Here is a 55,944-nt window from a genome sequence, read left to right on the forward strand (position 1 = left end):
CCCCTATCCTGACCCTCTACGTTCGTCAGCTGGCCGGAGACGTCGGGAATATCGCCTTTATCAGCGGGATGATAGCCTCCGTTCCGGGCGTCGCGGCGCTGATCAGCGCCCCGCGCCTCGGTAAGCTCGGGGATCGTATCGGGCCGGAAAAAATCCTTATCGTCGCGCTGATGGTCTCCGTTCTGCTGCTGATTCCAATGTCATTCGTCCAGACGCCGCTGCAGCTGGCTATTTTACGCTTTCTGCTGGGTGCCGCCGACGGCGCGCTGCTGCCGGCCGTCCAGACGCTGCTGGTGTACAACTCAACCAGCCAGGTGGCCGGGCGCATTTTTAGCTATAACCAGTCATTTCGCGATATCGGCAACGTCACCGGCCCATTGATCGGCGCAGCGGTATCTGCCAGCTATGGTTTCCGGGCGGTCTTTTTTGTCACCGCGACGGTCGTCCTGTTCAACGCTATCTATTCCACCCTCAGCTTGCGACGTCCTTCCGGTGATGAACCCGCGCAGAACGCGGACTCGGGCGGTCGTTCGGTAAATTAAGTTCAACAGCGTCGCCTTCCCCTTGACGCAACGCTCACCGCCTTCTATAGATTGAATCGTGTCCATTTTTCATTCTTCTTAGGGGGTTATCTATGCCAAAGGATTCGATTTTCTATGCCACGCTCGAAGAAGCTATCGATGCGGCCCGCGAAGAGTTCCTGGTCAATAATCCGGATAGCGACGAGGAGAGTGCCAACGTTGAGCAGCTGAATATCCAAAAGTACGTTCTGCAGGATGGCGATATCGCCTGGCAGGCCGAATTTTTTGCCGACGAAGATGAAGAAGGCGAATGCCTGCCGATGTTAAGCGGCGAAGCGGCACAGAGCGTTTTTGACGGCGACTATGACGAGATAGAGCTGCGTCAGGAGTGGCTGGAAGAGAATACGCTGCATGAGTGGGACGAAGGAGAGTTTCAGCTGGAACCCTCTCTGGATACCGAAGAGGGTCAGACCGCTGCCGATGAGTGGGATGAACGCTGATTAGTTGTACGGACCGTGGCTGGCATCAAGCGGCAACAGCAACGTATCGAACACCAGCGAAAAAGGCAGATCGAGAATGGTGATGTATCGCCATGACGAATCACGCACATCCCACTGCACGCCGGGGTAATACTGATTCCCATGCCCCTGCCCCGGCACCGTGCGGCTAATAATACTGCCGCAGCCGCTGAGCAGCAGCGCCATGGCAATAACCAGTAAAATTCTCATCTGCTACCTCAATGCTCAGATAAAAAAATACCGGCAATATTGCCGGTATTTTCCTTCACATACCGCTTATTTCGTTTTCAACGCCAGCGGGTTGAGCGTCACCTGCTGATAGGCGCTCACCCACGAAGAGTATTTCTCCGGCGCGGCCCACACACGATAGTGCAAACGTGACAAGGTGACCGGGTCGCTCAACAGCACCAGACGACGGTCGCGATTGAGTTTGTCGGGCGTCTCGTTCAGCGCCTGTTCAACATGACGTTCGCGGGCGATATCCAGAATTTGACCATGGCGGTGACGTGCCGTCGCCATTGCCGTCGCCAGCGCGTTGAAGGACGGGTTAAACACGGCGTGCATAAACCCATCGTCCAGGGAACGCTGACGGTTCAGGGTCAGATATGCATCGGTATCCTTCAGCACCTGCGGCGGGGAATACTCTTCCGGGATCAGGAACAGCTTCCAGCGTTTGGTACGCAGGCCCACGGTGGCCCGACTGGAAATCACCGACACGAACGGCGACAGGATCAGCGAGAAGACGATCGGCGCCAGCCAGAACAGGAAACGCAGATCCAGCCACGCCATACCGACCGCCCACACCAGCCCCAGCAGCAGCTGCGAACCGTGGCGCATAAAGGCTTCACCCCACGGGGTGGAGTCATCATCACGCTGCGGAGAATTCCATACCACTTCCCAACCGAGGAACGCACTGACCACAAACACGGTATGGAACAGCATACGCACCGGCGCCAGCAGTACCGAGAACAGCACTTCCAGCAGCAAAGAGAGCGTCACGCGAATGAAGCCGCCGTACTCTTTTGAACCTTTGCACCACACCAGAATAATGCTCAATAATTTCGGCAGGAACAGCAGCACCATCGTCGAGGCGAACAGCGCAATCGCCAGCTCCGGGCGCCACTGCGGCCAGACCGGGAACAGCTGCCGCGGCTGCAGGAAGTACTGTGGCTCAGTCAGCGCATGCACGACCTGTAGCGCGGTCGACAGGGCGAGGAACATGAACCACAGCGGCGCCGACAGGTAGGACATGACGCCGGTCAGGAACACCGCCCGGTGCACCGGGTGCATGCCTTTGACCAGGAACAGACGGAAGTTCATCAGGTTACCGTGGCACCAGCGGCGGTCACGCTTTAGTTCATCCAGCAGGTTCGGCGGCAGTTCTTCATAAGAGCCCGGCAGATCGTAGGCAATCCACACCCCCCAGCCGGCACGACGCATCAGCGCCGCTTCCACGAAGTCGTGCGACAGAATCGACCCGGCAAATGAACCTTCTCCCGGCAGCGGCGCCAGCGCGCAGTGCTCGATAAACGGCTTCACGCGGATAATGGCGTTATGGCCCCAGTAGTGTGATTCACCAAGCTGCCAGAAGTGCAGGCCGGCGGTGAACAGCGGACCGTAAACGCGGGTCGCAAACTGCTGGCAACGGGCATACAGGGTGTCCATACCAGAAGCGCGCGGCGAGGACTGAATGATCCCGGCATTCGGGTTCGCCTCCATCAGACGCACCAGCCCGGTCAGACATTCACCGGTCATCACCGAGTCAGCATCCAGTACCACCATATAGCTATACTGGCTGCCCCAGCGACGGCAGAAGTCATCGATGTTACCGCTCTTACGCTTCACACGACGACGACGACGGCGATAGAAAATCTGCCCCTCGCCCTGCACTTCCGCAATCAGCTCCATCCACGCTTTCTGCTCGGCAACGCAAATATCCGGATTGTAGCTGTCACTCAGGATATACACGTCGAAGTGCTGCTGTTGCCCTGTCGCCTTCACCGACTCCCAGGTGGCACGCAGGCCGGCGAATACGCGATCGACGTCTTCGTTGCAGATCGGCATGATCAGCGCCGTACGGTGTTCTGGGTTCAGCGGTTCATCGCCGACGGTTGACGCGGAGATACTGTACTTATCGCGCCCCATCAGCAGCTGCAGGAAGCCCATCAGCGCGGTCCAGAAACCGGCGGAAACCCAACAGAAAAGGACCGCGAAAAGGATCAGGATCCCGGTTTGCAGCATGTACGGCAGCAGCTGCATGAAGGAAATCCACAGATTCTGCCCGACCATGTCAGCCGGATTGATGAGCGCCCATCCCTGATACGGCAGGATGGTTTTCATGTACCAGGTTGCGACAACGGTCTGCGCCAGCGTCAGCAGCAGCAGGATGTAACGACGGATGGTCCCGACGGTACGCCACTTCTGCTCGCTCTCCTGCTCTTCTTTGGTCAGGCGAGAAAGATAGCGCGGGGTGACATCACGTCCGCGTAGCCGATCCCAGAAACGCCCAACCGGGTTGGTGCGCCACGGGTCCGGGAACATTGAGGAGCGTTTTGCTTTCGGCATTGCGTTGAGCTGAGTACGCCCTTCATCATCTTTTATCAGCTGGTTACCGGCCAGGGAGTCTGGCCAGCTATGTTCCAGTCGTGATTTCACGGAACCCAGCGGGGAATCGTCTTCACGAACAAAAGCATGATGATCGGCGTCCAGCGCTTCATGTACGGCCTGCAGGCTTGTATCAGGCAGCGCGGCTTTTTCAGCCTCAGACAGCGGCAACGCGTCAATGTACTTCGTTATCTTATTCATTGGCAGGCAGCTGATAGCTCCAGGTTTCACTCAGCGTCTGATCAGCATTGACCAGCGCAGCGCGCATTTCCGTGGTTTTCTTCGGATCTTTTACCTTCACACGCAGAACCATACGCCAGCCCTTAGTGACCGGGTTATAACGCACGGTATTCTCAACAATTTCTGCGTTATCGCCGATGCTCGCCTGCGCCGTTACCGGCGTATCTGACGGCATTTTTTTCATTTCAGCGCCGGTGAAGTCAACGATAAAGGCAATGGTGCCATCCGGCTGACGAATCAGGTTCGACTGCTTCACATCCCCGGTAGAACGGCGGGTCTGCATCACATAGGCGTTATCCGGCGCGTGCAGTTTGTCTTCATCGCGGCTGAAGGTAATCGAGTATTTGAAGTTCATCTCTTTACCCGGTTCCGGCAGCTGATCCGGCGTCCAGTAGGTCACGATGTTATCGTTGGTTTCGTCATTGGTCGGGATTTCAACCAGTTCGATTTTCCCTTTACCCCAGTCGCCCTTCGGCGTGATCCAGGCGCTCGGGCGCAGATCGTAACGGTCGTCGAGGTCCTCAAAGCGCGAGAACTGACGGCCGCGCTGCAGCAGGCCGAAGCCCTGCGGATTTTCCATCGCATAGCTGCTGACGGCCAGATGCTTCGGATTGTTCAGCGGACGCCAGATCCACTCGCCGTTACCGGCAAGAATCGACAGGCCGTTAGAATCATGCAGCGCCGGACGATAGTTGGTCGCCGGAGAGGGTTGATTCGGCCCGAACAGGAACATGCTGGTCAGCGGTGCAACGCCTAGTTTGCCGACTTTGTCACGCAGGTACACTTTAGACTGCACATCAACGACGGTATCGCGGCCCGGCATAATCACAAAACGGTAGGCGCCGGTCGCACGTGGGGAGTCAAGCAGTGCATAAATAGTCAAACGCTTGTCCGTGGCTTTTGGATGCTCAATCCAGAACTCACGAAAACGAGGGAATTCTTCGCCGGAAGGCAGCGCGGTATCGATAGCCAGGCCGCGCGCGGAAAGCCCGTACACCTGGCCCTGACCCAGAACACGGAAGTAGCTGGCGCCGAGCATGCTGACGATTTCGTCGTTCTTATCTTTGCTGTTGATCGGGTACAGTACTTTGAAACCGGCGAAGCCCAGGTCTTTCACCGTATCTTTATCATGCTGGACGCTGCCAAAATTAAAGTAATCCGGATTATATTTAATCTTACGCACGCTGCTTGCCGTCACTTCGTTAATGGTGACCGGCGTGTCGAAGTACATACCCTGATGATAAAATTCAAGTTTGAATGGGGTTTTCTGATTGTTCCAGTAAGCCTTATCGTGATTAAACTGGATTTGCTGGTAGTCCGCGTATTTCATGTCGCGGAAAGCGGAGGGCAAGTTGCTCTTCGGCGCTTCATAGCCTTTCCCGGCTAACGCTTTGGCCTGTTTTGCAACGTCATCAATGCTAAACGCCCATGCAGATGAAGTACACAGGGACAACATTACGGCTGCGCTTAACCAGCGCATTTTCATCATCTGTGGTTTAAGTTTCATATAAGTAAGCACTTCCCCCTTTGTGTGCTTAAATCGATCCGATCTATTTTAATGGTAATTCAGGCAATCCGACAACATAATCCCTGCTTTGTTCACCTTAGCGGCGCAGGTAATAGGCAGTTAACTGCCACATTTGTACTTTACGTACTTATCCTGGAGACAGGTATCCAGAGTTGATGTAGGGTTGCTGAGAATTTAAACGTTATCACGTTGAGTGATAAGACGAATTGTCCGAGAATGTAGTGATATTGTATGAATAATACGCCAGTACAACGTGAATATTTCTTCGATAGCATCCGCGCCTGGCTGATGCTACTGGGGATCCCTTTTCATATATCACTGATCTATTCCAGCCACAGCTGGCATGTGAATAGCCTCGAGCCCTCCTGGTGGCTGACGCTGTTTAACGATTTTATCCATGCTTTTCGCATGCAGGTCTTCTTTGTCATTTCTGGCTACTTTTCCTACATGCTTTTTTTACGTTATCCGCTGAAGAAGTGGTGGAAAGTGCGCGTTGAGCGTGTCGGCATTCCGATGCTGACCGCCATTCCTCTGCTGACGCTGCCGCAGTTCATCATGCTGCAGTACGTTAACGGCAAGGCCGAAAACTGGCACACCCTCTCGGGTTACGACAAATTCAATACTCTGGCGTGGGAACTGGTTTCTCACCTGTGGTTTTTACTGGTGCTGGTGGTCCTGACCTCTCTGGGAGTCGTGCTGTTTCGCTGGCTGACCGGCCGCCGCTCAGCCAGGGCATCGACCTTTGGTGACACCGTCACATTAGCTCAGCTGTCGATGATTTTTCTGGCGCTCGGCGTGCTTTACGCGGTGATCCGCCGCTCGCTGTTTGTCCTTTACGCCCCCTTGCTCAGCAACGGCCTGTTTAATTTCATCGTGATGCAGACTCTGTTTTACCTGCCCTTCTTCATTCTTGGTGCCCAGGTATTTATCAATCCGCGCTTAAAAACGATGTTTACCACTCCGTCGCCATGGTGCTTCGTCGGCGCGCTGCTAGGCTTTATCGCCTATCGCCTGAATCAGCAATATGGTTCCGGTGATGGCTGGATGTATGAAACCGAATCGGTCATTACCATGGTTCTGGGTCTGTGGATGGTGAACGTGGTCTTTTCTCTCGGCCACCGTCTGCTGAACTTTCAGTCGGCGCGGGTGACCTATTTTGTTAATGCTTCGCTGTTCATTTATCTGGTGCACCACCCGCTGACCCTGCTTTATGGCGCATGGCTGGCGCCGGCGATCAAATCCAACGCGCTTGGGTTTATTGCTGGCTTAGTCTTCGTGGTCGGTATTGCGCTGGTGCTGTATGAAATTCATCTGCGCATTCCTCTGCTACGCTTTCTCTTTTCGGGAAAATTCCAGCCGAAAGCAGCTAAGACTCAAGTGTCCGCTGGCTGATCGCCCGCCCGCCCGCAGATGTCAGGCGGCGGGTGGTCGGGACCCCCGACTTTCACGCACCTCGCTGCGGCTCAAGCAAGCGCCGGTAAATGTCCGCGGTCTCCTCATCGAAACAGACAAAGCAGACGCGCTCTAAAGGATTGTAACGCGTCAGAAAGGTGCTGACCGTCTGCACGGCAATTTCTGCCGCCGCCTGCTTAGGATATCCATATACGCCGGTACTGATGGCCGGGAAGGCAATCGATCGATAGCTGTTCGCTGACGCCAGCTGCAGGCTGTTTCGATACGCGTCAGCAAGCAGTTCAGCCTCCTGATGCCCGCCACCGTGCCAGACGGGCCCGACGGCATGGATCACCGCGCTGGCCGGCAGCTGACCCGCGGTAGTAATCACCGCATGACCCGGAGGGCACTCGCCTTGTTGTTGCCGGACGACCTGACACGCGGCAAGGAGCTCCGGCCCGGCTGCACGATGGATTGCGCCATCCACGCCCCCGCCGCCTAGCAGCGAGGGATTGGCGGCATTGACGATAACATCGACGTCAAGCGTAGTGATGTCGCCGAGAATAACCTCAGGTTTAACAGTCATTTCGCCTCCTGTCGGCAAACGTCTTTACATAAAGCACAGAGGGTAATATGGCACGATAGCCCGCCCGACGAAAGTCCGGGAAACTTGCGGCGGCTATAACCCGTCTGGAGGATAGCAAGGCTATGTTGCGGGTTAATATTCTTTCACGTTACGGTTGCGTGGCGGGGGCTACCCCGTGAGTCGGGTCGACGACCGCAAGTCTGAACAGCCCGACCAGCGCCAGCAGAAAGAAAAACAGGACCTGAGGTCCTGTTTCTTGTGCGGGTGACATCAGCTTATGCCTGGTCGGGCGTTTCGTTCACTAATGTGGATTTGTTTTTCCGCGCACGCGCGGCCAGCCATAGCCCACAATTTTTCATCGCGTAACCAAACACCAGCCCTAGCGCCAGAGAAGGTACCACCAGCCGCCAGTTCCCGTCGCCGGCAAATGTGGCGCAGGCGCCAATAAAAGTGCCGGGGACAAAAGAGAGCAGCAGCTGACGAGCCTGAATACACATCAGGAAGGCCACGCCCCCGGTCATCATATAGCCAAGGATTTCCAGATGCGGCGCCAGCGCACTGCCGTAAATAATGACCAGCGCCCACACCACACCGCTCATTACCGTACAGGTTGAGATCAGCAACCCTTTTAGCCCGCCCTGCGGGCAAGCGAAATAGGCCGTGCAGCCCAGGAAGCCCGCCCAGCTCAGCAGACCAAGCGCGACCGCCACCCATCCCCAGATTCCGGAGAGAATGCCTGTCGTTATTGCGATTGCGAAGAGTATGTTCATGACGCGTATCATAGCAGATACGCGTCCGCCAAATGAGATCTGAAGCACGTTATATGCAAGCTCATACTTTCCATTGCAATAAAAACGTGACAAATATCACATTTACTCTTCCGATTCTTCCTGCAGTTCATCCCACATGGCGGAGAGCGCTTCCCGCGTCAGGGGCGCCATCGTCCGCCAGAAAGGTGTCCCGGCATGCGCCTCGACTTTGCCGAGGAAAACCCCGCACCACGGCAAAATGTAGTCAGCAAACAGCGTTTCCAGCGTTTCGCTTTCATCTTCCGTAGCATGATCTTCAAGCCACGAGGCCGCCAGCAGCAGTGACCCAATGTGGTCGGCCTGACCTTCTCCGGTCGGGATCCCGTGTTCGCTGAAGAAACCGCGAACTTCAGCTTCGCTTGCCCCTTCAACCCACGCGCTACGATAAGGAGGAACGCTGCACTCTTCACCGACAAACAGCGCATTGTAATCGGCGGCCAGCGGTTGCACGTCGCAGCTTTTTTGCAGACGTTCCAGCAGCTCATCCTGCTCCAGCGGCCAGCTCGCCGCCAGCTTCCCTTCACGGATCAGGGTAAACAGCGGCACCAGCAGCGGATCCTGCGGCTGACGGTAGTACAAAGAACCCAGCACGCGGCAGAGGATTGAAAACTCGTTCATTCAATTTTTCCAGTTATTCATATTAAAGATCGGCAAATTCAGGGATCGCCGGCATCCCGCGAGACTCAAGGAAATTCAACAGCCGACGCGGGGACACGTTAAGGATCCGCTCTTCGGGGAAGTTCACATCATCGAGGATCTTACGACACTCTTTGAACTCGCCGAGCGTAAATGCGGTATGCGAATCCGATCCCAGCGCGACCCAACCTCCGGCATCGCGCACGGCGGCGGCAACCGCCCGGCAGTTATCTTCGCTGCCCACACGCGACGAGACGAAGGATGAGTTGTTGATTTCCAGCGCCACCTGGTATTTTGCCGCCGCGGCGGCTATCGCCGGAATATCGACGGGGTATTTCGGATTACCCGGATGGCTAATAATATGTACCGCGCCGCTCGCCATAGTGGCGATCATCGCTTCAGTATGGGTGGCTTTATCCTGCGGCGGGAAAACCGGCTCATGGAAGCCCGCAATGAACAGGTCCAGCGAGGTCAGCATCGGCCCGGTGCAGTCAATTTCGCCGAGGGTGTTTTTTATGTTGGCTTCAATACCCCGTAAAATGCCGACGCCGTCGACCATCCGCGGCCAGATGCGCATATTGACGAAATGCCAGTAGTGCGGAGCATCGGCCATATCCGGACCATGATCGGTTATGGCAAAAAGTTTGATCCCCTTACGCTTTGCTTCAGCAATATAATCGTGCAGGGTACTGTAGGCGTGGGTACTGGCGACGGTATGCATGTGCAGGTCAACAGGATACATCACAATCTCCTTCTCTGTTTGTGGCAAGAATAGCAGGAATCAGGACGCATGATTAGCAAAACCCCGCTACAGCGGGGTTTCTCTTAGTATCCGCGCTGACGATCGACCTGCCCGTTCACCGCCTCCCCACGCTCCAGGCGGCCAATGGTGCTGGCAATATAGGTGATCGCTTCCAGCGGACGGGTGACTGCGGCGACATGTGGCGTCATCGCCACCCGAGGATGCGCCCACAGCGGACTTTCCGCCGGTAATGGCTCGCGGCTAAAGACATCCAGCATCGCGCCTTTAAGCTTACCGCTATTCAGTGCCGCCAGCAGATCCGCTTCGACCACGTGAACGCCACGTGCCAGATTGAGAACATAGCTGTTATCCGGAAGCTGCGCCAACAGTCGCTGATTAATAATGCCGACGGTTTCCGCCGTGTTTGGCAGCAGGTTGATCAGTACCCGCGTCGCGCCGAGGAAGTCGCCCAGCTCCTCCTGACCGGCAAAGCTTTGCACCTGAGGCCAGGATTTACGACTACGGCTCCAGCTCCGCAGCGGAAATCCCCATACCTGAAGCGCTTCCGCCACTTTCGAACCAAGCACGCCCGCGCCCATTATCCCGATAGTGAACTCTTCGCGACGATAATCCTCCAGCGGCTGCCAGCGGGCCTGCTGTTTTAATGCCTGGTAGTCGTCGAAGCGACGGAACCAGTGCAGCACCTGGCTCACCGCATACTCTTGCATCTGCTGACCCATTCCGGTGTCTTCGAGGCGAAAGAGTGGAATCGACATCGGCAGCATTTCCGGGTGTTCACGGAGTTTACTCAGAATTGAATCGACGCCAGCGCCGAGGGCAAAAACGGCTTTTAAGTCCCGTCCCTGAAGCATTTCCACCGGCGGATGCCAGACCAACGCATAGTCCGCATGCTGAGTATCGCCGGATTTCCATTCGCGTACGCGCGCGCCCGGCAGCTGTTTTTCCAGCTCAGCAACCCAGTAAGCGGTATCAAATGTCGGGTGATAAAAGATTATGTCCATCATGGCTCCTGATCGCGGGCGCTGGTTGCAGGTTGACCCTGGCGCCGTATTTTACTTATTGTTTTCTATTGGATTGCCAGCATAGCAAATTTCATTTTTCTATCGAATAAAAAGAGGGTGGCGACAAAAAAATCGATTGTCGCGCATTTAAAAAGCAAGTTGCGCGAAGTTTGTCTAAACGCGCTGTTTTTTGAAAAAGTTGATTGACGAGAGATACGTATTTCCCTAAATTAGCGCCCGTTGCCCACCCAGTGTGAGCAGCAAAACAATATGGTGAGGTGTCCGAGTGGCTGAAGGAGCACGCCTGGAAAGTGTGTATACGGCAACGTATCGGGGGTTCGAATCCCCCCCTCACCGCCATATTTAAAGAAGAGCTCGTACGCAAGTACGGGCTTTTTTTTCGCCTGTGGCACCGCCCGGGGGGATGAGAAACCCCGATCGGGGGTCGACAGCTGGCGCAGCCAGCTGGACAGACCGCGAGCCTGCGAGCGGGCTGCCCGCACAAAAATGCCGGGAGCATTTTTGAACAACGCCTGCGTTGGCCCCGAAGGGGCGAGGCCCAGGGACGGGCCGAGTAACGGTGAGCGAAGCGAATCAATCCTCCCCTCACCGCCATCTTTAAAGAAGAGCTCGTACGCAGGTACGGGCTTTTTTTTCGCCTGTGGCACCGCCCGGGGGGGATGAGAAGCCCCGACCGGGTGTCGACATGCGTGCTTTGCCCGGGATACAGCCCCCTTATCAATCCTCTTCCATCCGCTGGTATTCTTCGCTCAGAAAGTCTACCAGTGCTCTCACCGACGGCAGCAGACCGCGACGAGAGGCAAAAACCGCATGAATGACTTCCCGCTGTGGTTGCCACGCATCCAGTACCACCTCCAGGGTCCCGGCAGCCAGCTGATCGCGCACCATTAAGAGAGGAAGCTGAACCACCCCAACGCCGGCTATCGCCGCTTCACGCAATGCCAGCATGTCCGTCGTGACCATCCGCGGCGTGAAATAGACTTCCGCCCTTGCCCCCTCCGGCCCGCTCAGTTGCCACTTATGCTGATGCTTTCCGGCATCGAGACTCAGTCCCGGCCACGTACTCAGCTGCGATGGCGCCTGTGGCCGCCCCATTCGCGCAATACAAGCCGGGCTGGCGACCAGACGCTGTCCGCGGTCGGCCAGTACCCGCATCACCAGATCGCTATCGTCAAACGGACGCGGGCGCACGCGGATCGCAACGTCAATCCCTTCGCCAACAACGTCCACCCGCCGATTGGTAGCCTCCAGCTGCACATTGACGCCCGGGTAACGTAGCATAAACCGCGCCAGCATCGGCCCGACATGGGCATGCAATAAGGTCACCGGGCAGGTGAGTTTAACGCTGCCGCGCGGCTCCGAACGCAGCGTTTCCACCGCCTGCTGCGCCGCCTCGGCCTCTATCAGCATCGCTTTGCAGTGCTGGTAGAAGGTCTGCCCCACTTCGGTGACCACGAACTGCCGGGTCGTGCGATGAATCAGCCGCACACCAAGCCGCTCTTCCAGCTGCGCGATCCGACGGCTTAATTTTGATTTCGGTTGATCGAGCGCCCTGCCCGCCGCGGCGAATCCTTCATGATCGACGACCTGGACAAACCAGGCTAAGTCATTGAGATCGAGCATCCTTCCTCCATTGTTCCATTTTCAGAACAGTATAGGCCAGTTTTGCTATCTACCTGTTTATTGGCCGCAGATCTAATCTTATAGTCATCAGAAATCGCGACACAGGAGAGCACCATGAAACAGATTACAGGCGTCTACACCGCACCGGCCCAACATTGGGTCGGGGATGGCTTCCCGGTTCGCTCACTGTTCTCTTACCAGACTCATGGCGAACCGTTAAGCCCCTTCCTGCTGCTGGACTACGCCGGTCCTCACCACTTCCCGGCGGGAAGCGGCAGACGTGGGGTTGGCGAACATCCGCATCGCGGATTTGAAACCGTCACCATCGTCTATTCCGGTGAAGTTGAACACCGTGACTCGACGGGTAAAGGTGGGGTCATTGGCCCGGGCGATGTGCAGTGGATGACCGCCGGCGCCGGCATTCTGCATGAAGAGTTCCATTCGGCGGAGTTTACCCGCACCGGCGGCGAACTGAAGATGATCCAGCTGTGGGTCAACCTGCCGGCGAAAGACAAAATGACTCATCCGGGCTATCAGAGCATCACCGCGGATGTCATCCCCGATGTCGCCCTGGCGGACGGCGCGGGAAATATCCGGGTTATCGCCGGCAGCTATGACCAGGTGACTGGACCTGCGCACACTTTCTCGCCACTGAACGTCTGGGATATGCAGCTGAATCAGGGCCATGACATCACGCTCCGTCAGCCTGATGGCTGGAGCAGTGCGCTAGTGGTCCTTGAAGGTGAGATTACGGTCAACGGTGCAGAGCAGGCACGTGAAGGGCAACTGGTGGTGTTTAGTCAGCAGGGAGAAGCAATTCATCTTCATGCAACGGCGAATGCCAAAGTGCTGCTGCTGGCCGGTGAACCGTTGCGGGAGCCCATTGTGGGTTACGGTCCGTTTGTGATGAATACCAGGCAGCAGATCGCAGAAGCCGTGCGCGATTTTAACGGCGGACGCTTTGGCCAAATCTGACATCAGTGCCTTCCCGGCCTGCCAGCGTGGCGCGAAAGCAGCGCACGAGGCTGGTGAAGCCTCGCAAACAGCTTGATTCTCTGCGTTAAAATCGCTGCCCCGTCGGTTTTCAGCGGGGCAGTGTTCATTGCTTGACCGAACGGTAAAGAAAGAATAAATACTGCTTGACCGTTTTAGTGCAACTCCCTATAGTAGCGCCCCGTTGCCCACCCAAGGTGAGCAGCAAAACAATATGGTGAGGTGTCCGAGTGGCTGAAGGAGCACGCCTGGAAAGTGTGTATACGGCAACGTATCGGGGGTTCGAATCCCCCCCTCACCGCCATATTTAAAGAAGAGCTCGTACGCAGGTACGGGCTTTTTTTTCGCCTGTGGCACCGCCCGGGGGGATGAGAAACCCCGACCGGGGGTCGACAGCTGGCGCAGCCAGCTGGACAGACCGCGAGCCTGCGAGCGGGCTGCCCGCACAAAAATGCCGGGAGCATTTTTGAACAACGCCTGCGTTGGCCCCGAAGGGGCGAGGCCCAGGGACGGGCCGAGTAACGGTGAGCGAAGCGAATCAATCCCCCCTCACCGCCATATTTAAAGAAGAGCTCGTACGCAGGTACGGGCTTTTTTTTCGCATATTGCACCCAGCCGGAGGTATGGCCTTATCGCTCCTCCGCCAACCCCCCCGCTCTCTGACCTGACCGCTTCGCGGTGCATCCCTGCCCCGCGAAGCGTCACACGTTTAGAACGCCAGCGACGCCTGAACAAAGAAGGTTCGCGGCTCGCCGACATATTTGCCGTAGTTATTATCCGTTGAACGCGTGTAGTAGCGCTGATCGAAAAGGTTTTTAACCCCGGCGCCCAGTTTCAGATTTGACCACGACGGCCCCGTGTCATATTCGCCGCGCATATTCCACACCATATAGCCGGCAATATTACCGTACTGACCATCATCGCTCTCTTGGGTGATATAGCCATTCCCGGCAGCAGAAGATCCCGGAGAATGCTGGCGGGATTGCGAATAGCCATCGACGTTCCACACCCAGTTGCCCGTCGCGTAGCGGGAACCTACCGTCAGCACCTGGCGGGAATAGAAGGGCAGATCTTTACCCGAAAACTCGCCGCTGACGGATACGGCGCGGGTATAGGTATAGGTGGAATAGAGGCTGACCCCATCCAGGCTGTGCGTCAGTTCGCTGAGATCGTAGTTCAGAGCCAGCTCGACGCCTTGATGTTTGGTGGCGCCCAGCGTGGTCCAGCCGATGGTGTTGTTGATGTACTGCAGCTGATTATCAAAATCAATGTAGAAAGCCGTCAGCTCCGCTTTGAGTAAGGAGTCGTCATAGCGGGTACCGACTTCATAGGTGCGCGCCTTTTCCGGCTGCAGGCCCGGAGCCGGCTGGCCGTGATTCCCTCCGCGGGTGAGCTGGAAATACTGCAAGCTGCCGAAAGAGGTATTGGCATTAGCAAATAGCTTCCAGCTATCGGACAGGTGATACATCACGTTGATCGATGGCAGCGGTTCACTGTACGATTTTTCACGCGCAATATCGGCAAAAGCGTCATTCACATGCGTGCGGATGCTTTCATAACGCAGCCCCGGGGTAATCGTCCAGTTACCAACGTTGACGGCATCATCAATATAAAACGCGTTAGCTTCCGTACCGCCGGAGGTATGCTGATAATAGTTTTCTTTAGAATTCGGGGCAGAGGTCGTGGTCGTCGGATCGTACCAGTTGGACCGATATCCTTTTTCATCCGATGTCTCGTTCAGATAGCGATAGCCAAGGGTGACTTCATGGGCCATATCCCAGAAGCGGAACAGATGCGAATAGGTTGGTTCGATGGCCCAGGTGGTGTAGTGGCGAGGGGCGGCAGCCAGACGACTCTGCCCTTCCAGAGCCCCGGAGCCGTTGGTCTGAATATCGCTGGTGCGGAAACTTTTGGTGAAATAGGTCAGCACTTCAAACTGGCTATCCTCTTCCTGATGGCGATATTTGAAAGACATATCCTGGCGGCGTCCGGCAAACTGATCGAACGGGCGCACTGACTGGAAGGGATTTTGCTGGTACTGCTCTTTCGTCAGGCCGCCGGGCATACCCGCGGAGGCGTTATAATAATGGAAGTTACCAGTCAGTTCGTCCTGCGGAGTGAAACGATAACGCGTTTTCAGCATAAAATCGTCAATATCGGTATTGTCATTATTTTCCCGGTATCCCTGCCCGTGCAGGCCCGAGTACAGCAGCTCCGCCCCCAGACCGTTCTCCGCCGTGCCGCCAACGGAAGCGCTGGTCAGCGTTTTTAATCCGCCGTGTGAGGCCCCTTCCGTTTGCGCGCTCACCGCACCGCCGAACGTTTCCGGAATATCCTTCGAGACAAAGTTGATCACTCCGCCGACGTTCTGCGGCCCGTAACGAACGGCGCTGCCGCCGCGGATGACGTCAATGGACTGAATGTTCCCCATTGACAGCGGAGCCATTGACAGCTGAGGCTGGCCGTAAGGCGCGACAGAAAGCGGTACGCCGTCCATCATGATGGTTGAGCGAGGCGAAAGGCGCGATGTCAGGCCGCGCACGCCGACGTTCAGTGACACATCGCTCCCGCCGGTGCCGTTATTCTCCTGAACCTGAACCCCGGGAATACCGCGCAGCGCTTCTGAAATCGTCTCGCCGCCTTTTTCCTTAACCTGCTGCTCCGTCACGATGGTCCTTGCGCCGGGATGATCGAGCACTACCGTGCTGTAATCCGGCGAATCAAGCCAGTTGCCCACGACCGTCAGGGTATCCGTACGATCGGTTGATGAAGAGTTATCATTTTTATCAGCAGCCCAGGCCGGGAACGCTAAAACAATAGCGCTAGCAAGCAGCGAGAGCCGGAAGTGACCAGACATGAGAAGATCCCCTGTAAAATAAATATATTAATTATCAATTATTTGTATTGCGAATGATTTGAATTATGAGAAACGAAATGATAATAGTTAGCAATACATAGCAATGTAAACTTTTTTTTGAACGGAAGGTTGTTTTACGCTCCAGCCAAACTGGCCGGGTTGTCTCACGGCTGCGGACAGACGGATTGGATAAAATGAGGCAGAAACTTTTCTGGCGGCTGGTATTAGGCTGGCTACTTTTACTGTCGGCAGCAAATTTACAGGCATCCCCCGTCACGGCGACGGATATTGTCGGAAGAGAAGTGACCCTCCAGCAACCGGCAAAAAGAGTCATCCTGGCGGATGCCAGGGCCATTCAGGCATGACAGATTGTGCATCCGGATAATCCTTTTGCGCAGCTGATTGCCCGGGATAATCCCCTCAAAACCAAAGCGCCGGACCTTGACTCGCTTTATCTTGCAAAGTCCCCCCAGCTAAAACAGCTGCCGATGCTTGACAATGCATATCTCACTGATTTCAGCGTCGAGCGCGCCGTTCAGATGCAGCCGGATCTGAACGTCTTCGATTTTGGCGTATGGGGAAAACTGAAAGAGAGCCGCGTGCTGGATCTGCTTGCGGCGATCGGTATTCCCGTCGTCTTTATCGACTTTCGCCTACGCCCTCTTACCAACAGCGTCACCAGCAAAAGGCTGCTGGGGAAAGTGCTGGGCGGCGCCGAAGCGTGGGCGCGTTTCTATGAAGAGCGGCTCAACCTGATACGCCAGCGCACCGCCGGATTAAATGACAAAGAAAAGCCGCTTAATAAATGGTTAAGCGAAATGTCAGGGCACAAACTCCGCTACAAGAAAGATTGTCTATAGACGAAGCAAAACTCCCACATACAGGCATACGTCCTTCTCCCGGAATCGGCATAAATACCTCCCCGACTGGCCGCCCCGCAGGCAGAATCCGACGTTCGTCGTTTTTTGTCGTCAACACATTACGTTACCACTCTTTCCCCATGAAGCATGACAGACAATGTTTTAAATAAAACCCTGGTCATTTATTCCGTTATAAATATTAAAAACATACAGTTAATGTCATCATAACAGCCCACAATGCCCCTCAACCGAGTAGATCGCATCCGCCGACAAATTTATACTTAGCGCACATTTTTATTCCAAAGGTCTGGACATGACGTTCTCTTCTCCACTTAACAAACGCGGCGTAACGCCGGCGAAAGCCATGGTCGCGGCGATCAGCGGCTACGCAATGGATGGCTTTGACCTGCTGATCCTCGGTTTCATGCTGCCGGCAATCAGCGTTTCGCTGGCGCTTACCACTTCTCAGGCCGGTTCCCTCGTTACCTGGACGCTGATTGGCGCGGTACTGGGCGGGATTTTTTTCGGCCATCTCAGCGACCGTCTGGGCCGCATTCGCGTCCTGACCTTCACGATCCTGATGTTCTCGGTCTTTACCGGTCTCTGTGCGGTTGCCCAGGGCTATTGGGATCTGCTGGCCTATCGCACCCTTGCGGGTATGGGGCTCGGCGGCGAATTCGGTATCGGCATGGCGCTGATTGCCGAAGTCTGGCCGGCCCATAAGCGCAACCGCGCCTCGGCGTGGGTTGGTATCGGCTGGCAGCTTGGCGTGCTGCTGGCCGCCTTTATCACCCCTCTCCTGCTGGATATCATCGGCTGGCGCGGGATGTTTCTGGTTGGCCTTCTGCCGGCGCTGGTCTCATTTGCCATCCGCCGCGGGATGGGAGAACCGGAGGCGTTTACCAAAGATAGCCGTGTCGCGCAGGAAATATCGTTCACCGCGCGCCTCAGGATGCTGTTTGCCGACCGCGCCACCTCGAAGGCCAGTATCGGCATCCTCATCCTCTGCTCGGTACAGAATTTTGGCTACTATGGCCTGATGATCTGGATGCCCAGCTATCTCTCCTCCAGTTTTGGCTTTTCGCTCACCAAATCAGGGCTGTGGACGGCGGTCACCGTCGTGGGGATGACCTTCGGCATCTGGCTGTTCGGCGTGCTGGCAGACCGTTTCGCGCGCTGGAAGATCTTTCTGATTTACCAGGTGGGGGCCGTCGTGATGGTCATCGTCTACGCCCAGCTGCGGGACCCGACCCTGATGCTGTTTACCGGAGCGGTAATGGGGATGTTTGTCAACGGCATGATTGGCGGCTATGGCGCGCTGATCTCTGATACCTACCCGCTACAGGTCCGCGCCACCGCGCAGAACGTGCTGTTTAACCTCGGGCGCGGCGTGGGCGGCTTTGGACCGCTGGTGATTGGCCTGTTCGTCAGCCACTGGTCGTTTACCGCGGCGATCACCCTGCTGGCCCTGCTCTATCTGCTGGATATTTTCGCCACCCTGTTCCTGCTGCCAAAAACCCAGGGCAGCGAAGATGCGCTGGGCGCGATCGGCTAACGCCCTGCGCTCCAGATAACAAAGCCCGGGTTTCCCCGGGCTTTGCACACAAGATAGCGATCAGTAGTAGGCTTTCAACGTTCGCTGGCAAAGCATCGAACGGACGCAATCATCGGCGGTAAAACGCACAACGCCGATCATGTCGTCTTCCGCAAAACGCGCCAGCGCATCGACCAGCCCGGACTTCACGCCAGAGGGTAAATCACACTGGGTAATGTCGCCGTTCACGATGACCGTCACGTTTTCCCCGAGGCGGGTTAAAAACATTTTCATTTGCGCAGCGGTCACGTTCTGAGCCTCGTCCAGAATCACAACCGCATTTTCAAATGTACGTCCGCGCATATAGGCGAACGGCGCGATTTCCACCTTGCCAATTTCCGGTCGCAGGCAGTATTGCATAAAGGAAGCGCCCAGCCTTCTCACCAGTACGTCGTACACCGGTCGGAAATAGGGAGCAAACTTCTCGGCGATATCTCCCGGTAAGAAGCCGAGATCTTCATCGGCCTGCAGAACGGGACGGGTAACAATAATCCTGTCCACATCTTTGTGAATCAGGGCTTCAGCGGCTTTTGCTGCGCTAATCCAGGTTTTACCGCACCCGGCTTCGCCCGTGGCAAAAATCAGCTGTTTATTGTCGATGGCATTCAAATAATGCGCCTGAGCGTCATTGCGCGCTTCAATTGGGGAAGTATCACGGCTGTCCCGCGCCATGCCAATTGCTTCTACGCCACTCATTTGCACAAGCGATGTGACCGATTCTTCTTCGCGTTGCTTATGGCTGCGCGAATCCTGTCTCAGCACACGTTTGGCCTCACGACGAGCTTTGGTCACTGCTTTTTGTCTTCCCATGGATAGCACCTTGCGTTGTTGGTTTACATCACACGCGTCAATATCGACGCGATTATGCGCACGAACGATTGAGGTTTGGCTTCCTTGTAAGCCATTGCTTGCCTGTCGAATTGACAACGGGTCACGGCTACGCGCACCGCGTACCCGGTCTGGGTTTAGGTTATTGGTGGTGACTGGAGAAAAATTCGAGGTGTGGGAATCGCGGCCGGAAGTGTGGCCCCCGTGCTGAGGAGTACGGTAAGAAGATTTACATTTTCCGTTACAGCAATCGGGCATTCGCGATCTCCATAGTGAAACGACATCACTGCCGGGAACTACCGCGTCTGTAATAAGTACATCAAAAATAATTCTTAATGCAACTTATTTTTTACATGCGGACAACAAATAATTCTCATCGCAGCTCAGGAGAGTTTCCGACAAATAGATTACAGAAAAATAACACAAGGCAGGAAATACAAAAAAAGAATGGAAAAACAGCAGAAACGCCCTGCCCTTGCGGGCAGGTACGTCAGGCTTCGAGCAGAGATTGCGCCAGGTAGTGCTGGCTGTCGATAACGCCCGGTAACACAAAGAAGTAGCCGCCGCCGATAGGTTTGACGTACTCCTCCAGCGCTTCGCCGTTAAGGCGTTTTTGCACCGTCAGGAATCCCTTCTCCAGATCATGCTGATAGCAGACAAACAGCAGTCCCATATCCAGCTGCCCGGAGTTGGTCACCCCCAGCGAATAACTGTAGCCGCGACGCATCATCAGACTGGACTGCGTCTGCGGTGTGCGCGGGTTCGCCAGACGAATGTGGCTATCCAGCGCGATAATATCGCCATCAGGATCCCGACTGTAATCCGGCACGTCATGCTCATGCTGCATACCCAGCGGCGCGCCGCTGTGCTTATCGCGCCCAAAAATGGTCTGCTGCTCTTTCAGCGGGGTGCGATCCCAGAACTCCACATGGAACTGGATGATACGCGCCGCCTGATAGCTGCCGCCGGTTGCCCACGCAGGCTCGCCTTGATCGGAGGTCACCCATACCACTTCATCCATCAGCGCCTTATCGGTACTGACCGGGTTCGCGGTGCCGTCTTTAAAGCCCAGCAGGTTAACCGGCGTCTCTTTGCCTTTACTCCGCGCGGCGCTATCGGAAATAAACCCTTCGCGCTTCCAGCGGACGCTGAGCAGGTCCGGCGTATGTTTAATCACATCGCGCAGCGCATGGATAACCGTATCCTGAGTATTGGCACAGATTTGCAACAGCAGATCGCCATGACAGAGCGCCGCATCCAGCGAATCGTTGGGGAAGCGGGTCATTTTTTGCAGCTTTTTCGGCGCCTTATCCGCTAATCCATAGCGCTCATCAAACAGCGAATGGCCAACCGAAACGGTGACGGTCAGGTTATCCGGGGAGATCCACGCGCCGAGGATCCCCGAATCCATTGGCGGCAGACGCGGATTTGGCGTGTCCGGCGCCGGCCCCCCTTTGGTCAGAAAGGCAATGCGCTGAGTCAGCAGGCGAAACAGGCGCTCCAGGTCAGCTTTATCGCTGGCCAGCACATCAAAGGCCACCAGCATCATCGATGCCTGCTGCGGCGTCAGCACGCCGGCCTGGTGCTGCCCGTAAAAAGGCTGCGCTTCGGCACGCGCGTCCGGCGACAGCACGCCCGGAGAGCTGTTGCCCTTCGCCGCGTGTGCCACCGGACAGCCGCCGGTGATAACCAGCGCGCCGCCAAGCGCGCCGATCCCTTTTAATAATCGACGACGTGAAGGTTCATTCACATCAAGTTGCTTCTGTTCTGCCATCGACTTAGTCCAGCCCAAGGATCCCGCGCAACTGAGCCAGATCTTCCGCCAGCGTGGTGATCGGCCCTTTTAACGCATTACGATCCGCATCCGTCAGCTTGTCATACGTTTCGAAGCCGTCTTTAGTGCGGTATTTGCTGAGGATAGCGTCAACTTTCTTGAAGTTAGCGTCAACTTTCGCCAGCAGCGCGCTGTTCTCTTTTTGCAGCTGCGGGCGCAGCAGGTCAACGATCTTCTGCGCGCCGTCGATGTTCGCCTGGAAGTCCCACAGATCGGTGTGGCTGTAGCGATCTTCTTCACCGCTGATTTTGCTGGCCGCGACTTCTTCAATCAGGCCCGCCGCGCCGCCCACCACTTTCGACGGCGGGAACGCCAGTTCGCTGATGCGTTTTTGCAGTTCAAGCACATCGCTGTTCAGCTGATCGGCATACTTTTCCATCCCCTTGACGCTGTTGTCGCCAAACAGGGCTTTTTCCAGACGGTGGAAGCCGGTGAATTTCGGATCTTCGGCTTTTTTCTCGTAATCGTCTTCACGAGCATCAATACTGCCGTCCAGATCGGAGAACAGCTCCGCGATCGGTTCAATGCGCTCGTAGTGCTGACGCGTCGGAGCATACAGCGCTTTCGCTTTTTCAATATCTCCCGCCTTCACCGCGTCGGTGAACGCTTTCGTGCCGCTAACCAGCTGTGCGGTTTCCGCCGTAACGTAGGCTTTATAGGCGGTAATCGCCTCGCCAAGACTCAGCAGCGCATCGGCTTTCGCCGCATCTTTGGTGGCGGCACCGGTCACAATCAGCTTGCCTTTCGGGTTGGTCAGCAGCCCGCAGGTCATATCGTATTCGCCCGGCTGCAGGTTCGCCGTCAGCTTTTGCGTAAAGCCTGGCGCAATGTTCTCGCGCTCTTCAACGACCATCACGCCTTTGAGAATCTCCCACTCCAGCGCTTTCTGACTGTGGTTTTGAATAATGAACTGCGTTTTCCCCGCTTTCACGGTGACGTTCATCGGCTCACACTGTTTGTCGTTAACGGTGACTTTTACCTGCGGGATATCCGCAGCCTGAGCGTAGAAGGCAGAGCTGAACAACGCTGCGACGGCAAGCTGCAGCGCATTACGGCGAAAATGAATCATCATGATCATCCCTTTCGGTAAGTATGTTGTAACCATAATCCTGCGGCGCCCTACTTAAGCGGAGCGGTGCGCGAGGTTGCTGTATTGCTACGCGGCGGCAGCGCAAACAGCACCAGCGCCGGAATCAAATAGATAAAGTAGACCGCCACTTCACTGACGGTAGGCGCCTCCTGGTAACCGAAGATCCCTTCGAGCAGCGTGCCGAAAAGCGTGTGGGTCGACAGCACGCCGCTCAGGTCAAACGCCACGTCCTGGAAGTGGTTCCACAGACCGGCTTCATGGAAGGCGCGAATGGCCCCGGCCGCCAGCCCGGCCGCCACCAGCAGAATGAACAGACTGGTCCATTTGAAGAACACGCCGAGGTTGAGGCGGATCCCGCCCCAGTAAAGCAGAAAGCCGAGGACAATCGCGGTAGCCAGCCCCAGCATCGCCCCGAGCGGCGGCCAAATCCCCACATCCTGCTGGAAGGCCGCCAGCAGGAAGAACACCGACTCCAGCCCTTCCCGCGCGACGGCGAAAAAGACCATCATGATCAGCGCCCAGCCATGATGATTACCGCGCTGCAGCGCATTATCCACCGCCTGTTCCAGCTGCTGTTTCACGTTGCGCGAGACTTTGCGCATCCAGAAGACCATCCAGGTCAGGATGCATACCGCTACCAGTGCCACGATGCCTTCGAACAGCTCCTGTTCCCGCTGGGGAAACTCGCCGGTCGTTTCGTTAATGAAGATCCCCAGGCCCAGGCACAGCGCCGCCGCCAGGATAACGCCAATCCACATGACGCCAATCAAGCTGCCGCGCTGGGTGCGTTTGAGATAGCTGGCAATCAGGCTGACAATCAGCGCCGCCTCCAGCCCTTCGCGTAACATAATGAGAAATGGAACGAACATGCCGACACCCTTCAATGTGAATCGCAGTCAGTGGATGCAAAGATAAGTAAATATTTCTGATAGTGATTATCATTACAATAATCAGAAACACAAGTGAAATGTAGAGAGTTTGGTATCGATTTGTAAATTAATCGCTTTAAAATAATTACTTAGGGGATTATCTGTCTTCATCGCGGTCAGGCAGCCGGCGCGGCGGTTTTTTCGCTACAGATATTTACCAGGCTGACCGGCTGTGGCTAAATAGCGGCCTTATTGACCTGCGAAAAGAACAACATGACACAATTCTTGCACTTCCTGCTGGCGCTGGCGGTTATTCTCGGCCTTGCCTGGCTTGCCAGCTATGACCGACAAAAAATCCGTGTTCGTTATATTATCCAGTTAATTATCATTGAAATTGCGCTGGCATTCTTTTTTCTGCATGCCGAAAGCGGTCTGTGGATAGTTAAAAATATCTCAAGCTTTTTCACTTCGTTGCTCGGTTTTGCTGCCGAAGGCACCAACTTTGTATTTGGCGGTATGAGCGAAAAAGGAATGGCGTTTATTTTCCTTGGCGTGCTGTGCCCGATTGTCTTTATTTCGGCGCTGATCGGTATTCTTCAGCACTGGCGCATTCTGCCTGTTTTCATCCGTGTGATTGGCACCCTGCTCTCCAAAGTCAACGGCATGGGTAAACTGGAATCCTTCAACGCCGTCAGCTCGCTGATTCTCGGCCAGTCGGAGAACTTTATCGCCTATAAGGGCGTGCTCGGCGACCTCTCCTCACGCCGGCTGTTCACCATGGCGGCCACCGCGATGTCAACGGTATCGCTCTCCATCGTCGGCGCCTATATGAGCATGCTCGATGCAAAATATGTGGTCGCGGCGCTGATCCTTAATATGTTCAGCACCTTTATTGTACTGTCGATTATTAACCCGACGCGTCCGGGTAGCGAAGAAGAGATTAAGCTGGAGAAGCTCCACGAATCACAAAGCTTCTTCGAAATGCTCGGGGAATATATTCTTGCCGGCTTTAAAGTGGCGATGATTATTCTGGCGATGCTGATTGGTTTTATTGCCCTGATCAGCGCCATTAATGCCCTGTTTGCCACGCTATTTGGCCTGAGTTTCCAACAAATTCTCGGCTACGTTTTTTATCCGCTGGCCTGGCTGATTGGTATTCCGCTCAGCGATGCGTTGAGCGCCGGAAGTATTATGGCAACCAAGCTGGTGGCGAATGAGTTCGTGGCGATGATTGAGCTGCAAAAAATTGCCGCCGGCATGACCCCGCGTGGACTGGGTATCCTCTCGGTCTTCCTGGTCTCTTTCGCGAACTTTGCCTCCATCGGCATTATTGCCGGAGCCATTAAAGGACTGAACGAACAGCAGGGGAATATCGTCTCCCGCTTCGGCCTGCGTCTGGTCTACGGCGCCACGCTGGTCAGTCTGCTTTCCGCCAGCTTCGCCGGCCTGGTGCTGTAACAGACAGGGCGGGGAATTTCCCCGCCCTGTTTTCAGAAGTGAACGCAGACCGGCTGGTCAACGCGCATCACCGACTCCTGGGCAAAGCGCGATTTATAGAGGTGACGTAACGCCTCAATCCCCTCTTCGCTGCCACCGTCTTTACCATGAATCAGCATCAGCGCTTTGCTCTGCTCGCGGGCCACGCTGCCGTCATTCCCCAGCCACTGCCCCCGGGCGTCAAACACCGTTAACCCCTCGCGAAAACGCGGCGTGACGTCGCGGTCAACAAACTGCTGCCACTCCTGGGCGGTGATATCTTTACCCGCCGGCCGGCTTAAACCGAAATAGAGCGTGGTCTGCACCATCGCATTCTCTGCCGGGCATACCGCTGCCGTGGGAGTCGGCGGACGCTTCTTCGCCGGCGCCACGCAACCGCCAAGCAGCCCTGCCATCACCAGCACCAGCGCACCCTGTCTGAACGTCATTTTGCTATCCTCATTGTTTTTTGTGCCCCCGATATCAGCGTATTTTCATGGAATTAGCAAGAGGGGGAGCTGTGGCGGACGCCGGAACTGCTTTCAGCAACAAAAAAGCCCGCTGAGCGCGGGCTTGATTAAGCGATCCTGAATTTACTCGGCGGTAGCCGGTATCGGCGGAGCCGAATGATAATGGGCGTCCGCTTCGGCAAAGCGTTGCTGCATGGATGTCGACGGGGCTTTGCCCAGCAGGCTGAAGACCACGATGCCCAGGCTGCCGAAGATAAAGCCAGGGATGATTTCATACAGCCCCAGCCAGCCGAACTGTTTCCAGACAATCACCGTCAGCGCGCCAATCACCATCCCGGCCAGCGCCCCGTTACGCGTCATGCGCGACCACATCACCGAGAACAGCACCACCGGACCAAACGCGGCACCGAAGCCTGCCCAGGCATAGCTCACCAGACCCAGCACACGGTTGTTCGGGTTTGCCGCCAGCGCAATGGCGATCAGCGCCACCACCAGGACCATCGTCCGTCCGACCCACACCAGCTCTTTCTGACCGGCGTTTTTACGCAGAAACGCTTTATACAGGTCTTCGGTAATCGCGCTGGAGCACACCAGCAGCTGGCAGCTCAGGGTGGACATTACCGCCGCCAGAATCGCCGACAGCAGAATACCGGCAATCCACGGGTTAAACAGGATTTGCGCCAGTTCGATAAACACGCGCTCGGAGTTCTGATTCACCGCGCCGGCCAGCGCCGGGTTATTATTGAACCATGCAATACCGAAGAAACCGACCGCCACGGCACCCGCCAGGCAGAGAATCATCCAGGTCATGCTGATACGACGTGCGTGAACGATACTGTGGTGGGAATCCGCCGCCATAAAACGCGCCAGAATATGCGGCTGGCCAAAGTAGCCCAGGCCCCAGCCCATCAGCGAAATAATCGCCACAAAATTCAGTCCTTTGAGCATATCGACGTTTTCAATGCTCTTCTGCTTGATCACTTCCAGCGATTCGCCAAAACCGCCAACGGAAATAATCACCATCACCGGCGTCAGAATCAGCGCGAAAATCATCAGGCTGGCCTGCACGGTATCGGTCCAGCTTACCGCGAGGAATCCGCCGACGAAGGTATAGACAATCGTCGCCGCCGCACCGGCCCACAGCGCCGTTTCATAGCTCATGCCAAAGGTGCTTTCAAACAGACGAGCACCGGCGACAATCCCGGAGGCACAATAAATGGTGAAGAACAGCAAAATAACCAGCGCCGAAATAATACGCAGCACACGGCTTTTATCTTCAAAGCGGCCGGTAAAATAATCCGGCAAGGTCAGCGCATTATTATTTACCTCGGTATGAACGCGCAGACGACCGGCGACCAGTTTCCAGTTAATCCATGCGCCGAGCGTCAGACCAATGGCAATCCAGCTCTCAGAAATACCGGAGAGAAATATTGCGCCAGGTAATCCCATCAGCAGCCAGCCGCTCATATCGGAGGCGCCGGCGGAGAGCGCCGTCACAAATGGCCCGAGACTGCGGCCGCCGAGAATATAATCATCAAAGTTTTTCGTCGATCGCCAGGCAATAAAACCGATCAGTACCATGCCAAATATATAAATAGTAAAAGTCACCAACATGGGGGTGCTAATAGCCATGTAAAATCTCCAGATTCTTTTGTCGACAACATCCTGCTTTGTCATTTTATTCCACTACCGGAACGGGGTAATGGCACAATGGTTGTATTGGGCGACCGTATCCTGACGGAAGCGTCGGAATTTCACAAACGATTTAACACAGCATTTACACTACTTTTTGTCCGCACCAAACTTCATTTTGTTATAGGTTGCACTCTCTCACGTTTTTATTGGTTGCACCTTGTAAAACTGTTAACTGACGCATAAAAACACCCTGATGGAGAAAGGTTAATTTCCCGTTACATCCACCATCTCAATTAACAACTCACTCATTTCTCAGCTTGCTACACAGGTCACGATTAACAAGGTTGCACAAAGTTGCAACATAGTGGATATTTTCGCGTAACCGCAAAAAAGAACAACGATTCATAACAGGAGTGATAAGCATGGGCACCACTACCATGGGTGTTAAGCTTGACGACGCGACGCGTGAACGCATCAAGTTCGCCGCGAGCCGTATTGACCGCACGCCGCATTGGCTGATTAAACAGGCCATTTTCAACTATCTGGAAAAGCTGGAAAACGACGAGACGCTGCCCGAGCTGCCGGCCCTGCTTGCCGGCGCCGCCAATGAAAGCGATGACGTCAGCAGCCCGGTCGATGAACCGTGGCAGCCTTTCCTCGATTTTGCCGAGCAGATTCTGCCGCAGTCCGTCACCCGGGCCTCGATTACCGCCGCCTACCGCCGGGCAGAAACCGACGCCGTCCCGATGTTGCTGGAGCAGGCGCGCCTGCCGCAGCCGCTGGCGGACCAGGCGCATAAGCTGGCTTATCAGCTGGCGGAAAAACTGCGTAATCAAAAAACCGCCAGCGGTCGCGCCGGCATGGTGCAGAGTCTGCTGCAGGAGTTTTCGCTCTCTTCACAGGAAGGGGTGGCGCTGATGTGTCTGGCGGAGGCGCTGCTGCGTATTCCGGACAAAGCCACCCGCGATGCCCTTATCCGCGACAAAATCAGCAACGGTAACTGGCAGTCGCACATCGGTCGCAGCCCGTCGCTGTTCGTCAATGCGGCAACCTGGGGCCTGCTGTTTACCGGCAAACTGGTCTCAACCCACAACGAAACCAGCCTTTCGCGCTCGCTGAACCGGATTATCGGCAAAAGCGGCGAACCGCTGATTCGCAAAGGCGTCGACATGGCGATGCGTTTGATGGGCGAACAGTTCGTGACCGGCGAAACCATCGCCGAAGCGCTGGCCAACGCCCGCAAGCTGGAAGAGAAAGGGTTCCGTTACTCCTACGATATGCTGGGCGAAGCGGCGCTCACCGCCGCCGATGCTCAGGCCTATATGGTCTCCTACCAGCAGGCGATCCACGCGATCGGCAAAGCCTCTAATGGCCGCGGCATTTATGAAGGCCCGGGGATTTCGATCAAGCTCTCCGCGCTGCACCCGCGCTACAGCCGCGCGCAATACGATCGGGTGATGGATGAACTGTATCCGCGCCTGAAATCATTGACCCTGCTGGCGCGTCAGTACGATATCGGGATTAACATCGATGCCGAAGAGGCCGATCGCCTGGAGATCTCTCTCGACCTGCTGGAGAAGCTGTGCTTTGAACCGGAGCTGGCCGGCTGGAACGGGATCGGCTTCGTCATTCAGGCCTATCAGAAACGCTGCCCGTTCGTCATTGATTCCCTGATCGATCTTGCCACCCGCAGCCGCCGTCGCCTGATGATCCGCCTGGTAAAAGGGGCCTACTGGGATAGCGAAATCAAACGCGCGCAGATGGACGGCCTCGAAGGCTATCCGGTCTATACCCGCAAAGTGTATACCGACGTCTCCTACCTCGCCTGCGCGAAAAAGCTGCTGGCGGTGCCGAGCCTGATCTATCCGCAGTTCGCCACCCACAACGCCCACACCCTGGCAGCCATTTATCAGTTGGCCGGGCAGAACTACTATCCGGGCCAGTATGAATTCCAGTGCCTGCACGGCATGGGTGAACCGCTCTACGAACAGGTAGTCGGCAAGGTTGCCGACGGGAAACTGAACCGTCCATGCCGGATTTATGCGCCGGTCGGGACCCACGAAACGCTGCTGGCATACCTGGTACGCCGCCTGCTGGAAAACGGCGCCAACACCTCCTTTGTTAACCGTATCGCGGATACGACGCTACCGCTGGATGAGCTGGTTGCCGACCCGGTCAGCGCCGTGGAAAAACTGGCTCAGCAGGAGGGTCAGGCCGGTCTGCCCCATCCGAAGATCCCGCTGCCGCGCGATCTGTACGGCAAAGGCCGCAGCAACTCCGCGGGCCTGGATCTGGCCAACGAACATCGTCTGGCCTCCCTCTCCTCCTCTCTGCTGAACAGCGCATTGCACAAATGGCAGGCGCTGCCGGCGCTGGAACATCCGGTCATTGCCGGGGAACTGCAGACGGTAATTAACCCGGCCGAGCCGAAAGATATCGTCGGCCACGTGCGTGAAGCCCGCCCGGAAGAGATTGAACTGGCGCTGACCAGCGCAGTCAATAACGCGCCTATCTGGTTTGCCACCCCGCCGCAGGAGCGCGCGGCAATCCTCGAACGCGCGGCGATCTTAATGGAAGGCCAAACGCAAACGCTTATCGGGATTCTGGTACGCGAAGCGGGTAAAACCTTCAGCAACGCCATCGCCGAAGTTCGTGAAGCAGTGGACTTCCTGCACTACTACGCCGGTCAGGTTCGCGACGACTTTGATAATGAAACCCACCGTCCGCTGGGGCCGGTGGTGTGCATCAGCCCGTGGAACTTCCCGCTGGCGATCTTCACCGGCCAGATTGCCGCCGCGCTGGCCGCAGGCAACAGCGTGCTGGCAAAACCCGCCGAGCAGACGCCGCTGATCGCCGCTCAGGGCGTGGCGATTCTGCTGGAGGCCGGCGTCCCGCCGGGCGTTATCCAGCTGCTGCCGGGCCGCGGGGAAACCGTCGGCGCGGCGCTCACCGGCGACCAGCGCGTGCGTGGGGTGATGTTTACCGGCTCAACCGAGGTCGCGACTTTACTGCAGCGCAATATCGCCAGCCGCCTTGACGCCCAGGGGCGTCCGACGCCGCTGATTGCCGAAACCGGCGGCATGAACGCCATGATTGTCGACTCTTCCGCGCTTACCGAGCAGGTGGTGGTTGACGTGCTGGCTTCCGCCTTCGATAGCGCCGGCCAGCGCTGCTCCGCGCTGCGGGTGCTCTGTCTGCAGGAGGAGATCGCCGACCATACGCTGACCATGCTGCGTGGCGCAATGGGCGAATGCCGGATGGGCAACCCGGGCCGCCTGACCACCGATATCGGCCCGGTGATTGATGCCGAAGCCAAAGAGAATATCGAGCGGCATATTCAGACGCTGCGCGCCAAGGGCCGCAACGTCTTCCAGGCGGTGCGCGAGAACAGCGACGACGCGCGCGAATGGCAGAGCGGGACCTTCGTTCCGCCGACGCTTATCGAACTCGACAGCTTTGACGAACTGAAAAAAGAGGTCTTTGGCCCGGTCCTGCACGTGGTGCGCTATAACCGCAACGCGCTGGATCGGCTGGTTGAGCAGATCAACGCTTCCGGCTATGGCCTGACGCTCGGGGTCCATACCCGCATCGACGAAACCATCGCCCAGGTCACCGGCAGCGCAAAAGTCGGCAACCTGTACGTCAACCGAAATATGGTGGGCGCGGTGGTTGGCGTCCAGCCGTTCGGCGGCGAAGGCCTGTCGGGAACCGGCCCGAAAGCGGGCGGCCCGCTGTATCTGTACCGCCTGCTCTCAAGCCGTCCGCAGAACGCCGTCGGCGCAACCCTCGCCCGCCAGGACGCTGAACGTCCGCTGGACGCCCAGCTGAAAACCCTGCTGGAAAAACCGCTGGTCGCGCTACAGCAGTGGGCCGCAGGCCGGCCGGAGCTGCAGGCCCTGTGCCAGCAGTATAGCGAACAGGCGCAGGCCGGCACCCAGCGTCTGCTGCCGGGGCCGACCGGGGAGCGCAACACCCTGACCTTCATTCCCCGCGATCGCGTGCTGTGCGTGGCGGATAATGAACAGGATGCGCTGACCCAGCTGGCGGCGGTCGCCGCCGTCGGCTGCGAGATCCTGTGGCCGGATAACGCCCTGCATCGCGAACTGGCGAAGAAGCTGCCGCGCGAAGTCAGCGAGCGCATCCACTTCGCCAAAGAGACCGATCTGACCGCCCAGGCCTTCGACGCGGTGATTTACCACGGCGATTCCGATCAGCTGCGCGAGCTGTGCGAACAGGTGGCGGCGCGGGACGGGGCGATTGTTTCGGTACAGGGGTTCGCCCGCGGTGAGACCAACCTGCTGCTGGAGCGCCTCTATATCGAGCGCTCGCTCAGCGTCAATACCGCCGCGGCGGGCGGCAACGCCAGCCTGATGACCATCGGCTAAGGCCGATCCCCGAGGCGGCGTCCGGCAGCGGTTCGGGCAAAACCGTAGCCCGCCGCCGGGGGATCGCGGACCGGATGACAGCAGGCCAAAGCTGTGGTTAATTAAGGCTCCCGGACGGGGGCCTTTTTTATGTATGGGAGTGGAACAATGAAACGCACTTTACTCGCGCTTGCCACCCTGCTGGCAAGCGGGCAGGCGCTGGCGGATGAATGCGCTAACGCCAACAATCAAATGGAGATGAACCAGTGCACGGCGGCGCAGTATCAGGCGGCCGATGGCAAGCTCAACCAGACCTACCAGCAGGCGCTGAAGCGCGCCTCAGCCAGCCAGCAGGCGCTGCTGAAGAAATCCCAGCTGGCGTGGATCGCGCTGCGCGATGCCGACTGCGCGTTTTTGGCCTCCGGAGCCGAAGGCGGCACCATCCAGCCGACGCTCGTCAACCAGTGCATGGCGGACAAAACCGTGGAGCGCGAATCGTACCTCTCTTCGCTGCTGCAGTGCGAAGATGGCGATCAGAGCTGCCCGCTGCCGCCGGCCAACTAGCGCACCCGGATCCCTTCAACGATCATCCGCTGAACGTTTTCCACGGTTTGCTGAAAGAACGCTTCATCACGTAGCGTTGCGCCGGTCACCGCCTCAATCTGGGTGGCAAAATCGGCGTAATGCTGCGTGGTGGCCCAGATCATAAAGATCAGGTGCTGGGGATCGACCGGCGCCAGCTTGCCGCTTTCGACCCAGCCGGAAACGATCGCCGACTTTTCATCTACCAGCGCTTTCAGATCGCCGGTCAGCTCCCCCATCAGCAGCGGCGCGCCCTGCAGCATCTCCAGGCAGAACAGTTTGGACGCCTGCGGATGGTCGCGGGAGACTTCCAGCTTCAGGCGGATGTACTCGCGGATCGCCACCAGCGGGCTGATATCTTCGCGAAAGGCCTTCAGCGGCGCCAGCCAGATGGTGAGGATCTGCTGCAAAACGGCAACGTACAGCGCCTCTTTCGACGGGTAGTAGTAAAGCAAATTGGTTTTCGATACCCCGGACAGCTCCGCAACCTGCTCAAGCCGCGTGCCGTGAATGCCAAATTGCGAAAACGCGTCCAGCGCGGCGGCGAGGATAGCCTCTTTTTTTGCGCTCACCGCCAGCGAACGCTTGCCGTTTTTTTTCTCGGCGCCCTGTGCCATTCGTTATCTCCTTCTTTCACCGCCATCAGCATAGCAAAAGCCCATCGCCGACACGACCTTCTGCACCCCAATTGCGCATGACTGCCGTTTTTTCGTGCACTGATTTTGACCATTTAGTCTACTTTTCTCGACATCATATCCGGCAACCATTAAGCAACACATTAATAACATTGGCTTTTGTAAAACTGGCATCACCTTTGCTTTAGCCTGTTAGCGAGGTGGCTCAGGGAGATGCAGGATGCAGCGCCGCACGCCTTCTTGTTTAACGACCGCATTGAGGTGCATATGAAAATTGGTGTCTTCGTTCCGATTGGCAATAACGGCTGGCTGATTTCCACCCATGCCCCGCAGTACATGCCGACGTTTGAGCTGAATAAAGCGATTGTGCAGAAAGCCGAGCATTACAACTTTGACTTCGCGCTGTCGATGATCAAGCTGCGCGGTTTTGGCGGCAAAACCGAATTCTGGGATCACAATCTCGAATCCTTCACCCTGATGGCGGGTCTGGCGGCGGTGACTTCGCGGATCCAAATCTACGCCACCGCCGCCACCCTGACCCTGCCTCCGGCCATCGTCGCCCGGATGGCCTCCACCATTGACTCGATTTCCGGCGGCCGCTTCGGCGTCAACCTGGTTACCGGCTGGCAAAAACCAGAATACGAGCAGATGGGGATCTGGCCTGGGGATGACTATTTCGCCAGCCGCTACGACTATCTCAGCGAATATGTCCAGGTGCTGCGCGACCTGTGGGGCACCGGGCAGAGCGACTTTAAGGGCGACTACTTCACGATGAACGACTGCCGCGTCAGCCCGCAGCCGTCGCAGCCGATGAAGGTTATCTGCGCCGGGCAAAGCGATGCCGGTATGGCCTTCTCCGCCCAGTACGCCGACTACAACTTCTGCTTCGGCAAAGGGGTCAACACTCCGGCCGCCTTCGCCCCGACCGCCGCGCGCATGATGCAGGCGGCGGAAAAAACCGGCCGCGACGTCGGCTCGTACGTGCTGTTTATGGTTATCGCCGACGAAACGGATGAAGCCGCGCGCGCGAAATGGGAGCACTACAAAGCCGGCGCCGACGAAGACGCGCTGGCGTGGCTGACCGAGCAGAGCCAGAAGGATACCCGCTCCGGTAGCGATACCAACGTCCGCCAGATGGCCGACCCCACCTCAGCGGTCAATATCAACATGGGCACTCTCGTCGGCTCTTATGCCAGCGTCGCCCGCATGCTCGATGAAGTCGCCGCGGTCCCCGGCACCGACGGCGTGCTGCTGACCTTTGATGATTTCCTCTCCGGAATTGACGCCTTCGGCGAGCGCATTCAGCCGCTGATGCGCTGCCGCGACCATATTGCCACCGCTACTCGCGAGGTTGCCTGATGATTACCCTTCCCGCTCGCCCGGAATCCTTGACCTTCGCGGCGCAAAACAGCGCGCTGATCGTGGTTGATATGCAAAACGCCTATGCAAGCCAGGGCGGCTATCTCGATCTGGCCGGTTTTGACGTCTCCGCCACCCGGCCGGTTATCGACAACATCAACACCGCCGTCGCCGCCGCCCGCGCCGCCGGGATGCTGATTATCTGGTTTCAGAACGGCTGGGACGACCAGTACATGGAGGCCGGCGGCCCCGGCTCGCCCAATTACCATAAATCCAACGCCCTGAAGACCATGCGCAGCCGTCCTGAGCTGCAGGGCAAGCTGCTGGCTAAAGGCGGCTGGGACTACCAGCTGGTCGATGAGCTTAAGCCGCAGCCGGGCGACGTGGTGCTGCCGAAACCGCGCTACAGCGGCTTCTACAACACCCAGCTGGACAGCATTTTGCGCAGCCGCGGCGTTCGCCACCTGGTGTTCACCGGCATCGCCACCAACGTCTGCGTGGAGTCCACCCTGCGCGACGGCTTCTTCCTCGAATATTTCGGCATCGTGCTGGAAGACGCTACCCATCAGGCCGGACCGGCCTTCGCTCAGCAGGCGGCGTTGTTCAATATTGAGACCTTCTTTGGCTGGGTCAGCGACGTCGCCAGCTTCTGCGATGCCCTGCAGCCCGCCAGCCCAATCCCGTTCCCGGAGGAGAAACGTTATGCCTAAACAGGTCATTATTCCACCCGGCACCACCACGCCGATCGCCCCTTTCGTACCCGGCACGCTGGCCGATGGCGTAGTGTACGTCTCCGGTACGCTGCCGTTCGATAAGCAAAACAACGTGGTCCACATCGGCGACCCAAAGGCGCAAACCCGTCACGTTCTGGAGACCATCCGCAGCGTTATCGAAACGGCGGGGGGCAGTATGGAGGATGTGACCTTCAACAGCATTTTTATCACCGACTGGAAAAACTACGCCGCGATTAACGAAGTCTACGCCGAGTTTTTCCCCGGCGATAAGCCGGCGCGGTTCTGCATTCAATGCGGTTTGGTGAAGCCCGAGGCCCTGGTCGAGATCGCCACGGTGGCGCATATCGGGAAACCTGCGCCATGAAGCTGAATATCGCCCCTGCGCCTTACGAGGGCGCCCCGGTTGTGGTGCTGAGCGCCGGGCTGGGCGGCGCGGGCAGCTACTGGACCGCGCAGCGCGCGCCGCTGGCAGCGCGATACCAGCTGGTGACCTATGACCAGAACGGCACCGGCGAAAACGCCGGCCCGCTGCCCGCCGCCTACAGCATGACGACTATGGCCCAGGAGCTGTGGCAGGCGCTGGAGAAGGCCGGAATTACGCGCTTCGCGCTGGTGGGCCATGCGCTGGGAGGATTGATCGGCCTGCAGCTGGCGCTGGACAAACCCCGGGCGGTCAGCGCGCTGGTGCTGGTCAACGCCTGGCTGACGCTATCGACCCACACCCGCCGCTGCTTCCAGGTGCGCGAGCGCCTGCTGCATACCGGCGGCGCCCAGGCGTGGGTGGAAGCGCAGCCGCTGTTCCTCTATCCGGCGGAGTGGATGGCCGCGCGCGCGCCGCGGCTGGAGGCGGAGGATGCCCTCGCGCTCAGCCATTTTCAGGGTAAGGACAATCTGCTGAAGCGGCTACAGGCGCTGAAGCAGGCTGACTTCTCCCGGCAGGCCGCGGCGGTGACCTGTCCGACCCTGATGATCAGCGCCCGTGACGATCTGCTGGTGCCCGCCTCCTGCTCGCGCTCGCTGCAGGCCGCAATCCCCGGCAGTCAGCTGGTGGAGATGGCCTGGGGAGGCCATGCTTGTAACGTCACCGATACCGAGACCTTCAACCCCATTTTATGCGACGGGCTTGCCGCGATGCTGCCCGCCGGCCAGGAGAGTTTATGAGTGAGAGTATTAGCCAAAGCGCGTGCGAAACGCTGTTCAGCCACGCCAGGACCCACAGCGGCTGGCTGGATAAGCCGGTAGCCGACAGCCTGCTGGAGGAAATTTACGCGCTGATGAAAATGGGCCCGACCTCGGCCAACTGCTCTCCGGCGCGGATCGTTTTTGTCCGCACCCCGGAGGGCAAAGAGAAGCTGCGCCCGACGCTCTCCAGCGGCAACGTGGAAAAAACCCTCCGCGCGCCGGTCACCGCCATCGTGGCGTGGGACAGCGCCTTTTACGATCGCCTGCCGGAGCTGTTTCCCCACGGCGACGCCCGCAGCTGGTTTACCTCCAGCCCCCAGCTCGCCGAGGAGACCGCGTTCCGCAACAGCTCGCTGCAGGCGGCCTATCTGATTTTCGCCTGCCGCGCGCTCGGTCTGGATACCGGGCCGATGTCGGGATTCGATCGGGAAAAGGTCGATGCGGCGTTCTTTGCCGACAGCGGATGGAAGAGCAACCTGTTGATTAACATCGGCTATGGCGATGAAACAAAGCTCTACGATCGCCTGCCGCGCCTCTCCTTTGACGATGCCTGCCGGCTGGCATAAGGAGCCTCCATGCTTATAGCGGATAAACAAAGCTTTCGCGACGCCATGGCCCAGGTCGGCGCCGCGGTGAACATTATTACCACCGACGGCCCGGCGGGCCGGGCCGGATTTACCGCCAGCGCGGTGTGCAGCGTGACCGACGAGCCGCCGACGCTGCTGGTTTGCCTGAACCGCTCCGCCTCGGTCTGGCCGACCTTTAGCCAGCATCAGACGCTGTGCGTCAACACGCTGGCGGCGGGACAGGAGCCGTTATCCAATCTGTTTGGCGGTAAAACGCCGATGGCGGAGCGCTTCGCCGCCGCCGAATGGCAGCCCGGCGTCACCGGCTGCCCGCGCCTGAACGATGCCCTGGCGAGCTTCGACTGCCGCATCAGCCAGGTCGTCAGCGTCGGCAGCCACGACATTCTGTTCTGCGAGGTCGCCGCCATCGTTAAGCATCCGCAGCCGCGCGGGCTGATGTGGTTCGACCGCGGCTATCACACGCTTATGCGCCCAGCCTGTTAACCTTGAACCCGGGATATCATCATGGCACTTTTCGATTTTCCTCGCTGGCAGTTGACCTCCCCTTCCGCCGCGTCCGGCGTGGTGGCCCCCGATGAACGCCTCTCCGTCGGACAAACGATGGTCATGGGCGTCCAGCACGCGGTCGCCATGTTTGGCGCCACGGTGCTGATGCCCATCCTGATGGGGCTGGATCCCAACCTGGCGATTTTATTGTCCGGTATCGGCACGCTACTGTTTTTCCTCGTGACCGGCGGCCGGGTGCCAAGCTATCTGGGCTCCAGCGCCGCCTTCATCGGCGTGGTTATCGCCGTCACCGGCTTTAATGGGCAGGGACTCAATCCGCACCTTAGCGTTGCCCTCGGGGGGATTATCGCCTGCGGCCTGGTCTACACCCTGATTGGCGTCGTGGTGATGAAAATCGGTACCCGCTGGATTGAACGACTGATGCCGCCGGTAGTGACCGGCGCGGTGGTAATGGCCATTGGGCTCAATCTCGCCCCTATCGCCGTGCACAGCGTCTCCGCCTCCGCCTTCGATGGCTGGATGGCGGTGCTGACCGTACTCTGTATTGGACTGGTGGCGGTTTTTACCCGCGGGATGATCCAGCGGCTGCTGATTCTCGTTGGCCTGATCGTCGCCTGCGGGCTGTACGCGCTGCTGGCGAATATCTTCGGGCTGGGTAAACCGCTCGACTTTACCTTACTCCACCAGGCGGCGTGGTTCGGGCTGCCGCACTTTACCGCCCCGACCTTTGACGGCCAGGCAATGATGCTGATAGCCCCGGTGGCGGTGATTCTGGTGGCGGAAAACCTGGGGCATCTGAAAGCGGTCGCCGGAATGACCGGACGCAATATGGATCCTTATATGGGACGGGCGTTCGTCGGTGACGGGCTGGCGACGATGCTCTCCGGCGCGGTTGGCGGCAGCGGCGTGACCACCTATGCCGAAAATATCGGCGTGATGGCGGTGACCAAAGTCTATTCCACCCTGGTGTTCGTAGCCGCCGCGCTGATTGCCATTTTACTCGGCTTTTCACCGAAGTTTGGCGCGTTAATCCACACCATTCCCGGGCCGGTTATCGGCGGCGCGTCGATCGTGGTGTTTGGCTTGATTGCGGTCGCCGGCGCCCGTATCTGGGTGCAGAATCGGGTTGATCTGAGTCAGAACAGCAATCTGATCATGGTGGCGGTCACGCTGGTGCTCGGTGCCGGCGATTTTGCCCTGTCGCTGGGCGGGTTTACCCTTGGCGGGATCGGAACGGCCACCTTCGGCGCCATTTTACTTCACGCGCTGCTTAACCGCCGCGCACGTGAAGCAGAACAGCCCGGCGTCACCCCCGTTTAAATCGCAGCGCTTACGGGCGGCGAAGAGGGTGTCGCCCCACCCTCTATGCGCTGCCAGCAGGCTCTCGCGATGGGCAATAAAAACCGCCGGCGAATGCCGGCGGCGAGGAGAATGTGGCTGGCGCCGAGGAGAGGATAGCCACATCGAACACAGTCAGCCGCGCCGATCAGCTATGACGATTGCCGTGACTGTTTTTCCCCCCTTTTTTGCCTGCTTCCGAGGCGCGCTGGGGATCGTTTTTGAAGTTCCCCCCGCTATGCTGGCCACCCTTACGACCTGCTTCTGATGCTCTTTCACGATCCTCAGCAAAATTGCCGGAACCGCCACGATGGTTTGCCATCACTGACCTCCACTTGGTTAGACATCATCTTGCATTGCGTACAATACGAGGCCGCGACTCAGCGGCATATGGCATGGCCATTTTTCGTATTGCGTGCTGTTAAGCGTAGTGAATGAAACTCATTCGCCAGGTAAAAAGTAACATTCTGTAATAATTTGACGCCCGCAACGGATTTACCGCCGTCCGCGCCGCGCTAAGCGTCTCTTATGGCTGATGAAAAGCGGGCGGATAAAGATGTTTCTTTTTGCGACAAACGCGTTCTTTGCAATTTTGTTATAAATCAAATAAATGATTGTTAGATTTGCACTCTTAGCCAGAGGCCTTATCTTTAAAGGTAGCCAGTCGTTTGGCTGGTCTCAAACGCAACCGAGGAGTGATGCAAATGGCTAAAATTCTGGTGCTTTATTATTCAATGTATGGACACATCGAAACCATGGCTCATGCCGTCGCCGAAGGGGCGAACAAAGTAGACGGCGTTGAGGTGGTCGTGAAGCGCGTGCCGGAAACTATGCAAGCTGAGGCGTTCGCCAAAGCAGGCGGGAAAACGCAAAATGCGCCCGTCGCCACGCCGCAGGAACTGGCAGAGTATGATGCTATCATCTTTGGTACCCCCACCCGCTTCGGCAATATGTCCGGGCAAATGCGCACCTTCCTCGATCAGACCGGCGGCCTGTGGGCATCGGGCGCACTGTACGGCAAACTGGCCAGCGTCTTTAGCTCTACCGGTACCGGCGGCGGACAAGAGCAGACCATTACCTCTACCTGGACAACGCTTGCCCACCATGGGATGGTGATTGTCCCTATCGGCTACGGTGCCCAGGAGCTTTTTGATGTGTCGGCGGTGCGCGGCGGCACACCGTATGGCGCAACCACTATCGCCGGCGGCGATGGTTCCCGTCAGCCAAGTCAGGAAGAGCTGGCGATCGCCCGCTATCAGGGTGAACATGTCGCAGGACTGGCAGTTAAACTACACGGCTAACCTTCAGCAGGAGGATTTGCATGCCAACTCAAGAAGCGAAAGCCCACCACGTGGGTGAATGGGCAAGTTTACGAAATACCTCTTTAGAGATCGCCGAAGCGATTTTTGAATTAGCCAAATACGATGAGAAGTTAGCAGAAAAAATCTGGGAAGAAGGCAGCGATGAAGTGCTCTCTTTGGCCTTCGCGAAAACGGATAAAGACGCCCTTTTCTGGGGTGAGCAAACCATCGAGCGCAAAAACGTATAACCCGAAGCGCCCGGCGCACGATCGGGCCAACAAAACAAAACCCGGACCGACCAGCCATGGCCGGTCCGTTTTTTCTATTTCGCCGCGTCGTTCATCACCTGCTTAAAGGTCTCCATCGGACAGAAGCCGTTGGCATCTACCGGGCAGCCGTTCAGCGCCAGGGTCACGCGCTGCGGCGGGGATTGCAGGGTTAAGGTTTCGGTATTGCGCAGCTGCGCCGTGCTTTGATACACATACTCGATTTTCATCAGCTCGCGGTTAGCGCCGCTATCATGCCAGCGCTGGAAAACGATCTTCCCGCCGATCGGGGTGCGTTCATACTGGTCATGCAGCTGATAAGGTCTGAAGTCTAATGCCGTCAGCAGTGAGGCAATATTGGAATCGTGCCCCACCAGCAGCGTCACTTTCGCCGCCTGAGCGGGATCGCTGACCAGCGCTTTATCGATATATTTCACCAGCGGTTTAGCCACGTTGCGCGCCACTTCCGCCGAGGTGAACAGGCTATCCTGATAGCCGTTTTTCAGCTTCGATAACACCTGCCACTGTTTGTCGGTTTTTATCTCACCCCACGCCACCTGATCCAGCGGATACCCTTCGTAATACTGCAGCGTGAAGGCATCAACCAGCGAATTACCCACCTTTAACGGCCCGGAAACACCCGGTTCCTGCTGATATTTTGCGCTGAAGGTATCTTTGCCGTCGCTCAGCGAGCACTGCTGCTTCTCTTTACAGGAGGGTGAATTTTGATAGTCCGTCATCACTTCGAGTAGCTTGTAGCTGTCGGCCAGCTGCATTGTCTGCCGCTCTTTTTCCATCGCCTGTACGGCTTTTTCGCTAAAGGCGGCAGAATCGTCGGTAATCACCGGGTTAAACGTCGGGTCCATGGTGCCCATTTGCGGCTGGTGATGAACCGTGACTCCACAGCCGGGGAAGGCGCCGGTTATAAAGAACTGCGCGGTCGCCACGGTACGTTGCAGACTGTTGGCGTAAGCGTAAACGGTATTCTCCGGCGGACACTCACCGCGGGTGACCAGCCCCTGCTGCGCCAGCCATTCACGCATATAGTGCCCCATATAGACCTCAAGCACTCCGCCCTTCGTGGTCAGCTGACCGCCGGGCACATCCCACTCCGGCCATGATTTCGGCGTTGACTGCTCCAGCACGCTGCCGTTGTTGGCCAGCGGCGCGCGCAGGTTGTGGCGACTCATGATCAACACCTGCTGTAGCTGATAGCCCTGCGGTGTCGTCTGTTCCTCAGCCTGGGCAGCCGTCGATAACAATACGGCGCCGGCCACGACGCTGGCGAGTAGACTCTTTTGCATCCCTTAATCCTCAGTCAGTGATTATCATCGCTTACATTGTGACAAATTGATGACATTTTTCCGCACGACGGCTCGCAAACTGACGCAACGGGAGAAACTTTTCTCAGCCCGGGGAAATAGTTTTATAATAAAACAACTGAAGCCACAGGAGCTCTCGTGAAACGTACCCGTCTGGAAAACAGCAGTTGCCCTATTGCCCGCTCACTTGACGTCATTGGCGACTGGTGGTCGCTACTCATTGTCCGCGATGCCCTGGGGGGGACCCGGCGCTTCAGCGAATTTCAAAAGCACCTTGGCATTGCTAAGAACATGCTCGCCGGGCGGCTAAAAATGCTGGTGGATGAAGGTATTCTCACGATGCAGCCCGCTTCAGACGGTAGCGCATGGCAGGAGTACGTGCTTACCGAAAAGGGGCGTGGGCTGCAAACTGTGCTGGTGGCGCTGGCGCAATGGGCCGACGAGTATCTGTTGACGCCCGACGAACCCGCCACCGTATTGATTGATAATCTCACGCGCCAGCCGCTGCGCAAACTGGTGCTGCAGGCCGCCGATGGCCGGACGCTCCGACCCGATGACATCACCACCAGACTACCTGTAACAGACTGATTTTAATTATTATTCTGTTTTAATCATTTCTCATAATAAAATAATCCTTACATATTGGTTGCATTATTAAACCATTTAACTCATGCTGAATTTGGTTTAATAATGCAACTATATTACTTGAGGTAACGCCATGACGACCCCTTCCCAAACCGCGTTAATTACCGGCGCATCTTCCGGCATCGGCGCCCTGTATGCCGAACGTCTCGCCGCGCGCGGCTATCACCTGATTCTGGTCGCACGCCGTGAAGAACGTTTGCAGGCCCTCGCCGAGGAGCTGCAACGCCAGTATGGTATTCGGGCCGACGTGCTAAAGGCAGACCTGAGCGAAGAAAGCGGTATCCGCGCCGTTGAAGCGCGCCTGCAGTCGGATCCGACGATTGCGCTGGTGATTAACAACGCCGGCACGGCGAAAATGGGAGGATTGCTGAGCGCGGATGTGCGCGAGCATCAGATGATTCATACCCTGAATACCACCGCTCTGCTGCGCCTGAGCTATGCTGCGTTGGCTGCCTTCAGCCCCCGAGGTCAGGGGACGCTGATCAATATCGCCTCAATCCTTGCGCTGCATGCGCTACCGGGCAGCGCCGTCTACAGCGCCAGCAAAGCGTGGGTGCTGAGCTTTACCCGCGCGCTTCAGGAAGAGTTTGCCGACAGCGGTGTGCGTATTCAGGCGGTGCTTCCGGCGGCAACCGCGACGGATCTGTGGCCCACCTCCGGCGTCGCTCTTGACGCCCTGCCGGCAGGATCGGTGATGACGACGGAAGATCTGGTGGACGCGGCGCTGAGCGGCCTCGATCAGGGCGAGAATATCACCCTGCCGCCGGTTCACGATCTGGCGCTGTGGACCCATTTCGACCAGGCGAGACTCGCGCTGTTCGGCAGTGCACGCACCGGCCAACCGGCGCCGCGCTATCGCCGGGCTTAACGTTTGAGCAGGTGGCCGTGCTGACTCATCCACTCCGCCAGCGGCTGAAGCGCACTGCGCATCGACAGCCCCAGGGCAGTTATCTGATATTCAACGCGGGGGGGGATTTCGGGATAGACGCAGCGCGACACCAGCCCGCGCTGCTCGAACAGCCGCAGCTGGCGGGTCAGCTCTTTTTGCGTAATCGGCGCCGCCGCGCGCAGCAGCTCGCCGAAGCGCACCGGCGCATTAAGGACAATCAGCCGGTAGAGAATCGGGATCGCCCACTTCCCGGCAATCAGATTCACAAAATCGGTCATCGGGCACGCATGCTGCACAAAATTATTTTCCCCGACGCGCGCCGCTCTCTTCGCCATAGCACACCTTTCGCCTCATTAGTATCCAATTGGTACCTGGTATCCTTTGGATACTAAAGCTTTTATAGTCCCTTTTCCAGAGCACAGTCAGGAGAAGATAATGGGACGTTTAGCAGGAAAATATGCGCTGATCACCGGCGGCACCAGCGGGATTGGTCTCGCGACGGCGCAGACGTTTATCGCCGAAGGGGCGCAGGTGGCGGTGACCGGGCGTAATCCGCTCGCCCTTGAGCAGGCGCAGGCGCTATTGGGTGACAATGGCTGGGTCATCGCCGCCGATTCCGGCGACGCCGCCGGGCAGCGCCAGCTGGCCGCAACCCTCGCCGACCGCTGGCCGCAGCTGGATGTGGTGTTCGTCAACGCCGGTGATGTCACCCACGCCCCCTTCGGCGACTGGCGCGAAGCGGAGTGGGATCGATTGATGAATATCAACCTGAAAGGGCCGTTCTTCTTGCTGCAGGCGCTGCTGCCGCTGCTCGCCAACCCGGCGTCGGTCATTCTTTGCGGATCGGTCAGCGCCCACATCGGCCTGCCCACCAGCAGCGCCTATGCCGCCAGTAAAGCCGGGCTGCTGTCGCTGGCGCGCACCCTGTCGGCGGAGCTGCTGCCGCGCGGGATCCGGGTGAATGGCCTGAGTCCGGGACCGGTGCGCACCCCGGCGCTGGATAAGCTGGGCCTCAGCGCCCAGGCCTTGAGCGACCTGCAGGAGGAGATCAAAAACCTGGTGCCGCTGGGACGGATGGGCACGCCGCAGGAACTGGCCAACGCCGCTCTGTATCTGGCATCGGATGAGTCCAGCTACGTCCTCGGCAGCGAACTGCGGGTGGATGGCGGCACGGGAAATCTCTGACCCGGCGGCGGCGGGGGTTACTCCGGTAGCGGTACCGCCGCCAGCGTGCAGATCGCCTGATGTTCGCCGCCGCGGCGATCGACCATCACTACTTTGTCTCCCGCTTTTTTGCCTTCACAGGGTTTTAGCACCTGATCCATGATGCGTTCGCGGGTTTGTTGGCGATCTGACTCCGCTGCGCCGGCAAATGAAGTCAGGATAAGAGTCAGCCCAACCAGGCCGACGATATGTTGATTACGCATGCATTACTCTCAGATAATTCTTACTCAAATGCAGGGTATCAGCCCGCGGGCTGTACGTCTGTAAAATCACTTAACGGAGTGTTACCCGACCGACGAAACGGCGCTTCAGACCGGTCAGTATGATTTTATCATCCTGATTTTTTTCGATTTTAACCGAAAAACGAGTCATATTTCGGACACATCCTGATGCTATCTTACACGTAACTTAATAGAGTTCATGGTTTTCAACTCAAGCCCAGGATCGCTTATGTCCGGTATTATTCTCATTGTTGTCGCGGTCATTTTGCTGGGAGTGGCGATTTACAGTCTGGTGTCATACGTCAAAGAACGCCGCGCCAGCCAGCTCCCGACCCATAAGAAGAAAAAATAGCCCCTCTCGATATACCACGTTGCGCCACGATGCATCATAGAAGAATAAAAGCAGGCGTTATGCCTGCTTTTATTCTTTACTTCCTGTTCAGTCTGAACGGTTACGACTCCCAGGCCTGCTCCGCTTTGCGGCCATCGAACTGCGGCGGAGGCTGACGGAAGCGACGGGTCAACCAGGTCAGATACAGCAGCCCTACCGCCGCCCACACCAGACCGAGGGTCAATGATGTTGCCTCCAGGTTAACCCACAGCACCGCCACCGTCGCCGCGCCAATCAGCGGTAGAATCAGGTAGTGCACACGATCCTTCCACGTTTTGTTATAGCCTTTACGCCGCCAGAAGTGGTTGAACACCGACAGGTTGACGAAGGTAAACGCCACCAGCGCGCCAAAGTTAATCAGCGCCGTCGCGGTCACCAGATCAAAGAACAGCGCCGACATCGCCACCACGCCCACCATCAGCACGTTGAGGGCCGGAGTCCGCCATTTCGGATGCACATAGCCAAAAATACGCTCCGGAAAGACGTTATCGCGCCCCATGACGTACAGCAGGCGGGAGACGCTGGCGTGTGAGGCCAGACCCGAGGCCAGCGTGTTGACGAAGGTGGTGCAGAGGAAAATCGACTGGAACAGTTTTCCGCCAACGTACAGCGCAATTTCCGGCAGCGCCGCATCCGGATCCTTAAAGCGGCTGATATCGGGGAAAAAGAGCTGCATAAAGAAGGAGGCGACGATAAAGATAATCCCGCCATAGACCGCCGTCAGGAAAATGGCTTTCGGAATGGTGCGCGCGGCATCCGGCGTCTCTTCCGATAGCGTGGTGACCGCATCAAAACCGAGGAACGAGAAACAGACAATCGTCGCCCCGGTGATAATCGGAATCAGATGGGCATTCTGGCTGATGAACGGTTGCAGCGACCAGACGGTCCCGACCCCTTCTCCCTTATGTAATCCCTGCACCACCAGGAAGATAAAGACCACCATGATCGCAATCTGCACCAGCACAAACAGCGTATTGAAGTTGGCCACCAGATTGACGCTTTTAAGATTCGCCGCGGTCAGAATCGCGACAAAACCTACCACCCAGATCCACGGCGGCACCTCCGGGAACAGCGCCGACAGATAAATCTTCGCCAGCAGCACGTTGATCATCGGTAAGAAAAGATAATCCAGCAGCGACGACCAGCCCACCATAAAGCCCACGTGCGGACTGATCGACTTCTGCGCATAGGTATACGCCGACCCCGCTTCGGGGAACTGACGGACCAGCTTGCCATAGCTAATAGCGGTGAACAGCACCCCAGCCAACGCCAGAATATAGGAGGCCGGCACGTGGCCATTGCTGATACCCGACACAATACCAAACGTATCAAATACCGACATCGGCGTGAGATAGGCCAGCCCCATAACCACCACCTGCCAGAGCTTGAGCGACTTGCGCAGACGAGGTTTTCCCGCCTCGGATGAGATGTCGAGAGAAGCGTTAGCAGCCATAGTCATCCCCCCCCATGTAAACGTGGGTTTGTAGGCGCAATGACCGGGTAACAAACCTGCTTAGCAAGGGGGTAAGGCATAAATAATCGGTTAAAACGTATCGACTTACGGCGGTTAATTCTGTGTTATTGCGGCCTTCATGGCCCCCTTCTCCCTGCGGATATTTGAACATCGGCGTCATCTCTTACCTCGTCACACACTGTGTCGTTAACTGAAGCCCCGTTATCGCCTGCGCTCCTTTACGCGACATCCGGGAAATGGCTGGACTCCCAGCAAAAACGTCCGACCAGGCTCCGCTCAGGCCGTATGATGCTACTTGTCGATCAAATCTACAGGCCCCTTGCGGGGCGACAATCAGGCGTTTTTCAACATCCACTCAATTTCTGTTTCTGTGATAAGACGCTCAAATTGCAGTAATTCGTCATGTTTACAGGCGTGGTAAACGTGGCAGAAACGTTCACCCAGGCGCTCGCGCAGGCTATCGTTTTGCATAAACTCCCACAGCGCATCGCTTTGACGGATCGGGAACGGCAGCCCTTCCTGCTCCAGGCCGTTGCCTTCCACCTCTTCCTGCAACGGCAGCGTATTGTCCAGACCGTGCAAAATGCCGGCAAAAATTGCCGCCATCACCAGATACGGGTTGGCGTCGGCCCCCGCCACGCGATACTCCACGCGGTGATTCTGGCGGTCGCCGCAGGGGATCCGCAGCGCCACCGTCCGGTTGTTATGCCCCCAGGAGGCCTGCGTCGGCACATACATACCTGGCTGGAAGCGGCGGTATGAGTTGACGTTTGGCGCCAGCAGCGCCATCGACGCCGGCATCAGGTCAATCATCCCGGCGAGCGCGCGTTTCAACAGCGCAGAATCTTCGCCATTGGCATCCGCGAGGACGTTTTCACCCTTGTTGTTTTGCATGCTGATATGGATATGCATCCCGCTACCGGCATGCTCTTCATAAGGCTTGGCCATAAAAGTGGCATGCATCTTATGCTTCTCGGCCATCAAACGCACGAGGCGTTTTAACGCCAGCGCATCATCGCAGGCATCCAGCACGTTATCGGTATGATGAAGGTTGATTTCGAACTGACCCGGCGACGCTTCTGCCACCGCGCCATCGGCCGGAATCAGCTGCAGCTGGGCCAGCTCATCAATATCGTTGAGCACGTCGGCGAAGTGGTTGAGGTTATCCACGGAATAGACCTGGCTTTGGGTGTTGCGATCGCCGGTACCCGGCGCGCAAGGCGGCTGGAGATAGCCTTCAGCATCGCGTTTACGATCGAGTAAATAGAACTCCAGCTCTACCGCTACCACGGGGAACAACCCACGCTGGCGCAGCTGCTGCCAGAGTCGATTGAGAACGTTCCGCGGCTCAACGTCAAAGGGAGCGCCATCTTCATCAACCATGGTCAGCTGCAGCTGCGCGATAAATGCCGGGTCGGCAGCAGAAGGCGTTAAGGTACCCGGTACCGGTACGCAGGTGCAGTCCGGTTCCCCCATCTCCTGGCCGAGACCGGCCTCTTCTACCACATTTCCCAGAATATCCATGGCAAAAACGGAGGCCGGGAAGTAGCACCCTTTTTCCAGTTTGCTCAGGCTGGAGACCGGGATGCGCTTCCCGCGGAAACAGCCGTTCAGATCGGTCAGCAGCACATCGACATACTGCGTATTCGGATACTGCTCAAGGTAGCGCTTCACTTCCCAGGTGAATGCGCTGCCCCGTCTCTCTTCTGACTGCTGAACAAAATTCTCAACTTCTACAATATTGGTTTCCATCATTCACCGCCGTTGTGTTGGTTTCGGAGCCGGGCTTTCTTGCCGTTAAATATAATGTCCACTCTTCGAATGTGTATGCAAACAAAATGTTTGTCAAATGTTAAATTAAGTTTGCAAACGGCAATTCTCACTGCTAGATTGAGAAAATATTGAACGATATGACCATTTCAAGCGCTAAATGGTCATAATTTAGTCCACTTTGTGAGGGCGATCATGGAAAATATAATGTACAAGCCAGTTATTGGTGTCGTGATGTGCAGAAACAGGCTGAAGGGTCACCAGACCCAGACCCTGCAAGAAAAATACCTGAATGCAATAATTAACGCCGGTGGATTACCGATTGCCCTGCCGCATGCGCTGGCTGAACCGGAACTGCTTGCCGCGTTGTTACCTCAACTGGACGGAATTTACCTGCCGGGCAGCCCCAGCAATGTGCAGCCGCACCTTTATGGTGAAAACGGCGATGAGCCTGACGCCGATCCCGGGCGTGATCTTCTGAGCATGGCACTGATTAACGCCGCGCTCGAAAGGCGCATCCCCATTTTCGCCATCTGCCGTGGGTTACAGGAACTGGTTGTCGCCACCGGTGGGACTCTGTATCGTCGTCTTTTCGAGCAGCCGGAGCTCCTCGAACATCGCGAAGATCCGGAACTGCCGGTTGAGCAGCAATATGCGCCGTCTCACGAAGTACAGGTTCAGCAAGGAGGATTACTTTCTCAGTTAATACCGGGCTGCAACACGTTTTGGGTAAACTCGCTACATGGGCAGGGAGCAAAGACATTAAGCTCGCGTCTGCGCGTCGAAGCCCGTTCTTCCGATGGGCTGGCAGAAGCGGTCAGCGTTAATGACCACCCCTTCGCGCTGGGGGTACAGTGGCATCCGGAATGGAACAGTAGTGAATACGCCCTGTCGCGTTTGTTGTTTGAAGGTTTTATCACCGCCTGTCAGAAGCGCATGGCTGAAAAGCCGCGACTCTGACCATTACAGTTAAGGAAATGCAAATATGAGCGATGACGGACTGGCGCCAGGAAAACGTCTGTCAGAGATCCGCCAACAGCTGGGTCTCTCACAACGTCGTGCCGCCGAACTGTCTGGGTTAACACATAGTGCCATCAGTACCATAGAACAGGACAAAGTCAGTCCTGCCATCAGTACGCTGCAAAAGCTGCTGAAAGTTTATGGGCTGTCGCTCTCGGAATTCTTTTCTGAACCAGAAAAACCTGATGAACCGCAGGTGGTTATTAATCAGGATGACCTTATCGAAATCGGCAGTCAGGGGGTTTCGATGAAGCTGGTGCATAACGGAAATCCGAACCGTACGCTGGCGATGATTTTTGAAACTTACCAGCCTGGAACCACAACCGGGGAGAGGATCAAACATCAAGGTGAGGAAATTGGCACCATACTGGAAGGTGAAGTCGTACTGGTCATAAATGGTCAGTCGTATCATCTGGTGGCTGGGCAAAGCTATGCCATAAATACCGGCATACCGCACAGTTTCAGCAATACTTCGGCCGGCATTTGCCGAATTATCAGTGCCCATACTCCCACCACATTCTGATTTTTTAGCCTGAGCAGGTTTCAGGCTTTCTTCTGGCCTGCTCCGTCGGATGCCCTGTTTCCGGCGGAGCGAAGAACACGCAAATAATACGCAGCGTAGTGCGGAATCTTATTTCCTGCTGGCCTCAATAATACGCGCAAATAAAACGCGCGAAAGACGGTATCTGACTCCGGGGACGCCCTGCGCCCTGTGCTGTCTGAAATGCCCACTATTCGATTATGTGATTAAGGAGTCTTATATGGATTTCAAACATCTGGCCTGGTGGCAGGATAAAGCGAAAAGCATGGAGATTGAAACGCGGTTATTTATTAATGGCGAATACTGCTCTGCTGTCGATAATACCACGTTTGAAACCATCGACCCTGCCGCCCAGCAAACTCTGGCGCATGTCGCCCGCGGTAAAAAGGCCGACGTCGACCTCGCTGTTCAGGCCGCGCGCCGCGTTTTTGAACGCGGCGACTGGTCGCAGACCTCACCCGCGCAGCGTAAAGCGGTGCTCAATAAGCTGGCGGACCTGATGGAAAGCCACCGTGAAGAGCTGGCGCTGCTGGAGACGCTCGATACCGGAAAGCCGATCCGCCACAGCCTGCGCGACGATATCCCCGGCGCGGCGCGGGCGATCCGCTGGTATGCGGAAGCCATCGACAAAGTGTATGGCGAAGTCGCCCCTACCGGCGTCAATGAACTGGCGATGATCGTCCGTGAGCCGGTAGGCGTGATTGCCGCCGTGGTCCCGTGGAATTTCCCGCTGCTGCTGGCCTGCTGGAAACTCGGCCCGGCGCTGGCCACCGGCAATAGCATCGTGCTTAAACCGTCTGAAAAATCACCGCTCACCGCCCTGCGCCTTGCTGGCCTGGCGAAAGAAGCCGGGCTGCCGGACGGCGTGCTGAACGTGATCAGCGGGTTTGGCCACGAGGCGGGCCAGGCCCTGTCGCTGCACCCGGACGTTGAGGTCATCACCTTTACCGGCTCTACCCGCACCGGCAAACAGCTGTTAAAAGATGCCGGCGACAGCAACATGAAGCGCGTCTGGCTGGAAGCGGGGGGGAAAAGCGCCAATATCGTCTTTGCCGACTGCCCGGATCTGCAAAAAGCGGTCAACGCCACCGCCGGCGGCATCTTTTACAACCAGGGCCAGGTGTGCATCGCCGGTACCCGCCTGCTGGTTGAAGAGAGCATTGCCGATGAGTTCCTCAGCCGTCTGCAGGAGCAGGCTCGCCTCTGGCAGCCGGGCAACCCGCTCGACCCCAACACCACCATGGGCATGTTGATTGATAACACCCATGCCGACAGCGTCCACAGTTTTATCCGCGTGGGAGAAAGTCACAGCACCTTACTGCTCGATGGCCGGAAAAATCCGTGGCCGGCCGCCGTCGGCCCGACCATTTTCGTTGATGTCGATCCGGCCTCTCCCCTGAGTCGGGAAGAGATTTTCGGCCCGGTACTGGTGGTCACCCGCTTCACCTCAGAAGCAGAGGCACTGCGGCTTGCCAACGACAGCCATTACGGCCTGGGCGCAGCGGTCTGGACCCGCGATCTTTCCCGCGCCCACCGCATGAGCCGCCGCCTGAAAGCGGGCTCCGTTTTTGTGAACAACTATAACGATGGTGATATGACCGTCCCGTTTGGCGGCTATAAACAAAGCGGCAACGGACGCGATAAGTCTCTGCACGCGCTGGAAAAATTCACCGAACTGAAAACGATCTGGATGACTCTGGAGTCTTAATCATGACCGAACATACCACCAGTTATTACGCCGCCAGCGCCAACAAATACGCACCGTTTCCGACGCTGAGCGAATCCATCAGCTGCGACGTCTGCGTCGTCGGCGGCGGCTACACCGGCCTCTCTTCCGCCCTACATCTTGCCGAAATGGGCTACGACGTGGTGCTGCTGGAAAGCGCCCGAATTGGCTTTGGCGCCAGCGGACGCAACGGCGGCCAGTTGGTTAACTCCTATAGCCGCGATATTGACGTCATTGAAAAAACCTACGGACCGGACGCGGCAAGAATGCTCGGCAGCATGATGTTTGAAGGTGGCGAGATCATCCGCGAACGTATCCAGCGCTATCAGATTCAGTGCGACTATCGCCCCGGCGGCCTGTTTGTGGCGATGAACCACAAACAGCTGGAAACTCTGGAAGAGCAGAAAGCCAACTGGCAGCGCTACGGTAACAACCAGCTGGAGCTGCTGGATGCCAATGCCATCCGCCGTGAGGTCAACAGCGATCGTTATACCGGCGCCCTGCTCGATCATAGCAGTGGTCATATTCATCCCCTGAATCTGGCCATCGGCGAAGCGGATGCCATTCGTCTGAACGGCGGTCGGATTTATGAACAATCGCCGGTCATCCGCATCCAGCACACCAGCCCGGCGGTGGTGAGCACCGCCAAAGGCCAGGTGACCGCACGCTACGTGATCGTCGCCGGAAACGCCTACCTTGGCGACAAAGTGGAGCCGGAGCTGGCCAAACGCAGTATGCCGTGCGGTACCCAGGTCGTCACCACCGAGCCGCTGTCCGACGACGTCGCCCGTTCGCTGATCCCGAAAAATTACTGCGTGGAAGACTGCAACTACCTGCTGGACTACTACCGTCTGACCGGCGATAACCGCCTGTTGTACGGCGGCGGCGTCGTCTACGGCGCCCGCGATCCGGACGACGTTGAACGGCTGATCATGCCGAAACTGCTGAAGACTTTCCCGCAGCTGAAAGGGGTGAAAATCGATTATCGCTGGACCGGCAACTTCCTGCTGACGCTTTCGAGGATGCCGCAGTTCGGACGCCTGGACAACAACATCTACTATATGCAGGGTTACAGCGGCCACGGCGTCACCTGTACCCATCTCGCCGGGCGGCTGATCTCCGAGCTGCTGCGCGGGGATGCCGAGCGCTTCGACGCCTTTGCGAACCTGCCCCACTACCCGTTCCCGGGCGGGCGCAGCTTACGCATTCCGTTTACCGCAATGGGCGCGGCGTACTACAGCTTGCGCGACCGCCTCGGCGTGTGAGCCGCTACGCCGCCTGGAACAACAGCCGCCGGGTGCGTTGATCCGGCGCCCGGCGCGCCGTTGTTTGAGCCAACGCCCGGCGGCGTTAACGCCGTCCGCACCACCGGCAGCCAACGCCGGTGGTGTTCTCATCTTGCGCATCAGGTTTCGCGGCTCACAACGCATTGCTGCGGATAGTGCTGCTGAAAGTAGTGGCGTAAAAACTCCACCGTGGCCCGAATTTTCGCCGAAGTCGCCAGCCGCGACACATACACCGCCCAGATGTTAGCCGGCTGAGAGTATTCCGGCAGCAGATGCACCAGGTGACCGCTGGCGATATTGTCACTGACATCCCACCACGAGCGTAGCGAGATCCCCTGCCCGTCAAGACACCACTGATGCACGATCTCCCCGTGGTTAGAGGCGAGCGGGCCGGTCACCTTAATCGCCTGCTCCCCCTCTTTACCGTGGAGCTGCCAGACGCCAAACGGTCGATCGCGCTCTTTAATCACCAGACAGGGCAAGGTCGCCAGATCGCTGAGCTGCCTGGGCTGCGGATAGCGGGCCAGAAACGCCGGTGAAGCGCAGAGAATCCGCTGGTTGGTCGCCAGTTTGCGGGCAATCAGATTGGGGGCAATATCATCACCCACGCGAATATCGAGATCGACGCCTTCATTCACCAGGTCGACCAGCCGGTCTTCAACATCAAACCGCAGCTCCAGCTGCGGATACTGACGCGACAGCGCCGACAGCGCCGGCGCCACCACCCGGCGGCCAAAACCAAAGCTGCTGATAATCCGCAGCGTACCCTGCGGCACCTGACGCACATCGGACAGCTCATCCATCATTTGGTCGACGTCCTGCAAAATGCGCTGCGCCCATTCGTAGATGCGCTCGCCCTCTTCGGTTATCGTGACCCGACGGGTAGTGCGGTGCAGCAGCAGCACATTCAGCGTCTGCTCAAGCAAAGAAATGCGCTTGCTGACAAAGGCGGGCGAAACGCCGAGCTCTTCGGCGGCAGAGGCAAAACCGGCGCGGCGGGCTACCAGCATAAACACGCGTAAATCATTTAGCAGCGGCAGATTATTCATGAACTGTGTTTTATGTTTCACCAGTTAGCGTGATTAATTATGAACCAGTCAATTATAGGATAGAAAGGAAGTCAATTTTCATCGCTGATAAGTGAGAACCGGTATGAAGAAAAGCTGTCGTATTGCCGCCATCCCAGGAGACGGGATAGGTAAAGAAGTGCTGCCTGAAGGTATTCGCGTCTTACAAGCCGCGGCTGAACGCTGGGATTTGTCATTAAGCTTTGAACAGATTGAATGGGCCAGCTGCGACTATTATGTCCGCCACGGTAAAATGATGCCCGACGACTGGCATGAGCAGCTCAAAACCTTTGATGCTCTCTATTTTGGCGCCGTCGGCTGGCCCGACACCGTAGCGGATCACGTCTCACTGTGGGGCTCGCTGCTCAAGTTTCGCCGCGAGTTCGATCAGTACGTCAACCTGCGTCCGGTGCGCCTGTTCCCCGGCGTTCCCTGCCCGCTGGCGGGTAAAAAAGCCGGCGATATTGATTTCTACGTGGTGCGGGAGAATACCGAAGGGGAATACTCCTCGCTCGGCGGACGCGTGAATCCCGGGACCGAGTATGAGATGGTGATTCAGGAGTCGGTCTTCACCCGCCGCGGCGTAGACCGGATCCTGCGCTACGCGTTTGAACTGGCGCAAAGCCGCCCGCGTAAAACCCTGACCTCCGCCACCAAATCCAACGGGCTGGCCATCAGCATGCCTTACTGGGATGAGCGCGTAGAAGCCATGGCCCGGGAGTATCCTGAGATCCGCTGGGACAAACAGCATATCGATATTCTGTGCGCCCGCTTCGTCCTCCAGCCGGAACGCTTCGACGTGGTCGTCGGCTCAAATCTGTTCGGCGATATCCTCTCCGATCTTGGCCCGGCCTGTACCGGTACCATTGGCATCGCCCCGTCGGCGAACCTGAATCCGGAGCGTACCTTCCCGTCTCTGTTCGAGCCGGTCCACGGCTCAGCGCCGGATATTTACGGTCAGAACATCGCCAACCCGATAGCGACTATCTGGGCGGGCGCCATGATGCTGGATTTCCTCGGCGCCGGCGATGCGCGTTATCAGGCCGCCCATGACGGTATTTTACAGGCTATTGAGCAGGTTATCGCCAGCGGGCCGAAAACGCCGGATATGAAGGGGGATGCCTCGACCCGGCAGGTCAGCGAAGCCATCTGCCAGGCGATTTTGCGCTAACCTGCCTCTCCGGCGGCACCGTTCCGCCGGAGAAACTACAGCTCCAGCTCGCGCTGCAATAACCCGGCGATGGCCTCGCTGCTGTCGGCGGTGACCAGCGCGTGACGAAACGCCTCGTGCATAATGCGCCGCGCCAGACGAGAGAAGATGCGCATATGCTGATCCCCGGCGGCATGTTTGTTCAGCGTCAGCATAATCACAAATTGCGCTTCGTCCTCTCCCCACGCCACCGGCCGGGCCAGGCGAGCCACGCTGATGGTGGACTGCTCAATATGTTCCGACTTGCTGTGCGGAATGGCAAAGCTGAAGCCCAGCCCGGTGGAAAATACCGCTTCGCGCGCCCAGAGATCGGCCTCCAGCTTACGCGGGTAGCGGCAACGCCCCGCCAGCAGCAGATTGTCGGTCATGCCTTTCAGCACCTCTTCTTTACTGCGCCAGTCGCTGTTTAAGGTAATGCACTGCGTGGTAATCAGCGGCGCGTCCTGCTGGGCCATGCGGAACTGAGCTAATAAATGTTCCACCTCCAGCGAGGTGCGACACTGCATAGCCTGGTTCAGCAGCTGGCGACAGGCCCGACTATCCAGCCGGGCCAGACGCGCTTTCGTCGCCGGAATCGCCGGCGCGCTCATGCTCAGTTCATCCAGCCCAAGTCCCACCAGCAGCGGCAGCACCGAGCCTTTCGCCCCCAGTTCACCGCACAGACCAATCCATTTCCCCTGCCGATGTACCGCCTGCACGGCGTAGTCCAGCGCGCGCAAAAAAGCCGGGTTGAGGCTGTTGTAGTGGCGCGTGACTTTGCTGTTATCACGATCCACCGCCAGCAGATACTGCGTCAGGTCATTGCTGCCAATACTGAAAAAATCGATCTCTTCACAGCACTGGTCGATGATAAACATCACCGACGGCACTTCCAGCATGATGCCAAACGGGATCTTCTCATCGAACGGAATATGTTCATCGCGCAGGGATTGCCTGGCTTCGGCCAGCCTTTCTTTCACCCACAGAATCTCCTCCATCGAGGAGATCATCGGAATCATAATTTTCAACGAGCCGTGCGCCGAGGCGCGCAGAATCGCCCTGAGCTGCGTGCGGAACAGCGTCTGGTACTCTTCGTAAATTCGCACCGCGCGATAGCCGAGGAAGGGGTTGTTTTCCGCCGGGATATTGAGATAGGCCACCGGCTTATCGCCTCCGATATCCATGGTGCGAATAATAATGCTGCGGCCCTTCGCCGGTTCCAGCGCCTGGCAAAAAATATTATACAGTTCATCTTCAGACGGCGCGCCGGGCCGGTCCATATACAGCATTTCGGTACGGAACAGGCCCACCGCCTGCGCGCCGTTGCCAAACGCCGCGGCGGCTTCAACGGAGTGGGCAATATTGGCCGCCACCTCCAGACGCAGGCCATCTTTTGTGACCCCGTCTTTATCAAACCACGCCTGCTGCTGACGACGTAACTGCGCCGCGGCCCAGGCCTCCTGCTGGTAGTAGCGCGTCACCGCCTCATCCGGGTTAACCGCCACCAGCCCGGCATTGCCGTCGATATATACCGGTTGCCCCACCCACGGCTGCAGCGCCGCCATCTCCACGCCGA

At 57.4% G+C, this 55,944-nt stretch carries 54 protein-coding genes and 2 tRNA genes (2 of these 56 running past the window's edge); 30 read left to right on the plus strand and 26 right to left on the minus strand.

Annotated features, from left to right (window positions below):
- Together mdtG and Q1L34_RS16920 are read left to right on the plus strand one after the other, a co-directional pair.
- Positions 1 to 542 carry the 3' end of a multidrug efflux MFS transporter MdtG gene (mdtG, locus tag Q1L34_RS16915; RefSeq protein ID WP_004860484.1) on the plus strand. Its footprint begins 709 nt before the window's first position, so the window shows 542 of its 1,251 coding nt (coding positions 710-1,251); its start codon lies off the left edge, out of view; its stop codon occupies positions 540 to 542.
- Positions 543 to 634: 92 nt separating this feature from the next.
- Complete coding sequence (locus tag Q1L34_RS16920) at positions 635 to 1,021, plus strand: MysB family protein (RefSeq protein ID WP_004860482.1); 387 nt, start codon at positions 635 to 637, stop codon at positions 1,019 to 1,021.
- On the opposite strand, the gene Q1L34_RS16925 is transcribed toward Q1L34_RS16920, so the two are convergent.
- From Q1L34_RS16925 to mdoG, 3 genes are all read right to left on the minus strand, one after another.
- On the minus strand, positions 1,022 to 1,249 hold the full coding sequence (locus tag Q1L34_RS16925; RefSeq protein WP_004860481.1) for a YceK/YidQ family lipoprotein: 228 nt from the start codon (positions 1,247 to 1,249) through the stop codon (positions 1,022 to 1,024).
- Between the two features lie 66 nt (positions 1,250 to 1,315).
- On the minus strand, positions 1,316 to 3,844 hold the full coding sequence (mdoH, locus tag Q1L34_RS16930) for a glucans biosynthesis glucosyltransferase MdoH (protein ID WP_004860477.1): 2,529 nt from the start codon (positions 3,842 to 3,844) through the stop codon (positions 1,316 to 1,318).
- Entirely contained in the window at positions 3,837 to 5,390 is a 1,554-nt protein-coding gene (gene mdoG, locus Q1L34_RS16935; RefSeq protein WP_004860475.1) for a glucans biosynthesis protein MdoG, read from the minus strand. The genes mdoH and mdoG overlap by 8 nt, the downstream gene beginning before the upstream one ends.
- Positions 5,391 to 5,642: 252 nt before the next feature.
- Here mdoG and mdoC point away from each other — a divergent pair, with 252 nt between their 5' ends.
- Complete coding sequence (gene mdoC, locus Q1L34_RS16940) at positions 5,643 to 6,803, plus strand: glucans biosynthesis protein MdoC (RefSeq protein WP_032717202.1); 1,161 nt, start codon at positions 5,643 to 5,645, stop codon at positions 6,801 to 6,803.
- A gap of 52 nt (positions 6,804 to 6,855) precedes the next feature.
- On the opposite strand, the gene ymdB is transcribed toward mdoC, so the two are convergent.
- From ymdB to ghrA, 6 genes are all read right to left on the minus strand, one after another.
- Complete coding sequence (gene ymdB / locus Q1L34_RS16945; protein ID WP_004860470.1) at positions 6,856 to 7,389, minus strand: O-acetyl-ADP-ribose deacetylase; 534 nt, start codon at positions 7,387 to 7,389, stop codon at positions 6,856 to 6,858.
- 148 nt (positions 7,390 to 7,537) lie between these two features.
- Positions 7,538 to 7,660, minus strand: a complete 123-nt coding sequence (locus Q1L34_RS16950; RefSeq protein ID WP_254919891.1) for a hypothetical protein — start codon at positions 7,658 to 7,660, stop codon at positions 7,538 to 7,540.
- A gap of 4 nt (positions 7,661 to 7,664) precedes the next feature.
- Positions 7,665 to 8,159 carry a DUF1097 domain-containing protein gene (locus Q1L34_RS16955; protein WP_015584660.1) on the minus strand — a complete coding sequence of 165 codons (495 nt, stop codon included), beginning with the start codon at positions 8,157 to 8,159 and terminating at the stop codon, positions 7,665 to 7,667.
- A 102-nt stretch (positions 8,160 to 8,261) separates the two neighbouring features.
- Positions 8,262 to 8,816 carry a TorD/DmsD family molecular chaperone gene (locus Q1L34_RS16960; RefSeq protein WP_004860465.1) on the minus strand — a complete coding sequence of 185 codons (555 nt, stop codon included), beginning with the start codon at positions 8,814 to 8,816 and terminating at the stop codon, positions 8,262 to 8,264.
- A 22-nt stretch (positions 8,817 to 8,838) separates the two neighbouring features.
- Positions 8,839 to 9,576: a phosphatase gene (locus tag Q1L34_RS16965; protein ID WP_004860463.1), complete on the minus strand. Its 738-nt coding sequence runs from the start codon at positions 9,574 to 9,576 to the stop codon at positions 8,839 to 8,841.
- Positions 9,577 to 9,659: 83 nt separating this feature from the next.
- Positions 9,660 to 10,598, minus strand: a complete 939-nt coding sequence (ghrA, locus tag Q1L34_RS16970) for a glyoxylate/hydroxypyruvate reductase GhrA (RefSeq protein WP_004860461.1) — start codon at positions 10,596 to 10,598, stop codon at positions 9,660 to 9,662.
- 272 nt (positions 10,599 to 10,870) lie between these two features.
- Here ghrA and Q1L34_RS16975 point away from each other — a divergent pair.
- Positions 10,871 to 10,958, plus strand: a tRNA-Ser gene (locus Q1L34_RS16975).
- Positions 10,959 to 11,336: 378 nt separating this feature from the next.
- On the opposite strand, the gene Q1L34_RS16980 is transcribed toward Q1L34_RS16975, so the two are convergent.
- Positions 11,337 to 12,242, minus strand: a complete 906-nt coding sequence (locus tag Q1L34_RS16980; protein WP_004860459.1) for a LysR family transcriptional regulator — start codon at positions 12,240 to 12,242, stop codon at positions 11,337 to 11,339.
- A 114-nt stretch (positions 12,243 to 12,356) separates the two neighbouring features.
- Here Q1L34_RS16980 and Q1L34_RS16985 point away from each other — a divergent pair, with 114 nt between their 5' ends.
- Together Q1L34_RS16985 and Q1L34_RS16990 are read left to right on the plus strand one after the other, a co-directional pair.
- A complete protein-coding gene (locus Q1L34_RS16985) occupies positions 12,357 to 13,217 on the plus strand; it encodes a pirin family protein (RefSeq protein ID WP_004860458.1) in 861 nt (286 codons plus the stop codon).
- Between the two features lie 234 nt (positions 13,218 to 13,451).
- Positions 13,452 to 13,539, plus strand: a tRNA-Ser gene (locus Q1L34_RS16990).
- Positions 13,540 to 13,944: 405 nt separating this feature from the next.
- On the opposite strand, the gene Q1L34_RS16995 is transcribed toward Q1L34_RS16990, so the two are convergent.
- Complete coding sequence (locus Q1L34_RS16995; protein WP_327204203.1) at positions 13,945 to 16,092, minus strand: TonB-dependent receptor family protein; 2,148 nt, start codon at positions 16,090 to 16,092, stop codon at positions 13,945 to 13,947.
- Positions 16,093 to 16,286: 194 nt separating this feature from the next.
- Here Q1L34_RS16995 and Q1L34_RS17000 point away from each other — a divergent pair, with 194 nt between their 5' ends.
- The 3 genes from Q1L34_RS17000 to Q1L34_RS17010 all read left to right on the plus strand — a co-directional run bounded on the left by Q1L34_RS17000 (position 16,287) and on the right by Q1L34_RS17010 (position 18,507).
- Positions 16,287 to 16,457, plus strand: a complete 171-nt coding sequence (locus Q1L34_RS17000; protein WP_327204204.1) for a hypothetical protein — start codon at positions 16,287 to 16,289, stop codon at positions 16,455 to 16,457.
- Between the two features lie 6 nt (positions 16,458 to 16,463).
- Positions 16,464 to 16,952 (plus strand): TroA family protein, encoded by a 489-nt coding sequence (locus tag Q1L34_RS17005; RefSeq protein WP_327204205.1) that lies wholly within the window; start codon positions 16,464 to 16,466, stop codon positions 16,950 to 16,952.
- Positions 16,953 to 17,265: 313 nt separating this feature from the next.
- A complete protein-coding gene (locus Q1L34_RS17010; protein WP_015584663.1) occupies positions 17,266 to 18,507 on the plus strand; it encodes an MFS transporter in 1,242 nt (413 codons plus the stop codon).
- Positions 18,508 to 18,567: 60 nt separating this feature from the next.
- Here Q1L34_RS17010 and phoH read toward each other — a convergent pair whose 3' ends face one another.
- The 4 genes from phoH to efeU all read right to left on the minus strand — a co-directional run bounded on the left by phoH (position 18,568) and on the right by efeU (position 23,167).
- Positions 18,568 to 19,356, minus strand: coding sequence for a phosphate starvation-inducible protein PhoH (gene phoH / locus Q1L34_RS17015; protein ID WP_015584664.1), 789 nt, complete (start codon positions 19,354 to 19,356; stop codon positions 18,568 to 18,570).
- Between the two features lie 508 nt (positions 19,357 to 19,864).
- Entirely contained in the window at positions 19,865 to 21,148 is a 1,284-nt protein-coding gene (gene efeB / locus Q1L34_RS17020; protein ID WP_327204206.1) for an iron uptake transporter deferrochelatase/peroxidase subunit, read from the minus strand.
- Positions 21,149 to 21,152: 4 nt separating this feature from the next.
- Entirely contained in the window at positions 21,153 to 22,280 is a 1,128-nt protein-coding gene (gene efeO, locus Q1L34_RS17025; protein ID WP_004860442.1) for an iron uptake system protein EfeO, read from the minus strand.
- Between the two features lie 47 nt (positions 22,281 to 22,327).
- A complete protein-coding gene (gene efeU, locus Q1L34_RS17030; protein WP_004860440.1) occupies positions 22,328 to 23,167 on the minus strand; it encodes an iron uptake transporter permease EfeU in 840 nt (279 codons plus the stop codon).
- Between the two features lie 273 nt (positions 23,168 to 23,440).
- Between efeU and Q1L34_RS17035 the strand changes: the two genes are divergently transcribed.
- Positions 23,441 to 24,625, plus strand: coding sequence for a NupC/NupG family nucleoside CNT transporter (locus Q1L34_RS17035; RefSeq protein WP_004860438.1), 1,185 nt, complete (start codon positions 23,441 to 23,443; stop codon positions 24,623 to 24,625).
- Positions 24,626 to 24,657: 32 nt separating this feature from the next.
- On the opposite strand, the gene Q1L34_RS17040 is transcribed toward Q1L34_RS17035, so the two are convergent.
- On the minus strand, positions 24,658 to 25,092 hold the full coding sequence (locus tag Q1L34_RS17040) for a DUF3574 domain-containing protein (RefSeq protein ID WP_004860436.1): 435 nt from the start codon (positions 25,090 to 25,092) through the stop codon (positions 24,658 to 24,660).
- A gap of 144 nt (positions 25,093 to 25,236) precedes the next feature.
- The gene (putP, locus tag Q1L34_RS17045) at positions 25,237 to 26,745 is read right to left on the minus strand and encodes a sodium/proline symporter PutP (protein ID WP_015584668.1); all 1,509 of its coding nucleotides are present in this window, start codon (positions 26,743 to 26,745) and stop codon (positions 25,237 to 25,239) included.
- Between the two features lie 425 nt (positions 26,746 to 27,170).
- Here putP and putA point away from each other — a divergent pair, with 425 nt between their 5' ends.
- Both putA and Q1L34_RS17055 read left to right on the plus strand, forming a co-directional pair.
- Complete coding sequence (gene putA, locus Q1L34_RS17050; protein WP_327204207.1) at positions 27,171 to 31,133, plus strand: trifunctional transcriptional regulator/proline dehydrogenase/L-glutamate gamma-semialdehyde dehydrogenase; 3,963 nt, start codon at positions 27,171 to 27,173, stop codon at positions 31,131 to 31,133.
- Between the two features lie 147 nt (positions 31,134 to 31,280).
- Positions 31,281 to 31,676: a lysozyme inhibitor LprI family protein gene (locus tag Q1L34_RS17055; protein ID WP_327204208.1), complete on the plus strand. Its 396-nt coding sequence runs from the start codon at positions 31,281 to 31,283 to the stop codon at positions 31,674 to 31,676.
- Here Q1L34_RS17055 and rutR read toward each other — a convergent pair.
- Positions 31,673 to 32,311, minus strand: coding sequence for an HTH-type transcriptional regulator RutR (gene rutR, locus Q1L34_RS17060; protein ID WP_095096235.1), 639 nt, complete (start codon positions 32,309 to 32,311; stop codon positions 31,673 to 31,675). The two genes, Q1L34_RS17055 and rutR, sit on opposite strands and share 4 nt — an antisense overlap.
- Positions 32,312 to 32,596: 285 nt before the next feature.
- Between rutR and rutA the strand changes: the two genes are divergently transcribed.
- From rutA to rutG, 7 genes are read left to right on the plus strand one after another with little or no spacing between them, the layout of a single operon-like run.
- Entirely contained in the window at positions 32,597 to 33,688 is a 1,092-nt protein-coding gene (gene rutA, locus Q1L34_RS17065; RefSeq protein WP_095098047.1) for a pyrimidine utilization protein A, read from the plus strand.
- The gene (gene rutB / locus Q1L34_RS17070; protein ID WP_327204209.1) at positions 33,688 to 34,398 is read left to right on the plus strand and encodes a pyrimidine utilization protein B; all 711 of its coding nucleotides are present in this window, start codon (positions 33,688 to 33,690) and stop codon (positions 34,396 to 34,398) included. The genes rutA and rutB overlap by 1 nt, the downstream gene beginning before the upstream one ends.
- Entirely contained in the window at positions 34,391 to 34,786 is a 396-nt protein-coding gene (gene rutC, locus Q1L34_RS17075) for a pyrimidine utilization protein C (protein WP_095096230.1), read from the plus strand. The genes rutB and rutC overlap by 8 nt, the downstream gene beginning before the upstream one ends.
- Positions 34,783 to 35,583, plus strand: a complete 801-nt coding sequence (rutD, locus tag Q1L34_RS17080; RefSeq protein ID WP_327204210.1) for a pyrimidine utilization protein D — start codon at positions 34,783 to 34,785, stop codon at positions 35,581 to 35,583. Before rutC ends, rutD begins: the two co-directional genes overlap by 4 nt.
- Positions 35,580 to 36,170, plus strand: a complete 591-nt coding sequence (locus tag Q1L34_RS17085; protein WP_095096225.1) for a malonic semialdehyde reductase — start codon at positions 35,580 to 35,582, stop codon at positions 36,168 to 36,170. Before rutD ends, Q1L34_RS17085 begins: the two co-directional genes overlap by 4 nt.
- A gap of 9 nt (positions 36,171 to 36,179) precedes the next feature.
- Complete coding sequence (gene rutF, locus Q1L34_RS17090; RefSeq protein WP_095096222.1) at positions 36,180 to 36,674, plus strand: NADH-dependent FMN reductase RutF; 495 nt, start codon at positions 36,180 to 36,182, stop codon at positions 36,672 to 36,674.
- 21 nt (positions 36,675 to 36,695) lie between these two features.
- Positions 36,696 to 38,018 (plus strand): pyrimidine utilization transport protein G, encoded by a 1,323-nt coding sequence (gene rutG, locus Q1L34_RS17095; RefSeq protein WP_004860414.1) that lies wholly within the window; start codon positions 36,696 to 36,698, stop codon positions 38,016 to 38,018.
- Positions 38,019 to 38,184: 166 nt separating this feature from the next.
- Here rutG and Q1L34_RS17100 read toward each other — a convergent pair whose 3' ends face one another.
- Positions 38,185 to 38,358 carry a con-10 family general stress protein gene (locus Q1L34_RS17100; protein ID WP_004860412.1) on the minus strand — a complete coding sequence of 58 codons (174 nt, stop codon included), beginning with the start codon at positions 38,356 to 38,358 and terminating at the stop codon, positions 38,185 to 38,187.
- Positions 38,359 to 38,740: 382 nt separating this feature from the next.
- Here Q1L34_RS17100 and wrbA point away from each other — a divergent pair, with 382 nt between their 5' ends.
- Positions 38,741 to 39,337, plus strand: a complete 597-nt coding sequence (wrbA, locus tag Q1L34_RS17105) for an NAD(P)H:quinone oxidoreductase (RefSeq protein WP_004860410.1) — start codon at positions 38,741 to 38,743, stop codon at positions 39,335 to 39,337.
- 20 nt (positions 39,338 to 39,357) lie between these two features.
- On the plus strand, positions 39,358 to 39,585 hold the full coding sequence (locus tag Q1L34_RS17110; protein WP_004860407.1) for a YccJ family protein: 228 nt from the start codon (positions 39,358 to 39,360) through the stop codon (positions 39,583 to 39,585).
- A gap of 74 nt (positions 39,586 to 39,659) precedes the next feature.
- Here Q1L34_RS17110 and agp read toward each other — a convergent pair whose 3' ends face one another.
- Entirely contained in the window at positions 39,660 to 40,907 is a 1,248-nt protein-coding gene (gene agp / locus Q1L34_RS17115; protein ID WP_071359287.1) for a bifunctional glucose-1-phosphatase/inositol phosphatase, read from the minus strand.
- 156 nt (positions 40,908 to 41,063) lie between these two features.
- On the opposite strand from agp, the gene Q1L34_RS17120 reads away from it, so the two are divergent.
- Together Q1L34_RS17120 and Q1L34_RS17125 are read left to right on the plus strand one after the other, a co-directional pair.
- Positions 41,064 to 41,513 carry a winged helix-turn-helix transcriptional regulator gene (locus Q1L34_RS17120; protein ID WP_004860404.1) on the plus strand — a complete coding sequence of 150 codons (450 nt, stop codon included), beginning with the start codon at positions 41,064 to 41,066 and terminating at the stop codon, positions 41,511 to 41,513.
- Positions 41,514 to 41,643: 130 nt separating this feature from the next.
- Positions 41,644 to 42,438, plus strand: a complete 795-nt coding sequence (locus Q1L34_RS17125) for an SDR family NAD(P)-dependent oxidoreductase (protein WP_048023077.1) — start codon at positions 41,644 to 41,646, stop codon at positions 42,436 to 42,438.
- Here the strand turns inward: Q1L34_RS17125 and Q1L34_RS17130 are convergent.
- Positions 42,435 to 42,794 (minus strand): winged helix-turn-helix transcriptional regulator, encoded by a 360-nt coding sequence (locus Q1L34_RS17130; protein WP_004860400.1) that lies wholly within the window; start codon positions 42,792 to 42,794, stop codon positions 42,435 to 42,437. The genes Q1L34_RS17125 and Q1L34_RS17130 overlap by 4 nt on opposite strands.
- 100 nt (positions 42,795 to 42,894) lie before the next feature.
- On the opposite strand from Q1L34_RS17130, the gene Q1L34_RS17135 reads away from it, so the two are divergent.
- Positions 42,895 to 43,644, plus strand: coding sequence for an SDR family oxidoreductase (locus Q1L34_RS17135; protein ID WP_004860398.1), 750 nt, complete (start codon positions 42,895 to 42,897; stop codon positions 43,642 to 43,644).
- 17 nt (positions 43,645 to 43,661) lie between these two features.
- On the opposite strand, the gene Q1L34_RS17140 is transcribed toward Q1L34_RS17135, so the two are convergent.
- Complete coding sequence (locus Q1L34_RS17140; RefSeq protein ID WP_004860396.1) at positions 43,662 to 43,886, minus strand: hypothetical protein; 225 nt, start codon at positions 43,884 to 43,886, stop codon at positions 43,662 to 43,664.
- A 247-nt stretch (positions 43,887 to 44,133) separates the two neighbouring features.
- On the opposite strand from Q1L34_RS17140, the gene Q1L34_RS17145 reads away from it, so the two are divergent.
- Positions 44,134 to 44,256, plus strand: coding sequence for a small membrane protein (locus Q1L34_RS17145; protein WP_004860391.1), 123 nt, complete (start codon positions 44,134 to 44,136; stop codon positions 44,254 to 44,256).
- Positions 44,257 to 44,356: 100 nt separating this feature from the next.
- On the opposite strand, the gene Q1L34_RS17150 is transcribed toward Q1L34_RS17145, so the two are convergent.
- Together Q1L34_RS17150 and Q1L34_RS17155 are read right to left on the minus strand one after the other, a co-directional pair.
- Positions 44,357 to 45,748 carry an APC family permease gene (locus Q1L34_RS17150; protein WP_004860389.1) on the minus strand — a complete coding sequence of 464 codons (1,392 nt, stop codon included), beginning with the start codon at positions 45,746 to 45,748 and terminating at the stop codon, positions 44,357 to 44,359.
- 354 nt (positions 45,749 to 46,102) lie between these two features.
- Positions 46,103 to 47,521, minus strand: coding sequence for a glutamine synthetase family protein (locus Q1L34_RS17155; protein WP_004860385.1), 1,419 nt, complete (start codon positions 47,519 to 47,521; stop codon positions 46,103 to 46,105).
- 225 nt (positions 47,522 to 47,746) lie between these two features.
- Between Q1L34_RS17155 and puuD the strand changes: the two genes are divergently transcribed.
- The 4 genes from puuD (at position 47,747) to Q1L34_RS17175 (ending at position 52,091) form a co-directional block, all read left to right on the plus strand.
- A complete protein-coding gene (gene puuD / locus Q1L34_RS17160) occupies positions 47,747 to 48,499 on the plus strand; it encodes a gamma-glutamyl-gamma-aminobutyrate hydrolase (RefSeq protein ID WP_195874263.1) in 753 nt (250 codons plus the stop codon).
- Positions 48,500 to 48,524: 25 nt separating this feature from the next.
- The gene (gene puuR, locus Q1L34_RS17165) at positions 48,525 to 49,082 is read left to right on the plus strand and encodes an HTH-type transcriptional regulator PuuR (RefSeq protein WP_004860381.1); all 558 of its coding nucleotides are present in this window, start codon (positions 48,525 to 48,527) and stop codon (positions 49,080 to 49,082) included.
- 238 nt (positions 49,083 to 49,320) lie between these two features.
- On the plus strand, positions 49,321 to 50,808 hold the full coding sequence (gene puuC, locus Q1L34_RS17170) for an aldehyde dehydrogenase PuuC (protein WP_015584678.1): 1,488 nt from the start codon (positions 49,321 to 49,323) through the stop codon (positions 50,806 to 50,808).
- Between the two features lie 2 nt (positions 50,809 to 50,810).
- Positions 50,811 to 52,091, plus strand: coding sequence for an NAD(P)/FAD-dependent oxidoreductase (locus Q1L34_RS17175; RefSeq protein ID WP_327204211.1), 1,281 nt, complete (start codon positions 50,811 to 50,813; stop codon positions 52,089 to 52,091).
- 140 nt (positions 52,092 to 52,231) lie between these two features.
- On the opposite strand, the gene Q1L34_RS17180 is transcribed toward Q1L34_RS17175, so the two are convergent.
- Positions 52,232 to 53,182: a LysR substrate-binding domain-containing protein gene (locus Q1L34_RS17180; protein ID WP_160873471.1), complete on the minus strand. Its 951-nt coding sequence runs from the start codon at positions 53,180 to 53,182 to the stop codon at positions 52,232 to 52,234.
- Between the two features lie 82 nt (positions 53,183 to 53,264).
- Between Q1L34_RS17180 and Q1L34_RS17185 the strand changes: the two genes are divergently transcribed.
- Entirely contained in the window at positions 53,265 to 54,350 is a 1,086-nt protein-coding gene (locus Q1L34_RS17185) for a tartrate dehydrogenase (RefSeq protein ID WP_004860370.1), read from the plus strand.
- Positions 54,351 to 54,385: 35 nt separating this feature from the next.
- On the opposite strand, the gene ptsP is transcribed toward Q1L34_RS17185, so the two are convergent.
- Positions 54,386 to 55,944, minus strand: the 3' portion of a protein-coding gene (ptsP, locus tag Q1L34_RS17190) for a phosphoenolpyruvate--protein phosphotransferase (protein WP_064359822.1). 943 nt of this gene lie beyond the right edge of the window; the window shows 1,559 of its 2,502 coding nt (coding positions 944-2,502); the start codon falls outside the window, past its right edge; it ends in the stop codon at positions 54,386 to 54,388.

Origin of the sequence: Klebsiella ornithinolytica (assembly GCF_030505655.1) — a bacterium.
Classification (GTDB): domain Bacteria; phylum Pseudomonadota; class Gammaproteobacteria; order Enterobacterales; family Enterobacteriaceae; genus Klebsiella; species Klebsiella ornithinolytica.

What these genes read in the sequence shown, in the direction of transcription:
- puuC (WP_015584678.1), top strand. Translation starts at nt 49,321, where the DNA reads ATGGATTTCAAACATCTGGCCTGGTGGCAGGATAAAGCGAAAAGCATG.
- rutG (WP_004860414.1), top strand. Translation starts at nt 36,696, where the DNA reads ATGGCACTTTTCGATTTTCCTCGCTGGCAGTTGACCTCCCCTTCCGCC.
- Q1L34_RS17010 (WP_015584663.1), top strand. Translation starts at nt 17,266, where the DNA reads ATGACGTTCTCTTCTCCACTTAACAAACGCGGCGTAACGCCGGCGAAA.
- Q1L34_RS17140 (WP_004860396.1), bottom strand. Translation starts at nt 43,886, where the DNA reads ATGCGTAATCAACATATCGTCGGCCTGGTTGGGCTGACTCTTATCCTG.
- Q1L34_RS17130 (WP_004860400.1), bottom strand. Translation starts at nt 42,794, where the DNA reads ATGGCGAAGAGAGCGGCGCGCGTCGGGGAAAATAATTTTGTGCAGCAT.
- ghrA (WP_004860461.1), bottom strand. Translation starts at nt 10,598, where the DNA reads ATGGACATAATCTTTTATCACCCGACATTTGATACCGCTTACTGGGTT.
- rutB (WP_327204209.1), top strand. Translation starts at nt 33,688, where the DNA reads ATGATTACCCTTCCCGCTCGCCCGGAATCCTTGACCTTCGCGGCGCAA.
- Q1L34_RS17055 (WP_327204208.1), top strand. Translation starts at nt 31,281, where the DNA reads ATGAAACGCACTTTACTCGCGCTTGCCACCCTGCTGGCAAGCGGGCAG.
- Q1L34_RS17145 (WP_004860391.1), top strand. Translation starts at nt 44,134, where the DNA reads ATGTCCGGTATTATTCTCATTGTTGTCGCGGTCATTTTGCTGGGAGTG.
- ymdB (WP_004860470.1), bottom strand. Translation starts at nt 7,389, where the DNA reads ATGACTGTTAAACCTGAGGTTATTCTCGGCGACATCACTACGCTTGAC.
- efeU (WP_004860440.1), bottom strand. Translation starts at nt 23,167, where the DNA reads ATGTTCGTTCCATTTCTCATTATGTTACGCGAAGGGCTGGAGGCGGCG.
- Q1L34_RS16980 (WP_004860459.1), bottom strand. Translation starts at nt 12,242, where the DNA reads ATGCTCGATCTCAATGACTTAGCCTGGTTTGTCCAGGTCGTCGATCAT.
- Q1L34_RS17150 (WP_004860389.1), bottom strand. Translation starts at nt 45,748, where the DNA reads ATGGCTGCTAACGCTTCTCTCGACATCTCATCCGAGGCGGGAAAACCT.
- Q1L34_RS17175 (WP_327204211.1), top strand. Translation starts at nt 50,811, where the DNA reads ATGACCGAACATACCACCAGTTATTACGCCGCCAGCGCCAACAAATAC.
- phoH (WP_015584664.1), bottom strand. Translation starts at nt 19,356, where the DNA reads ATGGGAAGACAAAAAGCAGTGACCAAAGCTCGTCGTGAGGCCAAACGT.
- Q1L34_RS17125 (WP_048023077.1), top strand. Translation starts at nt 41,644, where the DNA reads ATGACGACCCCTTCCCAAACCGCGTTAATTACCGGCGCATCTTCCGGC.
- puuR (WP_004860381.1), top strand. Translation starts at nt 48,525, where the DNA reads ATGAGCGATGACGGACTGGCGCCAGGAAAACGTCTGTCAGAGATCCGC.
- Q1L34_RS16925 (WP_004860481.1), bottom strand. Translation starts at nt 1,249, where the DNA reads ATGAGAATTTTACTGGTTATTGCCATGGCGCTGCTGCTCAGCGGCTGC.
- efeB (WP_327204206.1), bottom strand. Translation starts at nt 21,148, where the DNA reads ATGGCAGAACAGAAGCAACTTGATGTGAATGAACCTTCACGTCGTCGA.
- agp (WP_071359287.1), bottom strand. Translation starts at nt 40,907, where the DNA reads ATGCAAAAGAGTCTACTCGCCAGCGTCGTGGCCGGCGCCGTATTGTTA.
- Q1L34_RS17155 (WP_004860385.1), bottom strand. Translation starts at nt 47,521, where the DNA reads ATGGAAACCAATATTGTAGAAGTTGAGAATTTTGTTCAGCAGTCAGAA.
- Q1L34_RS16920 (WP_004860482.1), top strand. Translation starts at nt 635, where the DNA reads ATGCCAAAGGATTCGATTTTCTATGCCACGCTCGAAGAAGCTATCGAT.
- rutF (WP_095096222.1), top strand. Translation starts at nt 36,180, where the DNA reads ATGCTTATAGCGGATAAACAAAGCTTTCGCGACGCCATGGCCCAGGTC.
- Q1L34_RS17135 (WP_004860398.1), top strand. Translation starts at nt 42,895, where the DNA reads ATGGGACGTTTAGCAGGAAAATATGCGCTGATCACCGGCGGCACCAGC.
- rutC (WP_095096230.1), top strand. Translation starts at nt 34,391, where the DNA reads ATGCCTAAACAGGTCATTATTCCACCCGGCACCACCACGCCGATCGCC.
- Q1L34_RS17185 (WP_004860370.1), top strand. Translation starts at nt 53,265, where the DNA reads ATGAAGAAAAGCTGTCGTATTGCCGCCATCCCAGGAGACGGGATAGGT.
- mdoH (WP_004860477.1), bottom strand. Translation starts at nt 3,844, where the DNA reads ATGAATAAGATAACGAAGTACATTGACGCGTTGCCGCTGTCTGAGGCT.
- rutA (WP_095098047.1), top strand. Translation starts at nt 32,597, where the DNA reads ATGAAAATTGGTGTCTTCGTTCCGATTGGCAATAACGGCTGGCTGATT.
- Q1L34_RS16960 (WP_004860465.1), bottom strand. Translation starts at nt 8,816, where the DNA reads ATGAACGAGTTTTCAATCCTCTGCCGCGTGCTGGGTTCTTTGTACTAC.
- Q1L34_RS16985 (WP_004860458.1), top strand. Translation starts at nt 12,357, where the DNA reads ATGAAACAGATTACAGGCGTCTACACCGCACCGGCCCAACATTGGGTC.
- Q1L34_RS17000 (WP_327204204.1), top strand. Translation starts at nt 16,287, where the DNA reads ATGAGGCAGAAACTTTTCTGGCGGCTGGTATTAGGCTGGCTACTTTTA.
- rutR (WP_095096235.1), bottom strand. Translation starts at nt 32,311, where the DNA reads ATGGCACAGGGCGCCGAGAAAAAAAACGGCAAGCGTTCGCTGGCGGTG.
- wrbA (WP_004860410.1), top strand. Translation starts at nt 38,741, where the DNA reads ATGGCTAAAATTCTGGTGCTTTATTATTCAATGTATGGACACATCGAA.
- puuD (WP_195874263.1), top strand. Translation starts at nt 47,747, where the DNA reads ATGTACAAGCCAGTTATTGGTGTCGTGATGTGCAGAAACAGGCTGAAG.
- rutD (WP_327204210.1), top strand. Translation starts at nt 34,783, where the DNA reads ATGAAGCTGAATATCGCCCCTGCGCCTTACGAGGGCGCCCCGGTTGTG.
- efeO (WP_004860442.1), bottom strand. Translation starts at nt 22,280, where the DNA reads ATGATGATTCATTTTCGCCGTAATGCGCTGCAGCTTGCCGTCGCAGCG.
- putA (WP_327204207.1), top strand. Translation starts at nt 27,171, where the DNA reads ATGGGCACCACTACCATGGGTGTTAAGCTTGACGACGCGACGCGTGAA.
- Q1L34_RS16950 (WP_254919891.1), bottom strand. Translation starts at nt 7,660, where the DNA reads ATGTCACCCGCACAAGAAACAGGACCTCAGGTCCTGTTTTTCTTTCTG.
- Q1L34_RS17100 (WP_004860412.1), bottom strand. Translation starts at nt 38,358, where the DNA reads ATGGCAAACCATCGTGGCGGTTCCGGCAATTTTGCTGAGGATCGTGAA.
- Q1L34_RS16995 (WP_327204203.1), bottom strand. Translation starts at nt 16,092, where the DNA reads ATGTCTGGTCACTTCCGGCTCTCGCTGCTTGCTAGCGCTATTGTTTTA.
- mdoC (WP_032717202.1), top strand. Translation starts at nt 5,643, where the DNA reads ATGAATAATACGCCAGTACAACGTGAATATTTCTTCGATAGCATCCGC.
- Q1L34_RS16965 (WP_004860463.1), bottom strand. Translation starts at nt 9,576, where the DNA reads ATGTATCCTGTTGACCTGCACATGCATACCGTCGCCAGTACCCACGCC.
- Q1L34_RS17085 (WP_095096225.1), top strand. Translation starts at nt 35,580, where the DNA reads ATGAGTGAGAGTATTAGCCAAAGCGCGTGCGAAACGCTGTTCAGCCAC.
- Q1L34_RS16955 (WP_015584660.1), bottom strand. Translation starts at nt 8,159, where the DNA reads ATGAACATACTCTTCGCAATCGCAATAACGACAGGCATTCTCTCCGGA.
- Q1L34_RS17040 (WP_004860436.1), bottom strand. Translation starts at nt 25,092, where the DNA reads ATGACGTTCAGACAGGGTGCGCTGGTGCTGGTGATGGCAGGGCTGCTT.
- Q1L34_RS17110 (WP_004860407.1), top strand. Translation starts at nt 39,358, where the DNA reads ATGCCAACTCAAGAAGCGAAAGCCCACCACGTGGGTGAATGGGCAAGT.
- Q1L34_RS17035 (WP_004860438.1), top strand. Translation starts at nt 23,441, where the DNA reads ATGACACAATTCTTGCACTTCCTGCTGGCGCTGGCGGTTATTCTCGGC.
- mdoG (WP_004860475.1), bottom strand. Translation starts at nt 5,390, where the DNA reads ATGAAACTTAAACCACAGATGATGAAAATGCGCTGGTTAAGCGCAGCC.
- putP (WP_015584668.1), bottom strand. Translation starts at nt 26,745, where the DNA reads ATGGCTATTAGCACCCCCATGTTGGTGACTTTTACTATTTATATATTT.